Source organism: Brevibacillus daliensis, assembly GCF_021245735.1.
GTDB classification, from domain to species: Bacteria; Bacillota; Bacilli; order Brevibacillales; family Brevibacillaceae; genus Brevibacillus_B; species Brevibacillus_B daliensis.
Map to the genome: position 1 here is coordinate 1 of NZ_JAJISB010000038.1, position 57,671 is coordinate 57,671.

Annotated in this window: 56 protein-coding genes and 2 riboswitches (1 of these 58 running past the window's edge); of the genes, 20 read left to right on the plus strand and 36 right to left on the minus strand. The window is 40.3% G+C overall.

The window, feature by feature from the left end; translation table 11 throughout:
• Positions 1–195 precede the first annotated feature (195 nt).
• On the minus strand, positions 196–2,760 hold the full coding sequence (locus tag LM917_RS20740) for an adenosylcobalamin-dependent ribonucleoside-diphosphate reductase (protein WP_232699618.1): 2,565 nt from the start codon (positions 2,758–2,760) through the stop codon (positions 196–198).
• Positions 2,761–2,947: 187 nt separating this feature from the next.
• On the opposite strand from LM917_RS20740, the gene dat reads away from it, so the two are divergent.
• Positions 2,948–3,805, plus strand: coding sequence for a D-amino-acid transaminase (gene dat, locus LM917_RS20745; RefSeq protein ID WP_232699619.1), 858 nt, complete (start codon positions 2,948–2,950; stop codon positions 3,803–3,805).
• Positions 3,806–3,876: 71 nt separating this feature from the next.
• Here the strand turns inward: dat and lipM are convergent, their stop codons facing one another.
• The 5 genes from lipM to gcvT form a co-directional block, all read right to left on the minus strand.
• Positions 3,877–4,707 carry an octanoyltransferase LipM gene (gene lipM, locus LM917_RS20750; RefSeq protein ID WP_232699620.1) on the minus strand — a complete coding sequence of 277 codons (831 nt, stop codon included), beginning with the start codon at positions 4,705–4,707 and terminating at the stop codon, positions 3,877–3,879.
• 146 nt (positions 4,708–4,853) lie between these two features.
• Complete coding sequence (locus tag LM917_RS20755; RefSeq protein WP_232699621.1) at positions 4,854–6,563, minus strand: methyl-accepting chemotaxis protein; 1,710 nt, start codon at positions 6,561–6,563, stop codon at positions 4,854–4,856.
• 138 nt (positions 6,564–6,701) lie between these two features.
• Entirely contained in the window at positions 6,702–8,177 is a 1,476-nt protein-coding gene (gene gcvPB, locus LM917_RS20760; protein ID WP_232699622.1) for an aminomethyl-transferring glycine dehydrogenase subunit GcvPB, read from the minus strand.
• Positions 8,170–9,525, minus strand: a complete 1,356-nt coding sequence (gene gcvPA / locus LM917_RS20765) for an aminomethyl-transferring glycine dehydrogenase subunit GcvPA (RefSeq protein WP_232699623.1) — start codon at positions 9,523–9,525, stop codon at positions 8,170–8,172. The genes gcvPB and gcvPA overlap by 8 nt, the downstream gene beginning before the upstream one ends.
• Positions 9,526–9,551: 26 nt before the next feature.
• Positions 9,552–10,652: a glycine cleavage system aminomethyltransferase GcvT gene (gene gcvT, locus LM917_RS20770; RefSeq protein WP_232699624.1), complete on the minus strand. Its 1,101-nt coding sequence runs from the start codon at positions 10,650–10,652 to the stop codon at positions 9,552–9,554.
• 91 nt (positions 10,653–10,743) lie between these two features.
• Positions 10,744–10,826: riboswitch (glycine riboswitch) on the minus strand.
• 3 nt (positions 10,827–10,829) lie between these two features.
• Positions 10,830–10,934, minus strand: a riboswitch (glycine riboswitch).
• A 228-nt stretch (positions 10,935–11,162) separates the two neighbouring features.
• Here gcvT and LM917_RS20775 point away from each other — a divergent pair.
• The 3 genes from LM917_RS20775 to LM917_RS20785 all read left to right on the plus strand — a co-directional run bounded on the left by LM917_RS20775 (position 11,163) and on the right by LM917_RS20785 (position 15,053).
• The gene (locus tag LM917_RS20775) at positions 11,163–12,860 is read left to right on the plus strand and encodes a DEAD/DEAH box helicase (protein WP_232699625.1); all 1,698 of its coding nucleotides are present in this window, start codon (positions 11,163–11,165) and stop codon (positions 12,858–12,860) included.
• Between the two features lie 50 nt (positions 12,861–12,910).
• Entirely contained in the window at positions 12,911–14,056 is a 1,146-nt protein-coding gene (locus LM917_RS20780) for a YqhG family protein (protein ID WP_232699626.1), read from the plus strand.
• 142 nt (positions 14,057–14,198) lie between these two features.
• Positions 14,199–15,053 carry a hypothetical protein gene (locus tag LM917_RS20785; protein WP_232699627.1) on the plus strand — a complete coding sequence of 285 codons (855 nt, stop codon included), beginning with the start codon at positions 14,199–14,201 and terminating at the stop codon, positions 15,051–15,053.
• A 73-nt stretch (positions 15,054–15,126) separates the two neighbouring features.
• Here LM917_RS20785 and LM917_RS20790 read toward each other — a convergent pair whose 3' ends face one another.
• The 8 genes from LM917_RS20790 to LM917_RS20825 form a co-directional block, all read right to left on the minus strand.
• On the minus strand, positions 15,127–15,390 hold the full coding sequence (locus LM917_RS20790; RefSeq protein WP_232699628.1) for a YkuS family protein: 264 nt from the start codon (positions 15,388–15,390) through the stop codon (positions 15,127–15,129).
• A 22-nt stretch (positions 15,391–15,412) separates the two neighbouring features.
• The gene (locus LM917_RS20795) at positions 15,413–15,577 is read right to left on the minus strand and encodes a YqzE family protein (RefSeq protein ID WP_232699629.1); all 165 of its coding nucleotides are present in this window, start codon (positions 15,575–15,577) and stop codon (positions 15,413–15,415) included.
• A gap of 44 nt (positions 15,578–15,621) precedes the next feature.
• Entirely contained in the window at positions 15,622–16,128 is a 507-nt protein-coding gene (locus tag LM917_RS20800; protein ID WP_232699630.1) for a shikimate kinase, read from the minus strand.
• A 16-nt stretch (positions 16,129–16,144) separates the two neighbouring features.
• Positions 16,145–17,995, minus strand: coding sequence for a stalk domain-containing protein (locus tag LM917_RS20805; protein WP_232699631.1), 1,851 nt, complete (start codon positions 17,993–17,995; stop codon positions 16,145–16,147).
• Positions 17,996–18,305: 310 nt separating this feature from the next.
• A complete protein-coding gene (locus tag LM917_RS20810) occupies positions 18,306–19,067 on the minus strand; it encodes a 5-oxoprolinase subunit PxpA (protein WP_232699632.1) in 762 nt (253 codons plus the stop codon).
• 407 nt (positions 19,068–19,474) lie between these two features.
• Positions 19,475–19,840 (minus strand): YlbG family protein, encoded by a 366-nt coding sequence (locus LM917_RS20815; protein WP_232699633.1) that lies wholly within the window; start codon positions 19,838–19,840, stop codon positions 19,475–19,477.
• 101 nt (positions 19,841–19,941) lie between these two features.
• Positions 19,942–20,406 (minus strand): YlbF/YmcA family competence regulator, encoded by a 465-nt coding sequence (locus tag LM917_RS20820; RefSeq protein WP_232699634.1) that lies wholly within the window; start codon positions 20,404–20,406, stop codon positions 19,942–19,944.
• Between the two features lie 124 nt (positions 20,407–20,530).
• A complete protein-coding gene (locus LM917_RS20825; RefSeq protein ID WP_232699635.1) occupies positions 20,531–22,495 on the minus strand; it encodes a helicase-associated domain-containing protein in 1,965 nt (654 codons plus the stop codon).
• A gap of 47 nt (positions 22,496–22,542) precedes the next feature.
• Here LM917_RS20825 and LM917_RS20830 point away from each other — a divergent pair, with 47 nt between their 5' ends.
• Positions 22,543–22,995 carry a protease complex subunit PrcB family protein gene (locus tag LM917_RS20830; protein ID WP_232699636.1) on the plus strand — a complete coding sequence of 151 codons (453 nt, stop codon included), beginning with the start codon at positions 22,543–22,545 and terminating at the stop codon, positions 22,993–22,995.
• Between the two features lie 156 nt (positions 22,996–23,151).
• On the opposite strand, the gene LM917_RS20835 is transcribed toward LM917_RS20830, so the two are convergent.
• The 15 genes from LM917_RS20835 to LM917_RS20910 form a co-directional block, all read right to left on the minus strand.
• The gene (locus tag LM917_RS20835) at positions 23,152–23,580 is read right to left on the minus strand and encodes a DUF4399 domain-containing protein (RefSeq protein ID WP_232699637.1); all 429 of its coding nucleotides are present in this window, start codon (positions 23,578–23,580) and stop codon (positions 23,152–23,154) included.
• A gap of 82 nt (positions 23,581–23,662) precedes the next feature.
• Positions 23,663–26,041 (minus strand): heavy metal translocating P-type ATPase, encoded by a 2,379-nt coding sequence (locus tag LM917_RS20840; RefSeq protein WP_232699638.1) that lies wholly within the window; start codon positions 26,039–26,041, stop codon positions 23,663–23,665.
• Between the two features lie 76 nt (positions 26,042–26,117).
• Positions 26,118–26,843 carry a thermonuclease family protein gene (locus tag LM917_RS20845; protein WP_232699639.1) on the minus strand — a complete coding sequence of 242 codons (726 nt, stop codon included), beginning with the start codon at positions 26,841–26,843 and terminating at the stop codon, positions 26,118–26,120.
• A 144-nt stretch (positions 26,844–26,987) separates the two neighbouring features.
• On the minus strand, positions 26,988–27,890 hold the full coding sequence (locus tag LM917_RS20850; protein WP_232699640.1) for a plastocyanin/azurin family copper-binding protein: 903 nt from the start codon (positions 27,888–27,890) through the stop codon (positions 26,988–26,990).
• 415 nt (positions 27,891–28,305) lie between these two features.
• The gene (locus LM917_RS20855; protein ID WP_232699641.1) at positions 28,306–28,830 is read right to left on the minus strand and encodes a zinc-dependent alcohol dehydrogenase; all 525 of its coding nucleotides are present in this window, start codon (positions 28,828–28,830) and stop codon (positions 28,306–28,308) included.
• 384 nt (positions 28,831–29,214) lie between these two features.
• Entirely contained in the window at positions 29,215–30,546 is a 1,332-nt protein-coding gene (locus tag LM917_RS20860) for an amidohydrolase (protein WP_232699642.1), read from the minus strand.
• 4 nt (positions 30,547–30,550) lie between these two features.
• Positions 30,551–31,753, minus strand: a complete 1,203-nt coding sequence (locus LM917_RS20865) for a M20 metallopeptidase family protein (protein ID WP_232699643.1) — start codon at positions 31,751–31,753, stop codon at positions 30,551–30,553.
• A gap of 39 nt (positions 31,754–31,792) precedes the next feature.
• Entirely contained in the window at positions 31,793–33,325 is a 1,533-nt protein-coding gene (locus LM917_RS20870) for an AbgT family transporter (RefSeq protein ID WP_232699644.1), read from the minus strand.
• Positions 33,326–33,557: 232 nt separating this feature from the next.
• Complete coding sequence (locus LM917_RS20875; RefSeq protein WP_232699645.1) at positions 33,558–34,853, minus strand: hypothetical protein; 1,296 nt, start codon at positions 34,851–34,853, stop codon at positions 33,558–33,560.
• A 287-nt stretch (positions 34,854–35,140) separates the two neighbouring features.
• Positions 35,141–36,235: a DUF418 domain-containing protein gene (locus LM917_RS20880; protein ID WP_232699646.1), complete on the minus strand. Its 1,095-nt coding sequence runs from the start codon at positions 36,233–36,235 to the stop codon at positions 35,141–35,143.
• The gene (locus tag LM917_RS20885) at positions 36,213–36,818 is read right to left on the minus strand and encodes a TetR/AcrR family transcriptional regulator (RefSeq protein WP_232699647.1); all 606 of its coding nucleotides are present in this window, start codon (positions 36,816–36,818) and stop codon (positions 36,213–36,215) included. The genes LM917_RS20880 and LM917_RS20885 overlap by 23 nt, the downstream gene beginning before the upstream one ends.
• Before the next feature lie 397 nt (positions 36,819–37,215).
• Positions 37,216–37,938, minus strand: coding sequence for an SDR family NAD(P)-dependent oxidoreductase (locus LM917_RS20890; protein WP_232699648.1), 723 nt, complete (start codon positions 37,936–37,938; stop codon positions 37,216–37,218).
• A gap of 303 nt (positions 37,939–38,241) precedes the next feature.
• Positions 38,242–38,814 (minus strand): NAD(P)H-dependent oxidoreductase, encoded by a 573-nt coding sequence (locus LM917_RS20900; protein ID WP_232699649.1) that lies wholly within the window; start codon positions 38,812–38,814, stop codon positions 38,242–38,244.
• Between the two features lie 89 nt (positions 38,815–38,903).
• A complete protein-coding gene (locus LM917_RS20905) occupies positions 38,904–39,230 on the minus strand; it encodes an ArsR/SmtB family transcription factor (RefSeq protein ID WP_232699650.1) in 327 nt (108 codons plus the stop codon).
• 353 nt (positions 39,231–39,583) lie between these two features.
• Positions 39,584–40,444, minus strand: coding sequence for a DUF421 domain-containing protein (locus LM917_RS20910; protein ID WP_232699651.1), 861 nt, complete (start codon positions 40,442–40,444; stop codon positions 39,584–39,586).
• Positions 40,445–40,591: 147 nt separating this feature from the next.
• On the opposite strand from LM917_RS20910, the gene spoVAC reads away from it, so the two are divergent.
• Genes spoVAC through LM917_RS20930 form a run of 4 tightly spaced genes read left to right on the plus strand, consistent with a single transcriptional unit; the run spans position 40,592 to position 42,668 of the window.
• Positions 40,592–41,068 (plus strand): stage V sporulation protein AC, encoded by a 477-nt coding sequence (spoVAC, locus tag LM917_RS20915; protein ID WP_232699652.1) that lies wholly within the window; start codon positions 40,592–40,594, stop codon positions 41,066–41,068.
• Between the two features lies 1 nt (position 41,069).
• Entirely contained in the window at positions 41,070–42,083 is a 1,014-nt protein-coding gene (spoVAD, locus tag LM917_RS20920) for a stage V sporulation protein AD (RefSeq protein ID WP_232699653.1), read from the plus strand.
• Entirely contained in the window at positions 42,080–42,433 is a 354-nt protein-coding gene (gene spoVAE / locus LM917_RS20925) for a stage V sporulation protein AE (RefSeq protein ID WP_232699654.1), read from the plus strand. The genes spoVAD and spoVAE overlap by 4 nt, the downstream gene beginning before the upstream one ends.
• A 28-nt stretch (positions 42,434–42,461) precedes the next feature.
• On the plus strand, positions 42,462–42,668 hold the full coding sequence (locus tag LM917_RS20930; protein WP_232699655.1) for a DUF1657 domain-containing protein: 207 nt from the start codon (positions 42,462–42,464) through the stop codon (positions 42,666–42,668).
• 208 nt (positions 42,669–42,876) lie between these two features.
• Here LM917_RS20930 and LM917_RS20935 read toward each other — a convergent pair whose 3' ends face one another.
• A complete protein-coding gene (locus LM917_RS20935) occupies positions 42,877–43,311 on the minus strand; it encodes a CBS domain-containing protein (RefSeq protein ID WP_232699656.1) in 435 nt (144 codons plus the stop codon).
• Between the two features lie 154 nt (positions 43,312–43,465).
• Between LM917_RS20935 and LM917_RS20940 the strand changes: the two genes are divergently transcribed.
• Together LM917_RS20940 and ftsW are read left to right on the plus strand one after the other, a co-directional pair.
• Positions 43,466–43,807, plus strand: a complete 342-nt coding sequence (locus LM917_RS20940) for a YugN family protein (RefSeq protein ID WP_232699657.1) — start codon at positions 43,466–43,468, stop codon at positions 43,805–43,807.
• A gap of 85 nt (positions 43,808–43,892) precedes the next feature.
• Positions 43,893–45,041: a putative lipid II flippase FtsW gene (gene ftsW / locus LM917_RS20945; RefSeq protein WP_232699658.1), complete on the plus strand. Its 1,149-nt coding sequence runs from the start codon at positions 43,893–43,895 to the stop codon at positions 45,039–45,041.
• A 109-nt stretch (positions 45,042–45,150) separates the two neighbouring features.
• Here ftsW and LM917_RS20950 read toward each other — a convergent pair whose 3' ends face one another.
• Positions 45,151–45,492 (minus strand): Asp23/Gls24 family envelope stress response protein, encoded by a 342-nt coding sequence (locus LM917_RS20950; protein ID WP_232699659.1) that lies wholly within the window; start codon positions 45,490–45,492, stop codon positions 45,151–45,153.
• Positions 45,493–45,881: 389 nt separating this feature from the next.
• Between LM917_RS20950 and sleB the strand changes: the two genes are divergently transcribed.
• A complete protein-coding gene (gene sleB / locus LM917_RS20955; RefSeq protein WP_232699660.1) occupies positions 45,882–46,625 on the plus strand; it encodes a spore cortex-lytic enzyme in 744 nt (247 codons plus the stop codon).
• 164 nt (positions 46,626–46,789) lie between these two features.
• On the opposite strand, the gene LM917_RS20960 is transcribed toward sleB, so the two are convergent.
• Positions 46,790–47,044: a hypothetical protein gene (locus tag LM917_RS20960; protein ID WP_232699661.1), complete on the minus strand. Its 255-nt coding sequence runs from the start codon at positions 47,042–47,044 to the stop codon at positions 46,790–46,792.
• A 144-nt stretch (positions 47,045–47,188) separates the two neighbouring features.
• On the opposite strand from LM917_RS20960, the gene cax reads away from it, so the two are divergent.
• The gene (gene cax, locus LM917_RS20965; protein WP_232699684.1) at positions 47,189–48,208 is read left to right on the plus strand and encodes a calcium/proton exchanger; all 1,020 of its coding nucleotides are present in this window, start codon (positions 47,189–47,191) and stop codon (positions 48,206–48,208) included.
• 134 nt (positions 48,209–48,342) lie between these two features.
• Here the strand turns inward: cax and LM917_RS20970 are convergent, their stop codons facing one another.
• A complete protein-coding gene (locus tag LM917_RS20970; RefSeq protein ID WP_232699662.1) occupies positions 48,343–48,627 on the minus strand; it encodes an Fpa/YlaN family protein in 285 nt (94 codons plus the stop codon).
• A 187-nt stretch (positions 48,628–48,814) separates the two neighbouring features.
• Here LM917_RS20970 and LM917_RS20975 point away from each other — a divergent pair, with 187 nt between their 5' ends.
• Positions 48,815–49,312: a hypothetical protein gene (locus tag LM917_RS20975; RefSeq protein WP_232699663.1), complete on the plus strand. Its 498-nt coding sequence runs from the start codon at positions 48,815–48,817 to the stop codon at positions 49,310–49,312.
• Positions 49,313–49,412: 100 nt separating this feature from the next.
• Here LM917_RS20975 and sda read toward each other — a convergent pair whose 3' ends face one another.
• The 3 genes from sda to LM917_RS20990 all read right to left on the minus strand — a co-directional run bounded on the left by sda (position 49,413) and on the right by LM917_RS20990 (position 52,872).
• Complete coding sequence (gene sda, locus LM917_RS20980; RefSeq protein ID WP_232699664.1) at positions 49,413–49,535, minus strand: sporulation histidine kinase inhibitor Sda; 123 nt, start codon at positions 49,533–49,535, stop codon at positions 49,413–49,415.
• A gap of 298 nt (positions 49,536–49,833) precedes the next feature.
• Positions 49,834–51,111, minus strand: a complete 1,278-nt coding sequence (locus LM917_RS20985) for an MFS transporter (RefSeq protein ID WP_232699665.1) — start codon at positions 51,109–51,111, stop codon at positions 49,834–49,836.
• Positions 51,112–51,651: 540 nt separating this feature from the next.
• Positions 51,652–52,872: an MDR family MFS transporter gene (locus tag LM917_RS20990; RefSeq protein ID WP_507236594.1), complete on the minus strand. Its 1,221-nt coding sequence runs from the start codon at positions 52,870–52,872 to the stop codon at positions 51,652–51,654.
• Between the two features lie 111 nt (positions 52,873–52,983).
• On the opposite strand from LM917_RS20990, the gene LM917_RS20995 reads away from it, so the two are divergent.
• From LM917_RS20995 to LM917_RS21020, 6 genes are all read left to right on the plus strand, one after another.
• Positions 52,984–53,865, plus strand: a complete 882-nt coding sequence (locus LM917_RS20995; RefSeq protein WP_232699666.1) for a LysR family transcriptional regulator — start codon at positions 52,984–52,986, stop codon at positions 53,863–53,865.
• A gap of 197 nt (positions 53,866–54,062) precedes the next feature.
• Complete coding sequence (locus LM917_RS21000) at positions 54,063–54,587, plus strand: hypothetical protein (RefSeq protein ID WP_232699667.1); 525 nt, start codon at positions 54,063–54,065, stop codon at positions 54,585–54,587.
• Positions 54,588–54,589: 2 nt separating this feature from the next.
• Complete coding sequence (locus tag LM917_RS21005) at positions 54,590–55,249, plus strand: phosphate starvation-inducible protein PhoH (protein WP_232699668.1); 660 nt, start codon at positions 54,590–54,592, stop codon at positions 55,247–55,249.
• Entirely contained in the window at positions 55,246–55,851 is a 606-nt protein-coding gene (locus tag LM917_RS21010; protein ID WP_232699669.1) for a hypothetical protein, read from the plus strand. The genes LM917_RS21005 and LM917_RS21010 overlap by 4 nt, the downstream gene beginning before the upstream one ends.
• Before the next feature lie 23 nt (positions 55,852–55,874).
• Positions 55,875–57,503, plus strand: a complete 1,629-nt coding sequence (locus LM917_RS21015) for an ABC transporter substrate-binding protein (RefSeq protein WP_232699670.1) — start codon at positions 55,875–55,877, stop codon at positions 57,501–57,503.
• Positions 57,490–57,671, plus strand: the 5' end (the start) of a protein-coding gene (locus LM917_RS21020) for an ABC transporter permease (protein ID WP_232699671.1). It continues 814 nt past the right edge of the window; only the first 182 of its 996 coding nucleotides appear in the window; its start codon is at positions 57,490–57,492; its stop codon lies off the right edge, out of view. Before LM917_RS21015 ends, LM917_RS21020 begins: the two co-directional genes overlap by 14 nt.

A 57,671-nucleotide genomic window follows, 5' to 3' on the forward strand; every position in this document is an offset into this window, starting at 1 on the left:
TCTATAGGCTAGATATTGTTAATCCTTCGCAAAAAAGAAACCACCTGGATTCAATCATGCATAAATATGCACTCTTGGTGTTTATCCAGGTGGTTTCCATTAATTATGAGCAGTTTTTTTCATGTAAATTGAGCATTTTTCCATCTATTTTGACCAGCGACAACACTACAGGCCATCTTTATCTATTCATTCACTTTATGAACACTTCGAATATCCACAAGACGTACATGTTTTACATCCCTCTGCAGGAAGAAGTGCTGCCGATCCACAAGACGGACAGAAATCCTTGTGATCGAAATCATCATACATATCGTCCATAGCTTCAGCCTTCTCAGATTCATGAGGAGCAGGCGAAATCGCATAACTATTGCTTGAGCTGGACGCAGATGCTACAGAATGATGATTATCTTCTCCATCAAGGTGCATTTCAAGTGCTTTGGCTACCGCGTCCGGAATGGATTCTACACGGTTTGGTCCGAAGCCTACAGCACCTGAACCACCAATACCTTTTAAATGCTTGATCAATAGTCGAGCCTTGTTGCCATCTGGTAGTTCTCCAAATCTGAGGTACAGCGTGGATACACGACCAAGTGCTTCTGACATAGCAAAGACGTCGCTACCTGCTTTCCCTACGTTTACAATCACTTCGAACGGCTCATGATCTACATCATTGATGGTAATATACGCTTTTCCAAGAGGGGTATTCATTTTATATGTGGCACCAACCAGCTTTTTAGGGCGCTTGTTATACTCACGTGGCTCTAGTTCTTTCATTACTGGTTGTGGCGTAGCTTCCTTCACCTCTTCACTGGATTCCGTAGCTTCTACCGTCTCATCCTCTTTCTTTTCTGTAGACAGTACCTGTACGTCACGGCTTCCGTCACGATAGATGGTAACCCCTTTACATCCAAGATCAAAAGCTAATTCGTACAGATTCTTCGTATCCTCTACCGAGAAATCATGCGGAGCATTGGCTGTTTTGGAAATAGACGAGTCTACCCATTTTTGAATGGCAGCCTGTGCACGAACATGGTCTTCTGCAGCCAAGTCCATGGCACACACAAAATGCTCTGGTAGTTCTTTGCCTGGATTCGCGTCCATCCATTCCTGCGCAATCGGTACGAATTGTTTATCAAAACCTAGACGGCTTTGACGGAAATATTCAAAGGCATAGTATGGCTCAATCCCGGTTGAAGTACCTACCATGGTTCCTGTTGAACCTGTTGGTGCTTGTGTCAACACTGTTACATTCCGACTTCCTTTTGTACGGATCGTATCACGAAACTCCTCATCAAATTGTTTCATAAAGCCGCTCAATAGATATTTCTCTGCATCAAATTGAGGGAAGCTTCCTTTTTCTTCTGCAATGTCAGCAGAGGCAAGATACGCTTCACGTGCGATGAAGTGGTACAGCTTGTCCAGGAATTCTAGAGATTCTGCACTACCATAACGGATACCTAGTTTAATCATCATTTCAGCTAGACCCATTGTTCCTAAGCCTACACGACGCTCAGATTTCTGATTTTCTTCATTTTCCATGAAGTGATATGGCGTTGCATCAATCACGTTATCCAAAAATCTCACTGAGTATCGAACCGCTGTACCTAACGAATCCCAATCCACTTCATTACCATCAACGAATTTGGACAGGTTTAATGAGGACAAGTTACAAACTCCCCATGCTGGCAAGCCTTGTTCACCGCAAGGATTGGTACAAATAATCGGGTTATAATACCAGCTATTAGACATTTGGTTATAGTGCTCCATAAATACAACACCAGGTTCTGCTGATTTCCATGCAGATTCAATAATGGTGTGCCAGACTTCACGTGCACGTACCGTTTTAAATAGCTTAACCGGTTTACCCATTTCGTCACGCCATTTGGTCATGTTGCCATCCCAGTGCTCTTCGTAATCTGGGTCTGTTGAATCGGGGAATACTAGCTCCCATTCCAGATCTTCTTTTACAGCTTTCATAAAACCATTAGAGACACAAACGGACAGGTTCGCATTCGTTACCATACCCATTGTTTGTTTTACTGTTATAAACTCTAACAAGTCTGGATGCCAGTCGTTAATCATCAGCATCAAAGCACCTCGACGGGAACCACCTTGTTCGATAAGTCCAGTTGTATAACTAAATAAACCGCCCCAAGATACTGAACCGCTTGACGAGCCATTAACTCCACGAACCAAAGCACGACGTGGACGAAGACTAGATAGATTAATACCTACTCCACCACCACGGGACATAATCTCTGTCATTTGTGTTAATGTATCCATGATTCCGCCTCTGGAGTCCTTTGGCGACGGAATAACATAGCAATTAAATAGCGTTAGCTCATCACTTGCTCCTGCTCCTGCAGCTATGCGTCCACCTGGAACCAGCTTCCAATCATCTAGCAGTTCTCGGAATTTAGCAGTCCATTCAGTTTTTTTCTCATCTGTCTTCTCAACTGCTGCCAATGCTGTTGCAAGCCTGTCCCATAATTCTTCTGGAGTTGTTTCAATTGGTCGGGTTGTTTTTTCAATAGTTGTTTCGATTGTTTCGCCGCTTCGTAGTAGAATGGTTACTTGATCACCGTTTTTCTCGATTACCTCACCCACTTCTTTTTTAGGGAATTTAGGGTCGTCTTTGGTTAACACCAATACGGTATCTCCCTCTTTTGTATGATGATAATCAAGATCTTTCATTGCGTATCTATCTAAGAAAATCTTTTCGCTCAAGCCTTCCATTCTCTTTTTTTCTACTAATTCCACGGACGTAATCCCCTTCCAAATATTTTTCAAATTGACCGTATCGGGGCAATTTGTTATGTTTATGTAAGACGTTTTAACGATACCACTCTTCGAACCACAAATCAATATCTTGAATCATTATGAATTTTCTTTGACAAGTAACACTATATCTTGTGTTGTTGTAATTTTATCCTGTAGGGGGCGACTTATGTACTATGTAGATGGCGAGTGGATTCAACCGGGACAACCAGCAATTCAACCAGAAGATCGGGGCTACCAATTTGGTGACGGGATCTATGAGGTTGTGAGGGTGTACCAAGGCAAACTTTATCAATGGGATGAACATCTTATCAGATTGGAAAGAAGCGCTAAGGAATTAGACTTAGTCCTGCCAGTCTCGAATACGGAGCTGGAGCAAATTGCAAAGGATGTACTTTGTAAAAATAATTTAGAATTTTCTGATGCTACTGTATATTTGCAAATCAGTCGTGGTGTCCACGCACGTCAATTTCCATTCCCAGAGGGTTCACGTGCTGTATTAACCATGTATGCCAACCAGAAAGATCGTCCATTTGCTAGTATGAAAGAAGGTATCAGCGCAGCGCTCATTGAAGATATTCGCTGGTTGCGTTGTGATATTAAGAGCTTGAACCTTCTTGGTGCTTCTATTGCCAAACAAAAATCCATTGAGGCAGGCTCAGAGGAAGCGATTATGCACCGTGGGGATATTGTCACGGAAGCAAGTTCTGCTAATATCTTTACCATAAAAGATGGTGTGCTTTACACGCATCCGGCTACTAATCTGATCCTGCACGGAATTACTCGAAAAACCATTCTACAATTATGTGCCAACCTGAACCTGACTGTGAAAGAAGAAACGTATACAACTGATTTCTTGGCGTCCGCTGATGAAATATTCATCTGTGGAACAACCTCAGAGATCACCCCTATTGTGAAAGTAAACAACCAGGCAGTTGGTACAGGAATACCTGGACCTGTAACGCGTAGTCTCCAAGAGGCGTTCGAAGTGTATATTCTATCACAGACTAAGACTGCTGCAATCTAGTATTTTTTTCCATATAAAAAAAGCGACTCACTATCCAAAATAATTGAAGGAAAGTGAGTCCGCTTTTTTTATTATCTTCTAAAGTTCCATTCATCAGTTGCATACCGGGTTGTAGCCAACTCTTCGGCTGCCTGCAGCTCTTCCGCTGTCAGAGTGGCATTCTCCAACTCTACCCCTAAACCTTCAGCAAAGCCGGCATAAAAAGCATCTACCGCCTGCGCAAGCGTAATGGGAACCGGACTAATCTCATTTATGGTAACGGCTTTACCAATAAAGCTGCTTTTCATTCGTTCCATGACTCGTTCGCTCGGGAATCGTAATAAGGAAAACAGCAGATCTACATCCATATCTAACAGGATAGAGCCATGCTGCAAAATAACACCCTTTTGACGCGTCTGAGCGCTGCCTGCTACTTTTTTTCCTTCCACTACTAACTCATACCAAGATGGTGAATCAAAGCATGCAGAAGAACCTGGAGAGCTATATTTTGCTTTTTCTTCTTCAGAGGCAAGTGAAACCATTTCAGCAGCAAGTCCCAGTTTTTGAAAACCGTGCAATAATCCCATAGAAATTACCTTGTAGGCTTCGGTCACCGTCTTAGGCATCAAGGGATGGTCCTCTGACACAATAACGCTATAAGTTAGCTCTGCATCATGAAGAACTGCTCGACCGCCCGTTGCTCGACGTACCAGACCAATGCCCTTTTTCTTTACTGCTTCAACATCTATCTCTTTTTCCATTTTTTGAAAATACCCAATTGAGAGGGTTGCTGGTTGCCAGGTATAGAAGCGAACAGTTGGTGGCACTTGGCCCTTACTATGTGCTGCTAAAATTGCTTCATCAATTGCCATGTTCATCTCTGGTGGCATGGGGGGAGTATGTATAAACCGCCATTTTTCCAAGTAATATCACCTCTGTACCTTTTCAAAAGCATGGATATGGGTTGAACTTGCCCCACCCGTAATCACTCCTTCATTGTAACCGTCAAAGGAAAAGGGAACAAGCAAACTAGTACATAGTAAGAGGTAGATTCATACTTTTTTCACCACTACATACGGAATTTCTTTATTTCCTCTTGCATGTCATTCGACATTTCAAAGATTCGCTCTGCTGTACGAGCTACTTCTTCAGCAGAAGCTGTAGTCTCTTCTGATGTAGCCGCAATATCTTCTGTAGTTGCAAATATCTCCTCGGATACCGCTGTGCTTCCCTCTACCTTTTGCATAATTATCATTTTTTCACTTTGCAAAGATCCACCATGACTGGATAACAAGTGAGTTTTCGGTCCAATATCCTCAATTAACTGGGTAATACCTACAAATGACTGTACGGCATTATGAATGTCTTGTTTTTGTGAGGTCATCTCACCTTGCATGGTATCCGCAGTTGCTAACATCGTCTCAGCATCTTGAGAAATTTGTTCAACCTGATCGCTAATTTTTTGGGAGAACTCTCTGGATTGTTCAGCCAGTTTACGCACCTCATTGGCTACAACAGCAAAACCTTTTCCATACTCACCTGCTCTAGCAGATTCAATCGCTGCATTTAACGATAACAAGTTGGTTTGATCCGAGATTATATGAATAAGCTGGGTAATTTCTTCGATTTTTTTCAGACTTTCTGAAACGATAAAAATGTTTCCAATCAACCCTTGGAATACATTATTTGTAAGATCTACGGAGGTAGCCACTTTATCTATGTGTTGTCTACTTACGATCATCATGTCTTGAATTTCTGATGTGATGTTATCAACTTCCTTTATCGCTTCAACCACTTCATTAATTTGATCGCCAAAGACTTTCATTGTTTCTGAAATACCAACGAGATCGTTCGTTTGATCGCCAACACCTGTAGCTATTTCCTGCACAGATCTGGAAACTGTATCAAAGGCAGCATTCATTTGTTGTGAGATTGCACTTAAATTATGGGCAGAATTGGTCAATTCTTGTGACTTGGACTGAATTGTCGTCATCATATTGCATGTATTTGCCATCGCTTGGGATAGTTCATGCTTCATGCTACCAAACTCTGTACCATCAATTCCTTCAATTTTAATGTTAATATTTCCTTTTCCGAACTCCTGACAATAATGTACCATCTCATTAGCTGACGATTTAATTGATCTAGTAATTAGTAGAGAGAAAACACTAATTATTGCGATCAAAGCTAAGCCATAATACAAAAATTCATTTAGTGCCACTTTAAATTGTGTAATGGCTAATTGATCAATTTTAAAGGACTTGGACACATGAAACTCTTGTAAAGCTACCATTGTGCTTTCCATTTCATCAAAAATACTCATATATTGAGTGACTAATTTTTCTGGAATAACTTGTCCTGTCTTCAAATATTGCTGATCAATTACCGTCCAAATCTCTTGGAACTCGGTAAACAATAATTGAATCGTTGTAAGTGCCTCTTTTTCCTCAGTGGATAATTTTTCTTCTGATATGTATATTTCCAATTCCTTGTTGACTTTATCGCGTAATTCGTTTGCTTCGTTTAATGCATCCTGATCCGTTTCTACTATTACCTGCTTATACATTAAACCCATATGTAAAAAATCACTCCGAATATTTGCAGAATATTGGAGTGGCAGCACCACTTCTCCATGCATGACGTTGGATACTTTATTTACTACTTTCATGTTATAAACGCCCGTAATTCCCATCAATATCACTACTATTATGCACATTGCAACAAGGATTCGAAGGTTTGTTATCAGCTTAAATCTTTGAAAAAACGAAAAAATCTTCATGTATCACGGACTCCTTTTCTTTGATGTATATTATTTATATCGGTTATTAATATACAGTTTAATAATACAAATGTTACGATTTTTTAACATACAAAAACCTCTCCCAAAAATGTGGAAGAGGTTTTTGTATGTGTCTTATTACTTTTCCGCTTTATCAGATTGATAACGCAAAATAGGTTTTCTTGCTGCCGTTGCTTCATCCAGACGTTTTACCACGGTTGTGTGAGGAGCTTCCTGTACGATCTCTGGTGTTTCTTCACATTCGCGAGCGATTTGCAGCAAAACTTCAATAAATTCATCCAGTGTTTCTTTAGCCTCCGTCTCAGTTGGTTCAATCATCAAGCATTCTTCAACAATAAGAGGGAAATAAATAGTTGGCGGATGATATCCGAAGTCCAAGAGACGTTTTGCCATATCTAATGTACGGACACCTTGCTTCTTCTGACGAACGCCCGATAATACGAATTCATGCTTACATACACGATCGAACGGTAACTCAAAAGCTACTGCTAATTTTCTCATCATATAATTCGCATTTAGCACAGCGTTCTCAGAAACTTGAAGCAAGCCATCTGGACCCATTGTGCGAATATAGCTATAAGAACGAACCAGAATCCCAAAGTTTCCATAGAAACCTTTTACACGGCCAATGGATGCAGGGATATTATAGTCAAGTGTGAAGCTGCCGTCCTCTTTCTTCGCTACCATCGGTTTAGGCAGGAAAGGAATCAGATCTTTTTTCACACCAACAGGTCCTGATCCTGGTCCGCCCCCACCGTGTGGTCCGGTAAATGTTTTGTGCAGATTAAGATGGACAACATCAAAGCCCATATCTCCAGGTCGCGCAATGCCTAATATCGCGTTGGCATTCGCTCCGTCGTAGTATAATTTACCGCCCGCATCATGAACAATTTTCGCCATTTCCACAATATCTTCCTCGAACAAACCTAGTGTGTTCGGGTTCGTCAACATCAAAGCAGCCGTATCAGGACCTACCGCCTGACGAAGTGCCTCAATATCTACCAATCCACGATCATCAGATGGGATCGTAACTGTTTCTAATCCAGCAATCGTTGCTGATGCAGGGTTCGTTCCGTGTGCAGAGTTAGGCACAATTACTTTCGTACGCTTTTCTCCACGGCTTTCATGATAAGCACGAATCAAAAGCAGACCCGTCCATTCACCTGCTGCACCTGCTGCTGGTTGCAACGTTACTGCATCCATGCCTGTAATCTCTGCCAATTCACCTTGCAAATTATATAGAAGCTCTAATGCACCTTGCACAGATTCTTCAGGTTGATATGGATGCACCTGAGCAAATCCTGCTAAACGTGCCATATCTTCATTTACTTTTGGATTGTATTTCATCGTACATGAACCAAGTGGATAAAAGCCATTATCAATCCCATGATTGCGCCTTGATAATTCCGTATAGTGACGAACTAATTGTAATTCTGATACTTCTGGGAGCTCAGCAGCTTCCTTTCTCGTTAGATGCTCCGGTAGAAGTTGAGATAAATCAACTTCTGGCACATCGTTTTTCGGCAAACTGTAAGCGACACGACCCGGTTTGCTCATCTCGAAAATTAGTTCTTTTTCTTTGTCGTTACGCATGAGCAATCGCCTCCAATTCTTTTACCAGTTGATCAATCTCATCTTTTGTCCGTAATTCCGTAACAGCAATCAGCATATGGCCGTAAAGCTCAGGGTACGCAAGTTCTAGATCATAGCCACCTATTATTCCTTTTGAAAGTAATACTTTATTGGCCTCAGATACAGAAACAGGTAATTTCACAACGAATTCATTAAAGAATGGAGCTTCAAAAACAGCTTCCACACCGTTTACCTTCGCCAGTTCCTGTTTCGCATAGTATGCTTTTTGCACATTCATTTTTGCCATTTCCTGAACACCTTGCTTACCAAGACCAGTAAGTGCAATGGAGGAAGCTAACGCTAGCAAAGCCTGATTCGAGCAGATGTTAGAAGTAGCTTTCTCACGACGAATATGCTGTTCACGTGCTTGAAGCGTTAGTACAAAACCACGCTTGCCATCCTCATCCTTTGTTTGCCCTACAATTCGTCCGGGCATTTTGCGCATTAGTTTGGATGTTGTAGCAAAATAACCGCAGTGTGGTCCACCGAAGGAGACTGGAATACCAAACGGCTGCATATCTCCTACAACGATGTCTGCCCCTAACTTACCTGGTGCTTCTAGAAGACCAAGCGCAACCGGATTGGCTGATACAATTAACAAGGCCCCAGCTGCATGTACAATCTCTTCCAATGCTCGCAGATCTTCCACACTTCCAAAAAAGTTAGGATATTGAACCAACACAGCAGCTGTATCGTTTTGCAATGCCACTTTTAACGAATCTAGATCAGTGACACCCTCGTTCGTATAATCTACCTCAACCACTTCAACCTCTTGACCATAGGCATAGGTGGACAATACATGACGCGTTTCAGGATGAACCGCCTTGGAAACCACAACACGTTTTTTACCTTTATGACCAGCAGCCATCATTGCTGCCTCTGCCATTGAAGTGAACCCATCGTACATAGATGAGTTGGCTACTTCCATCCCGGTTAATTCACAAACCATGGTTTGGAACTCAAAAATCGCTTGTAATTCACCTTGGCTAATCTCAGGTTGATAAGGGGTATAAGCTGTAAAAAATTCACCACGAAGCAACATGTGGTTAACCGTGCTCGGTGCGTAATGTTGATACGTCCCTGCACCTAGGAAGTTAACATGCGTCGTAAAGTTAGCATTTTTATTGGCAAGACCACTCATAAATTTGACTAAATCAGGTTCTGATAATGCTTCATCCAGTTTCATCATTCCTTGAAAGCGAACCTCTTCAGGTATATCTGAAAAAAGCTCATCTACGCTGGAAACTCCCAGGAAATCCAACATTTCTTTTTTATCCTCTTCCGTGGTAGGTAGATAACGAAAAGTCACGGATTACTCCTCCTTACATACGTGTATTATTTTCCTCTTTTATAAAATGGTGTCGGTATGATCTGGGCACGCAATCTCTTGCCGCGAATTTCTACTTCTACCTCTGTACCAATTGCTGTGTGTTCTTTTTTTAGTAATGCAAGTCCGATATTTTTTTTCAGGGTTGGTGACTGTGTACCTGTCGTTACCTCGCCAATTAATTTTTCACCCAAATAAACTGGATAATGACTACGTGGAATTCCCCGGTCAATCATCTCGATGCCCACCAGTTTACGTGGTGCTCCATTTGCTTTTTGTTCTTGTAACACTTCATGCCCGATGCAAGGGATTTCTTTATCTGTTTTGACAGCAAAACCAATCCCCGCTTCAATCGGCGTAATATCTTTGGACAGCTCTTGACCATATAAAGGAAGTTTTGCTTCAAAGCGAAGGGTATCACGGGCACCTAATCCACATGGAAGGAGACCAGATTCTTTTCCTGCTTCCAATAATATATTCCATAGCGTAATCGCATTATCGCTTTCTACATACAGTTCAAATCCGTCTTCACCTGTGTAACCGCTTCTTGATACCAAACACGTAACTCCAGCTACTGTTACATTCTCCTTAAAATGAAAAAATCCAATTTCTTGTAAAGGTGTATCTGTAAGTGTTTGTAGAATTTTTTCTGCTGATGGTCCCTGAATTGCGAGTAAGGCTAACTGAGATGAGATATTTGTAAGTTCGACATGATCTGTCAGGTTCTCTTGCATCCATGCGAAGTCCTTATTAATATTACCTGCATTAATTACGAGTAAATAGTGCTCGTCAGCCAGTTTGTAAACGATTAAATCGTCAACTATCCCTCCGTCGGGATAGCACATTGCTGCATATTGCGCCATGCCATCTGTAAGCTTTGCAACATCGTTTGTGACCAGCTTTTGCAGATACGTAAGGGCACCTGTTCCTTTTACTTCAACTTCTCCCATATGAGAGACATCAAACAGGCCTGCTTTGGTGCGAACAGCCTCATGCTCCTGCGTAATACTACTGAACTGAACAGGTAAATCCCAACCTCCAAAGTCAATTGTCTTGGCTCCGAACTCAGCATAAACAGGGTATAAGGGTGTTCTCTTCAAATCTGACATCCAATCACTCGCTTCCTTCCCAATTTTCAATAACACAAAAAGACAGAGGCCATAAAAGACAGAACGCCAAATAAGCGCCCTCTTTTATGTTCTCTGTCCTGGTACCTGAGAGTTGCCCTGTTCAAAACAGGTTTCCCCTTTGGTGGCTCCTTCTTACGAGAGCTCTCTCCAGAGGTGCGTCCGGTAGAGGTACTTTTGCCTGAGAGATTCACCATGTGGTTTGCTCCTTCGGCGCTGCAGTATGTATGTTACATCCATGCAGTCTCTCCCTGCTACCATCATTCGCGAAAGAATGGGATCAATTTTATACATAAAAATATGTAATTATCACATGCTACACATAGTCTTTCTGTTTCCTCCTCTATCCTATCACGTCTGGTTTAAGAAGAAAACAGAAATTTGGAAACAAGGTGCAATTACATAACTTTTACTTATTTACAACATGGTAACGTTCGCTTTTTAACACATTTTAGTTCGTAAACATTAATAAAATGGGGGGTTTCACCAAAAATGACGAACTTCTCTCTTTCTCTCGATACCAAGTGGCTTCCCGAAATGGAAGAGTTACTGGAACAGGACGGTCCTTGGCATAAATGGGAACTGTTCCAGCTTGCCCTTCAAGCTGAAGATTCACTCGCAATTAAAGACTTTGATCAATTGCAAAGCCTGCGCTATCTTCCCGAATTAGAACCTTTTCCCCATCAAACGGAGACTGCTAGGCGAGTTCTGCATGAGATGCGTGGACGAGCCATATTGGCTGATGAGGTTGGACTAGGAAAAACCATTGAGGCAGGACTCGTCATGAAAGAATACATGGTGAGAGGATTAGCCAAAAAAATTCTCGTTCTAGTACCAGCATCTCTCGTCATTCAGTGGACAAAAGAGTTACAGCAAAAATTCGGCATCCCTGCAATGGCACAGAAAAAAGAGTATATGTGGAGACAGTATGAAGTGGTTGTCGCATCTATTGATACAGCCAAAAGAGATCCGCACCGTCGTCATGTACTAGATATCCACTACGATATGCTCATTATTGATGAAGCACATAAGCTGAAAAATAAACGTACACGTAATTATCAATTCGTGAAGGAGATCCGAAAAAAATACTGTCTTCTTCTGACAGCAACACCCATTCAAAACGAAATGGATGAGGTATATAACCTGATCAATTTATTGCGTCCTGGACACCTTGGTCACTCGCAATCATTCTCTTCTACCTATGTAGACGGAAAAAGACAAGCGAAAAATAGCGACCAATTACAAGGTGAAATCAAGAAAATTATGATTCGCAATCGCCGTAGCGATGGAGGTGTAGAATTCACACCAAGACGGGTGGAGTCCATACCGATTACACTCTCCCCTGAAGAAAGAGAGCTGTATGACGGAGTAACATCATTCGTACGTGATAAATACCGTAACGAACGCGGAAATGTGAATGCTCTCTCATTACTTACTCTGCAACGTGAAGTCTGTTCTAGTCGTGAAGCAGCCTTTATGACGTTATACCGCATGCATCAAAAAGCAGCAGAGGGAAGTCCTGTTCGCGAAGAAATCCTGAAACTGATTGAATGCATCAAAAGGATTAAGACCCATTCCAAAGCTGCAAAAACCGTCGAATTAATAAAACAGATAAATGATAAAGTGATTATTTTTACTGAATACCGCGCAACACAAAATTACCTGCAAAAATACTTGAGTGAAGAAGGAATAACTTCCGTCCCGTTTCGTGGTGGTTTCAAGCGTAGCAAAAAAGATTGGATGACAGAGCTTTTCCAAAACCGCGCCCAGGTATTAATCGCTACGGAAGCAGGTGGTGAAGGGATCAACTTGCAATTCTGCAACCATGTGATTAATTATGATCTGCCATGGAATCCAATGAGAATAGAACAACGAATCGGACGTGTCCACAGACTGGGCCAAAAACGAGATGTATTCATTCATAATTTATCTACCATCGGAACAATAGAAGAACATATTTTGCGTTTGTTATATGAAAAAATCGATCTGTTTGAAATGGTAATTGGCGAACTGGATGACATTATTGAACGGCTTGCCATGAGCAAATCTCTAGAGAGCAACCTGGTTGACATCATTATGGATTCACGTTCTGAAAAGGAAATGGCATTAAAACTGGATAACATCGGTAGTGTCATCCGTTCCTTCCGTCATATCCCAGCAATAGATAATTCTGTCGTACAAACACCATAATCAACCACAACGTACCGTAATGGACTAGTAACGAAAGGAGAAGCACTCCAATGAACCAGACAGAGGTAAGGACGTTTATCGAGCAATATTTCCAAGCCTTTCAAAGCCATATCGTTGAGAATCATCCTGATTACTTGACGGTAAAGCTACCCGTTGAAGTAGACAAGGATATCGGAAATCGACCCTTTTACTGGACATGGGTAGAGAAGATGAATATCGCTCCACAGCCTCTCTCATTGACACTGTACTTTAAACCTGGTGAGATTCCAAAGGATTTGCGTGCTGAATCTGTCCACTTTGGAGCAAAACGCTTGCAACAAATCTTTGGTTCTACCATGAAATATGGAAAATACGTCTGTATGTATGAACATGCCAAAGGAATTATTCAACGCTCTACCCTGTCGACACGCCGCTCGACAGGGTTAACACCTTGGTTGGTACTAAATTATAAAATATCGTTCATTTGTGACAAAAAACGGGACTTGTTCCTGTCACTAGGCATTAATCTCCATCAACCACGAGTTGTTCGTGAGTTTTATCCATTTCTTCAACTTTTACACCTTTCTCCTTCTATACCAGATTATTTTTATACAAACGAACGACGTGTCACATTATCGGATGCAGCCCAATTAGCCCATGCTGAAGTAAATCGGTTCATCAATGAACATGATCACGACTGGGCAGAAGAAGCTAAAGTACGTCTTCAAGAAGAACTGGAAATACTGGAGGAGTATTATAAACACCAAGAACAAACAGAAAAAACGGAAGATCCTCCAGACAATGAAGAACAGCTGCCTCAAAGTGATAATGATCAAACAATTCACGATCAACCTCTGCAACCTAAAAGTAATGAACGCATAAAAGATGGTTTGCCTACTCTTCACCAAAAGAACCAACTCATCGAAAATCCTGTTTCATTATCGATGTCGGCTCCTCCTACTTACTTGAACGAAGAGCAAGCTGAGACTGTTCAAGAACATATGAATCGAGGCGGAAGAATCCTGGATTTCTTACGAATGAACGGGATAGCAGAAACTTCCAAAGAAGAGATTAATCAAGCAGAATGGAAGGCTAGCAGTCTGGAGGAAGAGTACCAGCGACGAAGGGAAGAACTATGCTGGCAGTATGAACCTCGGGTAGAGGTTAAGGTAATTAATGCTGGCTTGTTTTATTTGTTTAACCTTCCCCCTGTCTAGATGTGACGTATTATCTGCAAGATGCAGAATATGTAAAAGTTCCACGAGAAAAACTTGGGCTCGTCTGACAACAAGCAACATATCTTTTTCTAAATTCTGGGTAGAATAGGTAAGGTAATAAACGGAAGGGATGAGATACCTCTTGATTAAAAAGATTCCGTTACTATGCCGCCTGCTGTTCCCATTATTTATATTGATATTGATATCAACCTCTTCTCTGGCATTCGCTAATGAAGGGGAATGGACAAAGTCATTTCAGCAACATGTACACTCCTGGATCAACCAAATGGAAGCAAAGGATAAACGCTTTACCAACTGGAATCGTGCTTCCCTTCATACACAAACGTTAGGAATCAACACACATCAATGGCTCGTTACTGTGAAGAATCAAAACAAACCACTAGGTTATCTGGTAATTGCTGAATCGCCGCAGCATGATCATTCTAACACGCCAACCTTTGTCTTATTGGAGTACGGTTTGGGAGAGTTTACACTGTTTGATGAGAGTATCGCACCCGATAAACCTGCCACAACACAGTATTACGATGGGTTCTCTTCATTTTGGAGCATGGATTTGCCATCGGGAACCGAATACATTGATGCGAAATCAGGAGAAAAGTATCCCTCACGTTTTAAACCGGACAACTCTATCATGAAGCAGCTCCCAGCAACTGTTCTTATCTCTGGAAAAACAACCTTAACCACGAGTCATACATTAGTCAGTACTGAGATAAGTCCATTCTCTACCATCGATTGGATTACACCGAACCCTGTAAAAAGCAAACTAAATGACCAAACCTGGAAAAACCTACTTAACAAAACCTCACTTGATCCAGCAGTTGTAACTGCCAATCTGTTTCAGGAGGAAGTATTAGCACCTTTTACCATCGGATCTGTTCATGTTTGGGACAACCAGGCATATATCGGAGTATGGGATAGCGGTCTTCGCTTCCTCCCCTACACTTATATCCAGAAAGTTGGGACAATTATACAGTAAGAAGCTTATTCGTCCTTATACAGTAAGAAAAACGGTGGTTCTCTTGGCTACAAGATTCCACCGTTTTTTCAGTTCAGCGTGTCTCAATCTCATCAACTGGAGAGCACCTTTCATTTACCATATGGAAAATTTCATCTAGTGTTAATCCATCAGCACTGATAACAGGCGCTCCTGCAATACTTTTTGATTGATTACCTGTCATATTCTGATCAAGACCTGTAATCACAACTGCATCTACCATCTGTTGCCAGTTACCTAACTCAACAACATCAAATCCATTACGACGTAACATGGTGCTAACATGACTTAATGATTTTTCCACTGCAACTTTTGGCATGAGAATGAGTACCCCCGATCCCTTATTTACGAAAGAAAAGCATGATGGACATAGGGATAGCGCCGAACCAACGAGACGTCCAGGGTTCACGAGCAGTTTCACGCATGCGCTTACGTTCATCCCTTGGTGTCTCCAAGTATTGTACAAAACGCTTCGTCATGTACTTGATATAGTCTTGTGATGACATCGTCTCCCCCTCCTCCATCCTAGTTTCTCCGGAGGAATGAGTTTTCAACCATAGTTCTCTACGATAAACTCCACGATATTTTCAATCGATTTTCCTGTTGTATCAATCTGGATATGAGCAAAATCATACGCTCCTGCTCGTTCTACAAGCAACGTCCGAACACGTTCTTTTACATTCCCGGCTAACAAAGGTCTGTTCTCGTCCTGTGAGACTCGACGGATAATTTCATCCTCGGTCGCTGTCAGTGCAACCACGTAGCATCCTTCTTTCATCAGTCGCACATTTTCAGCACGCAGGACAGCTCCTCCACCGGTTATGATGATTTGATTATCCTCTTGGATTAACTGGGCAAGTATTTTGCTCTCCCAATCACGAAAGCCTTTTTCCCCATGCTCTGCAAAAATTTCAGGAATACTTTTCCCCACTGTGGCTACAATCTCTGCGTCAAGATCACGTGCTGTACTCCCCAATTTATGTGCAAGTTCAACACCCACAGTGGTTTTACCTGTACCCATAAAACCAATCAGAATAATGTTATTCCTTTTCTCCATTTGGCATCCTCACTTTTTACTGAATGGTAACGGTTCTTGAACGGGTATCATATTGAATGGAAAGTCCTAATCCCTCTTTGAAAAACGAGAGCGGAAGAAGGCTTCTATCTCGCCACTCAATGAGTGGGGCTGACATCGCGACTTCTTCTCCATTCCGTTTATAGACATGGGAGTCTTCCTTGAAACTGAATGTATCCCGCCTTGTTTTGGCGATAATTTCACCTGTTTGATCGTTGGCACTTACCTCAAATCCTAACTGCTCCAACATCTCACGGAGCGGGAGATAGACGACATCAGAACGAAGCCTGCCTGGTGTCTCAGGATAAAAATGGCGTGATCCAAGGACAATTTTCACATAATAATCGGCCGCTAATGGAAGAAACTTATCTTTGTTCAGTTTTTGTGTATTAGGAACAAAATACTGCGCTTCCGCATTTAACGCGCTCCCTAATGCCTGATCCATTTGCGCAGGTCCTATAACCTTAAAACGGTAATCTTGGTGTAATCGTTGTAAAAAGCTAAAGAATAATTCGTCCCCAATTTGTTTACGCAATTCTTCATATAATTGGGCACCGGTAGAATACCATGTTCCGTCAAACTCATAGTAATCGGCAAACTGGGTAAGCTGTTTGGAAAGCTTTCCATATGGATAGCGCTCCTTAATATTTTGTTCTTCTTGTTCATATTGAGCAAAAATCTTATTCCCTGCTTCTTGTCCATATTTCTGACGATGATAAAAAGCCACACTCGCTTCTACCAACCCTTCATCAATCCAGCCATATAAAGGTTCAACCGTTCCTACACTGTTATACCACCATAGATGCGCCAATTCATGGGGTAGCCAGTGCTCCAACTGATTTTGATCATATAAATGACTAGCTACGATCGCCATATTGGCATATTCCATGGCATAAACGGTTTTATTTCCCGTTTCCGCTACACTGATTCGTTTCTGGGCGAGTGGCCCCATTTGCTTGCTAAATATAGGTAGAGCATCTTTGGTGATTTCCTTTAATTTATTTAGATGATTCTTATCTTTGGAGGCAATATCGACAGTCAGATCAGGTGTAATCTTAACACTTTCCACAAGAAAATCGGGACTGCCAACAAGGGTGAAATTTAACAGGTTAGTTGAAGCAAATTGCCAAGTCGTCCGTTTCTTGTTTTGTTCTTGTTTCTTTTGCTCTCCTTTTCCTGCTGAGGTTACCCATTTAAAATCAGCAGGTGCAACAAGCTGAACCTCATAGTCAGCATAATGATAAATGTAAGGGTCCCCATATCCAATTACCTGAGGAGGTTCATACCACTTGTTTTGTTGATCAAGTGCACCTAACATCGGGTACCAATGCGTAAGGGTCCAAATATTTTCATGCGTCCCAAAACGAGTAGGACCTCGAGGAATTTGCGTTTCGAACCCCACATTGATTGTAACCCGCTTCTCAGTCGGTGCAGGATTATCCATGAGAATAATATGGTCTCTTCTAACAAATGGTATGGACTTTCCTTTATATGTAATCATAGACAGCTTATCTTCATTCCATTTATAACCGTAGTAATAGAGATGGATTTTTTTTGTATTAGGGTTATCGAAGGACATCTCCACATTCCCTTTAATACGAGATTGAGACGTGTCCAAATCTGCATTAATTTTATAATGTACTTGCAAATCTCTCACTATTGGCGGAAGAAGCTCTTCTTTCCGAAATGGATCAGCTCCGCCTGCTACAGGTACTGATGAAACGGGCTTTGGCCACACTGAGACTACCCACTCTTTTATTTCGGGTGCATTCATATAAGTAGCTGCTATTGCGAAGCAACTAAACAGACTTAAACATACATACAAGCTCAATTTTTGAATTGGTTTCACAACATACTCCCCTAAACTTCTATCCTCTCGCTAACCTTTTCTTTTTCTTACATCGGCACAATCCAAATTCTTTATGAGTAGAACTTCTCAAGTTGAAAAAGAATTCATTTTCAATCAAAATTATCCATTAAAAAATTGTACCACAGCATGAAATATCCGCAAAGGAAAAAGGCAAGTAATCGAAGGAAAACCTCCTCCACATTACCTGCCTGCCCATTTCTATATCACTTTATAAAATCATTCTCAGGAAAAGAACTTCTTGAAAGGTCTGGTTTAGCTAACCTTGTAGAAGTTAGAAGTACTTTATATCCTACATAGCTTGAATGGCTGTAATATGAACGTCCCTTACCTTTGCCCATTGATGCAGTTCTTTCAATACACTAATGGAATCTGGACTTTCCGAATGTACGCACAACGTATCTGCTGCTAATTCAATATAACTGCCATCAACTGTTTTTACCCGCTGTTCAAAAACCAGTTGATTCGCCTGATGCAACTGCTCTTCTTTGCTTATTAAAATACTGCCTTCCAGGTCACGCGGGGCCAAACGACCATTAGGTAAATAAGCCCTGTCAGCAAAAACCTCCTCCGCTACACAAAAGCCATGTTCCAGTCCGACTTCTACCAATGCACTTCCCGATAGCGCATAAATAATCAGATCGTCCCTTACATCACCAATTGCTCTCACTATTGCTTCTGCCAGCTCAGGCCGTTCTGCTGCTTCATTATATAAAGCCCCATGAAGTTTTACATGGTTTAACTTGCCACCTAATGCTCTTGTAATACCATCCAGTGCTGAAACCTGATACAGTACCAGTTCATATATTTCTTGCATAGACATCTGCATGGAACGGCGACCAAACCCGTGAAGATCTGGATATCCAGGATGTGCCCCCACCTTTACACCTTGTTTCAAGGCTGCTTCAACCGTTCTATAAATGACATGCGGATCTCCAGAATGAAAACCACACGCTACATTGACAGAGGTGATCCATCGCAATATTCCCAAATCTTCTTCCAGTCGGTTGCGACCAAATCCCTCACCCATATCGCAATTAATATCCAGCTTCATTGTCTACTCCCCCTCCATTTTCCCACAATATTTCTCTGACACTCTCATGTTGTAAGCGCATACATAATAATTGTACGTTTTTGGCTTTTGTTCATCTATTTTCCTATCATATCATGTCCAGTGATGAAAGAAAAAGCGAGGACATGCCCAGATGTGTCAAAAAAATAAAAAGGGTTACTCTGGACTAGCGTATGACGACCTCAAAGATTGCTGTGAAAGGATTACACATTGTACAAAATCTTAGTCACGAAAGATAATAACGTAACACGAGACGAATTGACGATTGTTCAGAAAAACATTGAATATGAAGAAAGGGCACGCATACCAGCAAGATACACGTACCCTCTTCTAAATAGTCTAATGAATTAGGTTCAGTTTTATCCGATTGAAGTCAGACTGACAAGGCTCTATATCGATACACTACGTTCTTTTTTCTCATCAGATTTAGCAGAAGCATTATTATCACTAATAAGAGACTCAGCCAGTGCCATCAACTGATTTTTCTCCAATTGATAATCGAATTCTTTTGCTTTGTCTGGTTTTGCATTGTTATATTCTGTAGGAATCTCATGTCGGTGAGATCGCTCTACCTTCAGTACGTAATGAAGACGCTCCATTTGAGGAACAACCTGCTCGATTTGCTCCGCATCTACATACATCGATACATAGTTGAGCCTTTTGGATACATAATGAATTGTCCCGAATTTTCGTAAATTCCTAGCAACACGAGGATTTTTAATCCAAACAGCTACTCCCAATCTTTTTTGTCTCATTGTATCCTCTCAACTCCTTCCTTTTCCATTCACCATTCATTCTATGTATATCTCCCGCCCTCTCTGTCATATCAAGTACAACAGAGAGGCGACGGAAGTTATTATTTCTCTTTTTTCTTTTTCGAACCGCAACCGCAGCTTCCGCCAGTGCCACAGCCACTTGCCATTGCTTCTCTAATGGGGTTATTGCTAGGTACTTTAACCTCTGAAGAAATCGAGTCTGCAACCGTACGCCCTACCTGATATAGTAATTGATCCAGCTTGTCTTCTGCGAGCTTAAACGTAATCACCGTCGGTAGTTGTTCATATGATTGCTTCAAACTGCGGATCTCGCCTGTAACCTTATGAAAATCGGGATGGTATTTCCCGAATCGTTGTACCTCTTCATAAGCCTGTTTTTTCTGATTAAACAAGCGGATATGGGAAGATACTTCCTGATCACTCTCCATAGCTTGCTTCGCCGTAAGGTATTCATTCACTTCCCTCGACTGAATCATCATCATCGCCAATTCATCTGTGGCTGATAACAAGCTTGCCATATCTAATTCTACCGGTGCTTCAACCATGTTTAACCTCCTTTACAGGCATACCTGCTCTCATTGTAACATGAAAAGCTTACCGTATAAACATTGATTGTACGCTGTTCCCAGGTTTGATGCAAGCCCCTCATGAATCTCTAAATCTTGAAAGCTAGGAAAAATTCGGCATCAACAATCTAATCCGATCAATCTGATCCTGCTTACAGGTCTGGTTCCCCTGTTCAGTAGCTATTTTTACCCACCAATAGCCATGTACAAGCCAGGATTCAACCACAATTCCTGTCCACTCTTGTTCATTGTTAAGACGAAGTATGATTTGTAGCCTCAGCTCTTTTGCCCGAGTAAGAATCTCTCGAACGGTATGCGGATGATAGCCCTGATAATGCTCTGTCCACATTTTCGGTAGATTTTCCAAAGCAGGAAGGCCATCTTGCAAATCAGGAAATGTATTCTCTACCTTGTAGTCTTCCCACATATTTTCCCAAGTAAAAAGACCTTCTCCTATAGTTTCTATTTCCTCATCTTTTCCAGGAACGTCTACATTTGAGTCATGATCCTGATCATTTACAAGTGCAAAAGCTCTCCTTCTATCGATACCTTCCTCATTTATTTCATATCCACATTGCTGGAGTAGTACCACGAATTCCTGTTCTTGCCCCACTTCCAATAAAAAAGAAGAAGGTGAAAGTACTTCCTGTAAGTAAGGAGCAAACAACTGAATTCCTAAAAGTTCTGCCAGTAGCTGAGGCGTAGCTGTTTTCACTCGCAAAACAGGAGAGATCGTAATCTGGTTCGTTTGTCTTTCCCAACTAAGCACTTGTGTACGGACGTTATCTGGTAGAGGAAAAGCAGCATTTTTCTGTAAAAAATCCAGAATCTGCTCACTTGAATGTCCTTTAGCAATATCATTTTGTACCTGTTTTTTTGTAAGAATACATTGGGCGAACTCTCCTTGAAAGTGAAGTTCACTCAGTTGACTGATTTCCCACATCCGAAGTAATGGCATCCCAGGAGGAATCATAATTTCGCCAGTTGAATCGGCATACCATTTTACTTCACACTCGTCTTCCATCGAATGAGTGCTATTTACTTTCATCCACAAGGTTTGTGAGCTGTCTTCACCCAGCTGTATCATTCCCATTCCCAAAAAAGCATGCAGCCAATCAAGCATCTGCTCTTTTTGAGCAGGATCTTGGATATCAGGGATTACATACCCTGTTTGTTTACGTGATTCCATTATTTTCATGAAAGGAAGCCACTGCCCACCTGTTCGCTCCATTTCCATATAGAAAGCATCTTGCCAAGGTTCCTTAGGCTCGTAAATTAGCCTGATCATTTGAGTCAACTGTTTATTACATTCCAAATTTTGTTTGGTAAGCCAACTATCCACCATTGATTTATGTAGGCATAATCTTTTATCTTGGATATAGACAAGCCGCAAACGTAAGGCAAGATCAAAGAGAAAAGATACGGGCAAATCATCTATTGCCAATACCTCTGGCGGTCTATATAAGGAAAACCACCCCCGCATGTGCTCCACTGATAGGGACATGCGCTCACTCAATTTATGTATTTGCCTGCGGGGGATTTTATTTTTTCGTGTAACGATTACCTCATGATCTCTAATAAAAAGTAAAAACACGAATAAATCTCGTTGTAATCCTCTTCCCGCGGGTACATGATAAGAAAGGGCATGATCGTTCCATGAAAGACGAGTATCCTTCTCATCAGGAAACAACAATAAGTAAATCTGTTGCCGCACTTCCCATGGCATCACATAGCCAATATCACTCCACATTTTACGAACCGTATAAATAAGCCCTAATCTACGCAACTTGGTAAGACCTAGCTGAGAAATGATTTCTTTGTTGGTTAGCTGTTCAAAGTCACGTTTGCGTATAAATCCACTGCGACTTTTGGTCATAAACAGGATCGCAGCCTTTTTTTCTGGTTCAATAAGAGATTCCCATAATTTTTTAAAAGTACCAGGCTGCCCGAGCAGCATTTCTATACTTGTGATTTCACAGCTAGAACGAAGCAATCTTCGGTTTATTTCCTGGATGATTTGTTCTTTTATTCGTTCTGACAGCATCGAACTACATGACTGATATAACATAAATGCTCACCTCTCTTTTCAAGAAGGAATAGCAAGGAGGATATCGAATGAAATATATATGTTTTGGTGCATTCTTACTCATTACCTCAATTTTCCCAGTGAATTCATCGACTACAATTGATGGGGTGCCCGCTGCTGTGGCAAAAACAGACCAAGCGAAAGGAGTTAGCTCCATGATTGATTATTCCATTGCCAATCCACCGTATTCTCCTAAAGTAGAATCTGCGTTGACCGCTCTGGAAGAGGATGGTGTTAGTGGCTATCGAGTTGTTTACGACGAAGAAAAAGATACAACCTTTGTTGCGATTGCACTTGGCGAACGACCTACCAGTGGCTATTCTATCAATGTTAATCAGGTAGAGCAAGCCGAAGACGGATCATTAACTATTCGTGTATCCGAACAGCGACCTCAATCTGGTATGCAGCTCCAAGTACTTACCTATCCAACACTTGTCCTTCAATTCCCAGGTCAAGTTGATCAAGTTAACGTATTGTTTTAGTTATAAGCTTACAAAAAGCTGGTAGGGCTAATGCCTTACCAGCTTCTTTGACAGATAGGAATTTATAAAAATTCCTATCTGCATCAGTGTAACTAAGGCTTTACCTGCGCCAGAGGCTTGGTAAAGCCAAGTTTTCTAAACTTTTTGGGAAAATCCTCATTTAACAGTTACTTGAACTGATTTTTTCACACCATACGATTCATGATTGTTATGAGCCAGTTCTACCTCAATCGTATGCGTTCCTGGAGATAAGTCAGAATAAACGAGCTGTGGTTCAAAGATTTTTGCTACCTTTTTACCGTCAACATATAAATGCACATGTCCTTCCCCTTGCTTGTTCGCTAGTCCCATATGCTCGAGGGAAAAAGTGAAATTCGTCACCGTAAGCTTCATATGCAAATCATTACCTTTTAACTGGTGGGTAACGTCCAATGTTGGTTGTTTAGCCTCTTCAACAATTACATGTGACTGGGAACTGGGGGTCGCATTCTTCGTCTCCAAAGCATGGAACCCCATCAACCCTAATTCAAGAACAGCTACAAAAAATACGAGCCAATAAATGCGTCGCATGGACGGTTTACGCATGGTGTGGACACTCCTTACATCATCAATGTAAGTGTAGCGTCTCCCTAACCAAGCAATTTTATCCATTTTGTATGATACTATTTTATTTTCGCAACAACCTCATGCTATTGGCAATTACAAGTAAGGCAGCCCCCGTATCACTTACAACTGCCATCCAGAGTGTCAACCAGTTTGGAATAATAAGCAGCAATGCAATCAGCTTGATAATAATGGAAAACCAAATGTTTTGTTTAATAATCGTTAATGCTTTCTTGCTAAGATCAATAACAAAAGGTAACTTTTCCAAATCATCAGCCATTAGTACAATTCCTGCTGTCTCCATAGCAGTATCTGTTCCTGCCCCACCCATAGCAATTCCTACATCTGCTGCAGCAAGTGCTGGAGCATCATTAATCCCGTCTCCAACCATTCCGATCGGTCCGTCTTTCTTCGCCTCTTCAATGGCTTGCCATTTTTGTTCAGGTAACAAATCAGCACGAACGTTAGCAATTCCTACCTGATTCGCCATAGCATTACCTGCACCAGCGTTATCTCCAGTTAAAAGCATAGTGGACACACCAAGACGATGTAACTGATCCATGACTGGCTTACTGGACGAGCGAATGGTATCGGAAATGATGATGCCACCCCATATTTCGCTGGTTGTTCCAATTAACACAATGGTTTTCCCAGACTTTTGGTATGCATCGATCTCTTCTCCAATTGACGACAAATCAACTCCGTACTCCATAAACAACTTCCGATTTCCTGCCAGGTAGGCGATGTCACCAATCGTAGCCTTTGCTCCCTTACCTACAAGGGTCTCATGTTGATCGCTTGCTTGCGGTTGAATCTGCATCGATTCTGCTACCTTCATGATGGCACTTGCAATAGGATGGCGTGACGCATGTTCAATAGTGGCAGCTATTTCCATCACTTCTTGTTTACCATAACCATTTTTCACAATGATCTCTTCTACCTGTAATTGACCACTGGTGATTGTACCAGTCTTATCAAAAGCGATTTGCTTTACATGACCAATTGCTTCTAAAGCTGAGCCACCTTTTATCAAAATGCCATGGCGTGCCGCGCTGCCAATTGCAGATACTACAGCAACTGGTGTCGAAATGACCAAGGCACACGGGCATGCAATTACCAAAAGCTCTAGTCCACGATAGAACCAATGCTGCCAATCTCCAGTGAAAAGTGGAGGTAAGATGATAACAGCAGCAGCTAAAACAATGACTATCGGAGTATAAATTCGGGCAAACTTTTCAACGAACTGCTCTGTAGGAGCTTTTTTCTCCTGCGCTTCCTCCACTAGATGAATAATGCGTGCCAACGTAGTATCTTTCCCAATACGTGTTACTTTCATTTCGAGCGCAGCGGTTTCATTAATCGTACCCGCAAAAACGACATCGCCTTTCTGTTTATCAACAGGAAGCGATTCGCCTGTAATCGGTGCCTGATTAACGGCTGACGACCCTTTCATTATTTCACCATCTAATGGAATACGTTCCCCCGCTTTAATAAGTACTTGCTCGCCAGGCCTAATCTCGTCTACCGAGACCAGTTGGTATTGTTGATTTCTCCAAACCATTGCCTCTTTTGGAGTAAGTCGAAGCAAAGTACGTATGGATTGTCTCGTTTTATTAATGGAAATGGTTTGCAATGCGTTTCCTAAACCAAAAAGAAAAACAACCGTAGCACCTTCAAACCATTCTCCAATTAATCCAGCTCCAATTGCAGCAAGTGTCATCAACAGGTTCATATCTGCTGACTTATTTTTAATGGAGTACCATGCCGCTTTAAAAGGACGCCATCCAGCAATCAGCATAGCTCCTGCATATGAAAAGTTGCCAGCTGTATCCAGATCGATGCTACTTAAAAGCAGCCCCACAATCAGAAACAACCCTGCCAGAATTGTGCGTTGTATTCCTTCCTGCCGCCACCAATGAGCAATCGGTTCTTCTTGAACAGAAGTTCCTGCCTTTTCATATGTTCCTCTATAGCCTGCTTCAGAAATCGCTTTAAGAACTTGATCCACGTCTGCCTCTTCACCAAGGCGAAGTTTACCCGTACTAAACGATACATCGACTTGATTAAGATGAAGCGATTTTTTTATGTGTTTTTCTAACGAGATTGCACAAGAGCCACAATCCATCCCTTCAACACGATACACATGTCTAGCTTCTGCAATTGATTGCTTACCATCATTGTTATCGTGTTCAGTTTCACACGAGCAAGAGGAGTGTGCTTTATGCTCCTGATGATGGCTATGATCGTGATTATGATGGTGATCGTGAGCTTCGTGATCATAGGCATGATCGTGTGTGTGTTCGTGAAGATGTTCGTGATTATTTTTTGGTTCATGGTTTGGTTTTACTTGAGTAGAGTGGGTAATCTCTGCCGATTGACAGCAGGATTTCGAACAAGGGGATTTATTGCCTTCTGATTCTCTGGAGGAGTGCATCTCTTTCATCTGTGGCACCTCTTTCTCTTCCTTCTACTCACATCTTACCATGATATATTCTAACATTCAAACGAATATTATAATGTTATTTTTCAGCCTTACGAAAGCCAGCTTTTACTGCTTCCTCTTCGGTTTCAAACCATACTTCCGGATTCGTTTCTTCATAGTTACGTCCTCCAGGCATATGATAGATTTTCTTCCCCTTGGAGTTTATATTCCCTTTAATCTTTCCTTTTGCTTGTTCTGACGCCCCATTTGATTCAGGCTTGTTATTCGAATTGGTTGGTTTTTTTGTTTCTGCTCCCCACAGCCCTATATTCCCTTTGCGAGCTTCTTGCTCTCCTTTTAGAAAAAGATCTGCTTGTGCAACATTAGGGGGTACTGTCATAATTCTTGCGTAGCCCTCTTTGATAACATGCTCATTATAAAAAGTCCCATCTTCCAAGTACACATAGGCTAATAACCGCCCATACTTGTCATAAGGTTCTACATCAAATTGCAAGGTAACCTGCTTACTTGTTAACATCTTTTTTGTGTAATCACTCGCTTCTTTTCCATATGCCTCTACTGGATGGTTTGGTTTTACGGTTTCTGGAGTATCTACTCCAATAAGGCGAACTTTTTCTCCTGTAGAAATTTCGAACGTATCGCCGTCTACTACTCGAGTGATGCTCGCTTTCATTTTCCCGTTTGGAACGGGCTTGTCCGATAGAGTTGAATCAGTAGTTGTGTTACAGCCACTTAGCAGTAGCATGAAGACAAACAAGCTACCTACCAATAAAGCTTTCGTGATGTGCTTATTAAAGATCATGTAACGTACAATCCTTTCTGTTACTTCTATATAGTATGTCCCTCCTATCATACCAAACGTACGTACTCTTCATCACCTTTTATGGTAAAACCAATAAAAAAAGAGAGACCGTATTACTTGAGGTATACAAAACTTCCACACGCTCTACATCACAATCAGGTTACCGATCATCCCGCTCTCTTTATGACCAGGAATTGTGCAATAATATTGATAAGTACCTTCCTCCGTTGCCTCCCAGACACTCTCAGCAGACTCACCGGACTTCGCATGCAATTGAACCTTCTCCGAATGCTGGTGTCCCTTGATAGACTCAGAGACGATCATAATTTTACCATTAGAAACAATCTCAATATTGTGCTCTACAGTACCATCATTTTGAAAGGTTACTTTGATGGGGATGTTTTTCTTGATCATGACTTGACTAGGTTGATAAGAGAAGTCGACGGCAGTGAAATTCACTTCCTTTACCAAATTATTGCCCAAAATGGTTGAATGCTGAGATGGAAGATCACTCGTTGATGGAGCAAATGCCAAGGTCTGAAACCAAAGAAATATCCCAATGAGTAAAACAGCCGGTGTAGCTGGGTGAAGAAAAATCAAATGCCATCGTGTGGTCGAGGTTTCTTTTTTCTCTGTTTCAATCAATCTGGTTAGAAGTAACATACAAGCAGTAAGCAACATGATAAAGAAAAAAAGTAATGCTTCGATTTTTTCAGTGGGTACCATTTCACCCAGCATCGCTCCCATCATCCCACCCATAATACCTGATAAAGTCCCCTCTACAATGCTCAGGATTGACAACGGAATTCCGATAATAAATCCCGAGGCGCCCCCTACAAACATTCCAAGCATGGTGGAGTAGAATAAATCGCCTCTGTAAATATCCCCAAATAACAGTCCACCAATCAGACCAATCATCATCCCCATTGACATACCACTCATCATGCCTTGCATATGATCCATTTGATTTATCCTTTTCCAGATAAACCCTGCAAAGAAAAAGTATGTGATAGCGACATAGGACAGGACCTGAAAAGTTGCATTCAAGATACCACCCCCTAGTATATATTCTCTAGTAAGTTATGATATTAAACGGGAAATTAGGACAACAATAATAGCCTTAATAAGCGGGGGTGTAACAAATTCTTTTGTGGGACAGAAATGAAAGTAAAGATCGTCTTTATCCAAGTTTCGTGGAGAAAACCAGCTTCTCTTTTCACACTTCGCTAAAAGTCTTCGCCCCGATGAGGGGTAGACTGTCCGCTCCACACTATTCATCGGGGGAAGCTCACAACGATGTCTTCACTGTAAGACTTGCTGGGGCTCGCTTCTTTTTCCCGATGAACAGTGCTCCGCTGGGTCAGGCGTAATGCTAAACTCTGCGGTGACTCCCGCCTGCAAATCACTCTTCATCCTCATCCACTCCTCGTAACCACTCCATTAAGAGTCGGTAGCTGTATCATTAGGGCGTAATGGCAATTTTGATCACATTGTCCAAACGTTTTTCAAACATCTCGTAGCCCTTCGAAATCTCGCTAAGCTTGATTCGGTGCGAGATCAGCGGGGTAAGATCAAGCTGCCCGTTCTGGATCATACGAATCAGACGCTTCATATTACCCAGATAGGACAAGCCCATTTCGATACGAATATTCTTCATAAAAATTTCCGGAAGAGGCAAGGAGACATCATCGCCATAAATGCTGACGATGGAAACACGCCCGCCTATCCCGACACAGCGCACAGCCTGCTGAAAAGCTTTTTCCACGCCGGCTGCCTCTATCGCCACATCAGCCCCTTTTCCGCCCGTAAGCGAATGAATGACTGCGAGCACATCCTCTTGGTCAGCTTGGATGCTGCTGGTGGCACCCATCCTTGTTCCGACAGCTAGCCGGTGTGAATCGATATCGACAAGGATGATTTGGCTGGGACTAAAGAGCCTAGCTGCGTGAACCGCACACAATCCAACCGGTCCTGCACCAAAAATCACCACGCTGTCGCCCGGGTGAATCTCTCCTTTTTACTTTTATTTTTCCAACTAAAAAACGATCCCTCGACAGGATCGTTTTTTTATGTGTATTAACTAGTCGCGGTCGCTGAATAAAAAAAATAGCACCACAACGATCACGATGATCCAAATTAGTTCTTCGTGCTCAAAATCAAAGTCGAAAAAACTCATAAGGACCCTCCCTTCCTCTTCGCTACAGCCTATGCGGCAAATGAGGATAAGGTACAGGAACACCAAGCCTAAAATGCTGTCGTTTTCAGCTTTTGGGCATTGACAAGTATGAAAAAAAAGATTGCCATCTTGAGAACTAGCAAGCTCTGTCAGATGGCAATCCAGAAAAAAATATGTTATCAACTAGTAATGTTGCTACACTTTCACTTCAGAAAAGAGAACATCTGCTACAAGCTGAGATAACAATTCTACTGCAATCAGCAGAGTCTCTTCTGAATAGTCAAAAGCATGATGATGATGGGTGGCTGATAGCTCCGTACCAAAAAGCGTATAAGTTGCTAAACCGCCCCGCTTTTGAACTGCTTCCATAAAATAAGTCGCATCTTCTGAAGCATCAAAAGGTAGCGTATCAACGACTTGCCATTCTCTTCCTGTAGAGATAGCTACTTCTTTTACTCTATTCATCAAGAGCTCATCACAAGGAGCAGCAATTGATCTACCTACAATTTCAATATGTTCCTCTACATTGTACATCATGGCAACTGCTTTAACGATCCGCTTTACTTCTTCAGTCATGTAATCGTTCACTTCGTTGGTTACACCACGCGTTTCCAACGTAAGCTTAGCATGGGAAGGTATAATATTTCTTCCTTCACCAGCCTCGAGCATTCCAACATTAATACGAGTATCTCCTCCAGAATGTCTTGAGATACCCTGAAGCTGTAAAGTAATCGCAGCCGCAGCCAAAAGCGCATTTTTTCCTTTTTCCGGAGCAAGGGCAGCATGTGCTGGAACTCCCTTAATGGTTACATCTATCTTTGTGGATGCAAAAAAACGTGTTACACCTGTTGCAATCAAGCCTGTTGGTTTAGCAGTTAGCCCTATATGCCCACATACAAACAGGTCCACGTCAGAGACCACACCTGCTTCTACCATCGCCTTTGCACCACGCGCACCTTCTTCTGCAGGCTGAAATATCAACTTGATCCGACCGCAACCCGTCTCTTTCAGTGATGACAAAATGGATGCGACACCAAGACCAATTGCTGTATGTCCATCGTGACCACATGCGTGCATTTGACCTTCTATCTCAGAGCGGAATCCCAGACGAGCTGGCACGTGTTGATTAGTAGCTTCTTCATGAACAGGAAGAGCATCCATATCAAAGCGGAGGGCAATGGTTGGACCAGGCTTCCCAGTGTCCCACACCCCAACGACTCCGGTACATCCATCTACCATTCTATCTAGCCATTTCAGATTGGCCCCATTTTTCAAAGCTTTCTCACGTGCTTTGGCAATTACCACTTCAGAGGGAACTCCCATTCTACTAGTTAGATTCATTACTTCCTGACCCACTAGCACCTGAAAGCCTACCTCTTCCAGTACATCGGCTACAAGTGAAGCCGTTCGGAACTCCGTCCATCCCACTTCCGGATGACGGTGAAAATCTCTTCGCCAGGCAACAATAGCTGGGGCAATCTGCCCCAGCCTCTTTTGTATGTTTTCTTGTATATGACGCTCAGCCATGCTCTCATCGACTCTTTTCTTGAATATAAGTCAAAGCAATTTCTGCTAACAACTGTGCCCCAATTGGCAACACTCGTTCATCCACCTGAAACTGTGGATGATGAAGCGGGAAGTTTTTACTTTCATCTGGAAATCCACAACCTAACCAGCAGAATGAACCTGGGAATTTTTGCAGATAAACAGCGAAATCTTCAGCAGTAAGAGCAGGTTCAATTGTTGCCAGAGCATCTTTCCCCAGCCAACGTGATGTAGCCAAACGGACCATTTCTGTTTCTTCCTCTGAGTTTACCAAAACAGGATACCCCTCTGAGTATTCCAACTGCGCCCGAGCTCCAAGACTTTTGGCAACTAATTCAGCAACCTGTTCAACTCGTTGCTTTAATAAACTTCGAACTTCTGGACGCTGCAAACGTACTGTTCCCTCAAGGACAGCTTCATCTGCAATAACATTATACCTGGTCCCAGCTTCTAATTTTCCGATCGTAATAACACCAGCATCCATTGGATTCACGTTTCTACTAACAATGGTTTGCAACGCCTGAATTACTTGCATGGCAACGATAATCGAATCTACCGTCTCATGCGGCATGCTGGCATGTCCACCTTTGCCTTTGATTGTTAGCTTGAATCGATCCGATGCTCCCATTAGAAAACCAGATCTAACCCCAACTTGTCCCACAGGCAAAGTAGGCCATACATGTAACCCAAAAACAGCATCTGGCTTTGGTGAATCAAGTGCACCAGCCTCTATCATCGGTCTTGAGCCACCAACTGGTGCATTCTCCTCAGCAGGCTGGAAAATGAGAACGACTTGTCCATTCAATTCGCCTTCCACGCTTTTTAATAAACGTGCTGCACCAAGTAACATGGCAATATGTGAATCATGACCACACGCATGCATAACCCCTTCATTAACCGAAGCAAAAGGCAGGTTGGTTTGTTCCTGTATGGGTAATGCATCCATATCAGCGCGTAATGCCACCGTAAGCTGCCCTTCTTTTTTCTTACCGATCACAGCAATAATACCATGTCCAGCAATTCCGGAACGAATATCACTAATTTTCATACTATTCAATTCTTTTATGACGCGTGCTGCCGTTCGTTCTTCCTGACCACTTATTTCAGGATGCTGATGAATATCGCGTCGCATTTTAACCACAAACTCTTCATCTGCTTTGGACATGACAAGTTTTATCTTGTTGTTCAAGCCTCTTCCCTCCAGTCATTGCCATTGCTCAATTGCGAATTATCGTGCGTACACTCCAGGACCAAGCGGTAATCCTAACAGATACCAGATAACCATTTGCACGATCCAGATGCCCAAGAAAAATACGGCGTATGGCATCATCATGGAAATGATGGTTCCCATTCCTGAATTTTTCTTATATTCTGCCACATACAACATAATCATTGGTAAATACGGGTTGAGCGGTGAAATTGTATTGGTTGCAGATTCTGCAATCCGGTAAGCAAGCTGCACAAAAGCCGGATGATAATCTAACAACATAAACATCGGGATGAATACTGGGGCTAACAATGCCCATAAAGCTGATCCACTAAAGATAAACAGACCTAGTAAGGCAGTTAACAATGTAAATCCAATAACAACCGGAAGTCCAGTCAAGTTGATACTGGTTAAGAAGCCAGCTCCATTTACAGCAAGATAAATTCCTATATTACTCCAGTTAAAGAATGCGATAAACTGAGATGCTGCAAAAACCATGACGATAAAACCAGCCATATCTTTAATTGCATCTGTCATGAATTTCGGCACATCTTTTTGCTCTTTAATCTGTTTCGTAACGATACCATATACAATAGAAACTAAAATAAAGAAGAACAAAATGATCGGAATAATCCCTTTCATGAATGGCGAGGTCAAAAAGTCACTAGTTTCAGGATCACGAAGAAAGCCATTCTCCGGTACAACCATTGCCGCCATAGCTACAACGAATAGCAATGCTGCTATTCCTGTGTAACGAAGAGCTTTATTTTCAAGAGCACTTAGTTCTTCTAGATGCGCTTTTTTATCTCCATCGTATTCGCCTAAACGTGGCTCAACGATTTTTTCTGTAATCCAGGCACCTACTACAGACAGGATTACAACGGACACGATCATGAAGTACCAGTTATCTAACGGTGAGACATAAATATTTGGATCAATCGTACGAGCTACATCGGTACTAATTCCAGCTAACAGCGCATCCGTTCCTGCTACGAAAAAATTAGCCGTAAAGCCAGAACCTACCCCGGCAAAACCAGCTGCAAGTCCAGCCAGTGGATGACGTCCCAATGCAAGGAACACCATGGCTCCTAGGGGGGGAATAATTACAAAAGCCGCATCGGAAGCAAGGTTTCCTAAAATACCTGTAAATACAACGGCAAAGGTTACAATCTTAGGTGACACCTTCAAAATCATTTTACGCAGAACAACTTGAATCAAGCCTACACGTTCAGCTAGTCCCACGCCTAGAGCCATTGCTAAAACAAGACCCAACGGGGTAAAGCTAGTAAAGTTTTTCAGCATGTTTGTTAAAATCCAGGAAATACCTTCTTGACTTAACAAGCTTTGTAATGCAACTTCCTTGCCCTCACTAGGATCAAGAACGGTTAATTGCATAGCTGCCATTATGGCGGACACAACGACCATGATTAGAGCTAAATACACAAAAAGAATAAACGGATGTGGCAACTTGTTCCCAACTACTTCTACCATCTTCAAAAATCCGCCTGGTTCCTTATCCAGATCTGGCTTTGAAGCTACAGTGATCTTAGCCATATGAGTCCTCCATTTCAATTAAGGAATAATTAAGGAATATTTCCTTTATTACATTATCAGAAAATTTTATATATAACAAGAACTTATCTTATGAAAATACAAACTCTTGATACGTCAAGCATTTGTTTCGCCTTTCCGAATAAGATTGTAGCTTTTTTCCCCACTAAAAAAAGCAGAAAAATCCTCTTCGGGATTCTTCTGCTTCTATTACGATTACTCTTGAGTAGAGCCTTTAAGAAAAGGCATATCTTTTTGTCGGTCGACCCCTTGCGGCCAACATCTCTTCCCCCACACACTCCATGAGCCCTTGTTCACATAACCCTGATATAATTCGTCTTGCATTTCGCTCTGTCATGGAAAGACTAGCGGCAATATCGGCAGAGGTAAACTCAGTCCAGTTCATTTTTTCTGCCAGAGCCTCCATTTTGTTATAGGTTTTGATACTTACATTTGCTTTTTTTAATGCTTCCAACAAGTTCTGATCATCAGAACGTGATGAGTAGGAGAATGGTACATGTCCCGATGTACTATCCTGGATTACTCCATTTTCCTGCACAATGACAATATCGTAATCATTTCTTTCCTTTGCATACTGAACAGCACGTCTTCCATGGTTTTCAGCAGCAAATACCGTCTGGCCATAACCTATCCCTACTGCTACTCTTCCTTCTACATCCAAGGATAGCAATCTGGCCGTGGCGGTGAACCCTTGTAATTCTCGCTCCATCGCGCCACGCGTACTAAATATGGCATATCTGCCGTTTCCCTTCTCTAAAAGAGAGCCATCTACCCGTTCACACAATTTTAATAATGATTCCTTCACTTTCAATTCTAGATACTGGAGATGATACGGTGTTTTTGCCCGATCGATTACTTTATCAAAATCTTCTATTTCAATTATCCCAAGACCAATTTGCATATCCTTAAAATAGGAAGTTTTGAATTTTTCAGCAATTAAGACCAGATTTTGTCTAATAACCATGCGCGTTGGGGATATCCAGTAAGAAGGAATTCCTTTTTCTTGTAATGTGAGAAATGTAGCTTGATAACAAGTAAAAGCTGCCTCTGTTTTTCCTGCTTTCCACAGGTCTAAATGAAAGTTGAGCAATTCTTGATATTCTGTATAATCATCATATTTTTTTACATATATCTCACTTGTAGGTATACCAAGTTCCGCTAATGCCTCTTCCACATCCTCTGATTGGACCATATCAACGGAAACTCGTTCTAACAGTTTCTGCTGGTAATAAGCCATATGTAAAAAGCATTTATACAGACTAGAACCTGTATGTGGGATAAACTGTAGATTCTCATCGCTACCCAGCGTTTTTTTTGCTATTAAATAAGGCACTTGACCAGAAAACAGCCATATCATGACCTCGTTCTTATGTGAAAAGACAATGTTCTCCGTCTCGCGAGCATCATTATATGGATATGGTATAAACTGTATTTCTTCGGCAAATTCCTTGGCTACCCCTACTATTCGTTCAACTGAGGGCAGTGGTCCCACGACCCCAACTTTATACATAGGTACAGCACTTTCCTTCCTTTTTTGTATAATGTAAATATTTCCAATGGATTTTTTTCCTGCCAATCATATTTAAACAGATATAGTAGCCAAAAGATAGAAGTGCATGTGCTCATTAACCTTGGAAATGGAGGCCGGTTGCAAAATATGAAATCTCGCTTCGGAAACTTTTTTATCTCCTAGTTATCCCTATCCTGTATTTGTGCTTGATTTGTATCTAATGATTATAAAAGTTGTAGATGATAATCAGAATTGGATTATTTCCATTTTAGTCCATTACTCAATTTTTAATTTGCTATTTTTCTCATAATCCATTCAATTGGTCCTCTTTTAAATTTACTACTCCAAAAAAGAGAAAATAAAATACTCGCCACAAAAAACAGTATAGTGAATATTAGTGAAAATGCTAACGTTTGATTTTCTAATCTATTTAATAAAACTAATATGCCAATACCGATGAATACATGGTTTACATAGTGAGTTAATGTTAATTGTCCTGTTTTAATAAGTGATTTTGTAAACCAATGTCCAGCGAACTTTTCTGCGATATAAATAGAAGAAACTATGACAATTATCGCGAAAGAGGAATTAGATAAAATATAAAAGATGTTTGGGGGAATTGGCCCAGTTTGAAACAGAAATTCTGCACTATTTACATCTAATATTGACAGGGATAGTCGAAATAAAACTTTTGAAAGTAACTCCGTTGTTATTAGTAAAAATAAAGAAATAAACAACATTTTGTTTCTTACAACTTTCTTAGATAAATCAAGTCTGCCAAGGATCATTCCCAGCAGAAAGAAACATATCCAAGGGAATACTGGATGATACCCATTAAACAAAAGATTTCTTATAAAACCTTCTATGGTCCAGAAATCAAGATATTCCATAAATGGTTGTTCAGGGTACCATCCTTTCATATAATCAATTGTCACTTGTAAGAATTGCGAAATTAATAAAAAGAGACTAGATAATATGGCAATAAGCTTTGTAGAAGCTACTATTAGAAAAGATGCCATTAGCATATAAGCACCATAATAATGTAGTATATCCCCAGTCCAACCTGTCACGTATAAAAGTAATCCTAGAATAAATAGAAAAGCTGAACGTTTCCATAATTTCATCCTATTTTCTCTAATAAAAGAAAGAGAACCTCCATTTCTAGCTTTTCTTGTCATTAAAGTAACTCCGATACCCGCCAACATTACAAAAGTGGCTGATGCTCTTCCTTCAAAAAGTTCAGTAAACCATACAAGCCAATCTGGTCCATTTCCTCCCGCTCCCATAATAATTGTATAGTTAACAATAAGCATTCCAAACATAGCCAAGGCTCTAGCAAAATCTAACCCTTCAATACGTTTAGATTGTGAGTGTTTGGTCATATTGTTCCTCCTTAATAACACTATTAATAGCTTCTTTCCATATGCCTCTATAATCTAATGGGAATCCAGTCATTATAAAGTTACTAATATTATCAATAACCATCACAAGCATATGAGCTTTTAACTCTATATTCTTATCTTCAACTGCACCAATTTTCACTCCATAATTCACTAAGTCATAATAGCTCTTTAAAAATCCTTTTTGAATCTCATACAACCGATTTAGATACTTTTCATTTCGAGTAGCTAATAAAATATATTCATTAAAGATCTTATTAAAGTATTTATCATTCTCCTGATCTTCTATCATTTGATAACCAATCGATAACATAAATTGTTTAAAGCCTTTAGCATCTATATTTTCAAATGTAAAAGTAAATTTTAGTTCAATTTTTTTACAAATTCCCACAAAAATAACGTCGATTAATTTTTCTTTAGAATCAAAATAATAATAAATAGCGGGCTTCGAGATTCCTACTTCTTTAGCAATCATTGATAAACTTGTTTTTTCAAAACCATTTTTAGAAAACATCTTGTATGCTGTTTCTACAATAAGATTATACATGTCTACTTTATTACTCATTTTTCTATCGCCCCTTTTTACCGACCGGTAAGTAAATAATAATTGATTCTTTTAACAAACTCAAGATTTTTCAAAAAATTTTGTAGTACTCTTTTTGATAGCTCTAGATTTAAGTTTTATGAAAAGTTTTTTAAATAATGTTGATTTCAAGCTATATCATAATTTTGAATGGTTAAGTGGACGATTATATTGAGCTAACCCCTATCACTGTTTTATAACTAATTTTCATTATTTGTAACTTTAAAAAAAGATTGATTAAAAGGTAGCTGCAAACATTGATTCTAGAGATATAAAATAGCTCGCATTTTGAAAAGGATTCATCAAAATGCGAGCTATATTTTATACCAATAATTAATTTTTATAATATACCGAAAAACTCTATTCCTATGCTATACAATCATGCATTCAAATCTGTTATGGCAGGAATATTAATTTCCTTTACACATGAAACAGGCGATAAATTAATAACGCATTGGACAATGGCTACAATGTCTTGTACAGGAATACGTGTACCTTCATACAATGTAATTGCCTTTTCTGCACCTTCTTCATAAGGTACTTCAGCAGCAAGCTCTCCTGGATTAATACACGTTACTGAGATCTTATCTTTTCTCACATGCTCACGTAAAGCATTTGTAATACCACGTATGCCAAATTTAGATGTGACAAACGAAACTTGTGCATTGTTCGTATGATCTAAACCTGCTGTTGAACCAATTAAAATAATTTTTCCGTTTTTCGCCTGTCTTAAATTAGGTAAAAGCGCCTGAATATAAGTAATAGTGGAAGTTAAATTAATATTGATTAAGTTCGAAATATCTTCAACTTCATCCTTATCAAATGTATAGTCATCTTCAAAACCACGCTTTTCCCATACTCCGACATTATAAATTAATACATCAATAGCAATGTCTTTTAAAGTTTCTTTTAAAGAAGGAATTTGTTGTTGACTAGATAAATCAATTGTGAGCCATTTACGATTTACGCCATCATTTATATCTAAACTACTTGGTCGTGTGCGTGACACCACCCATACTGTATCTCCCTCAGTAGGTAAGCCTTTTACAAATGCATCGCCTAGCCCTTGGCTTGCTCCAAATATAATAAAGTTCTTACTCATCCTACCACCCCTTCTAAATAACTTTACTTCTTAAGTATAATTATCATATAAATAAGCAACAACTAAAGTGATTTATTGAACTTAAGCCAATTTTTCAATTTTCCCTTCCATCAACCCTCTAAAAAACTGGGGTTCATAAAATTGGGGTTGGGATATTTGTAGAATCCTTCCCCGGTTACTTTTCCAAGTTTTTCTTTATCAATTAACTCTCTTTTCATTAGATTTGCTAATTTTTAAAATTGTTGATCACCTGTGTCAGACACTTTTGCAAATCAAATAAATATTTTCTAAAGAAATATATATTTATAGTTTGGTAGGTAATGAAATTAAAAATTTCACCCGGTTTTCATTCTTACCTGTAGATACATATCCACAATGTAACCATTGAATGTTTTTCATTCCTACAGCTTTCAATGTAGCTTTAATAAAAGATTTTTTTATACCATTTCCTGCAACAAATTGAATATACCATTTAGGAGCTTGACCGGTTGTGATAACTTTTACTGACTGGATATTCGTTAGCAGCCCTTTCATTGTTCCATTCTTATTTTCAATATAAGCAAAATTTTTAAGAAGTACTTTATCTAGGAATCCCTTTAATATAGCTGGAACATTATACCACCAGATTGGAAATATAAAAATTACCTCGCTACTAGACTTTAACATTGACTGATACTTACCCACTAATTCATTTTCATACTTACCCTTTGAATATAATTTCAATTCACTTGCATGATAAATTGGATCAAAATCATCTTGGTACAAATCAATAATTTGAAACTGTTGATTTCTTTCCTTACATGTTTCTACTACTTTAGATAAAATTGCATGATTATAACTTCCATTCCATGGATGAACATATACTATCGTTTTCATACTTTTTTCTCCTTTAACTTTTAATTTAGGCGGTTATTAAATATGCAATAGTGCACACATTTGCATATATTGAGCAAAAAAACTCAAAGTTAGCAACTATTTAAGAGTTTTTCTAATTGATCAGTCGTTAATTTAAACTTATCAAATATCATTTGGCTATTTACTTCGTAGTAAATATTTCTACCTATTTTTGTTTTTGAAACAATTTCAAACCTATACATTAAATCTAAATGCCTTGAAATAACCGATCTATCCTGTGGGAGATTTTCAGCAATTTCCGTTATATTTTTCGCCCCATAAATTGCCAAATATTTAATAATTTCAATTCTAACAGGATCAAATAATGTTTTATAAAAGTCAAAATCAATAGCATTATTAATTTCGTTTGAACAATTAAGCTCTTCATCTCTACTCATATTTACCTCACCACCTGTACATATAATATATGCATGAGCATGCACACGTCAAGTCTAAAGATTAAGAAACCCGATTTAAGAATAGTCGGAAAGCCTCCTCGTCTAATGCCCCTGATCATTACGATTACGGCGCAGACTACCCCGTTACTTTTATGTAAAATAAATAGCTTGACCTGATGACCCCAGAAAATTTCCTACAGAACAAAAACCTTGGGCAATGGTCGTACTAGAAGAAGTAAAGTCTGAGTAATAGCCTCACAACTGGAGATATCCCCATTAAGTAGAGAACAAAGAACCAACTTTATTCTCTACTTAATGGGGATATCAAAAATACATGTGAGGACTGCTTATCATTAATTTTGTAAAAAAGGCGTTAACCCTTCTACAATTTGCTTTAATTGTTTCGAGCTCTTTTCATAATCCTTTTTTGCTGAAGTATTTTTCGTTTCTAATGAAAACATTTCCAAGTCTGCTTGACACTTTTTCAAAACAGATAATGCTAATGGTTTTTCTTGTGGAATCGGCACAGTAATTTGATCATCATATAAATCTACATGCAATTGCCCATAACTATCTACTTGCCCCATATATACGTTGTCTATCGGGATTCCCATTTTATGTAACGTCGTAAAGAGCCACCTTTTGGACAAGCCTGTAGTAGCCAAAGGCTCTAGCATAACATTTCCATCCAAAATAACTGTTTGCGGTTCTTTGATTGGTGCAGGTTTGATATTCAAATCTTTTGGTGTCAGTGGTTGATTTTCTTTTTTTAACATCACACTCAAATGACCGTTTTGCTCTAGTACTGCAAACTCGACATCAGCCACAGAAAATACATTTTTAAGACGTAGTTGTTCTAATAATTCTTCTCCATTGAGATTCTCTTTTTTTAAATTGTCCTCCATAATTTTTCCATCTTTTATAAGGATTCGAGCATTTCCTTCAACCAGATCGTTTACCACTTTACTTTTTAGCGATAGATAACTAAGAAGAAACGGAACAAGAGCCCAAATAAGCATGCTGATAAACCCATGGAAGAAATTAGATTCAATATCAGTGGAAATAAATCCTGCAATGGAGCCAATTGTCACTCCTACAACATATTCAAAAAAAGTAGCTTGGGCAAGTTGTCGTTTTCCCATAATGCGTGTTAAGAACAATAAAGAAAAAAGCGTAAATATTGATCTAAGAAAAATTTCCCATATTCCAGGCAATAAAATCCTCTCCTCGCTCGTTCTTACAATACTATGCCTATTAGATTGTGTAACTTTGAGTTTTTTTATATATGAGGGCAGGGTATAAAAATTGGTTTTATATTCCAAAATTAATATAACCCTATACGAGAGCAGAAGGAGTATAAGATGGCTAAAAAAAATAAAAAACTGACAGCAACTCAAATCGAATACCAAGCATTTGCAAAAAAAATGGAACCACCTAGACCCGTTCTGAAAAATTGCATCAGAGCATTTTGGGTTGGCGGTTTGATTTGTTTATTAGGTCAATTCATTCAAACCTTCTTCATTCACTTTTTCCACTTTGATGAAAAAACTGCAGGAGACCCAACCGTAGCTGTGCTTATTTTCATTTCGGTTCTTCTGACTGGTTTTGGAGTTTATGACAAACTGGGGCAATTTGGAGGAGCTGGAACTGCTGTTCCCGTTACTGGTTTCGCAAATTCTATTGCTTCTGCTGCCATTGAGCATAAAAGTGAAGGGTATGTACTCGGAGTTGGTGGCAAAATGTTTAAATTGGCGGGTTCCGTAATCGTTTTCGGTGTGGTTGCTGCATTTTTCATCGCACTTATTAAATGGTTATTCACTGCTTTAGGAGGTTCATAAGATGCTAAAGGGACATCAATCCTGGGTCTTTCCAAGCAAACCAACCATTTTATCCACAGGAACAATTGGAGGACCATTTGAGGCACAGGGAAAAATCGCCAATGATTTTGATATTCTCCACAGTGATATCTGGTTGGGACAAGATAGTTTTGAAAAAGCAGAGAAAGTCATGCTAGAAGAGGCATGTAACCGGGCAGTGGAAAAAGCACAATTACAAAAAGGAGATATAAATTATCTCATAACTGGAGACTTAATGAATCAAATCATCTCATCAAGCTTTGCTGCACGCACAATTGGAAGTCCCTATCTTGGAGTGTTCGGAGCTTGTTCAACATCTATGGAAGGATTAGCACTTGCTGCTCAGTTGATAGATAGCCAATCGGCTAAGTATGTCTTAACGGGTACATGCAGCCATAATGCAACAGCAGAAAAACAGTATCGTTATCCAACAGAATATGGTTCACAAAAGCCCCCAACTGCCCAGTGGACTGTAACTGGAGCAGCCGCTGCCGTTGTTGCCCCCAATGGAACTGGTCCTAAAATAACATCGGCTACCATTGGAAGAGTCGTTGATATGGGGTTAACTGATCCCTTTAATATGGGTGCTGCTATGGCGCCTGCTGCTGTAGATACGATTCAATCACACTTTCGAGATATGCGAATTGGGCCAGACTATTACGATTTGATTGCAACTGGTGATCTTGGAAAAGTGGGACATCAAATTGCGACAAAATTATTGAAGAAGCACGGGTTTTCAATACGTGAAGAAGCTTTTACGGATTGTGGTCTTCTCATTTATGACGACCATCAAGAGGTTTTATCAGGAGGTAGTGGTTGTGCCTGCTGTGCTACCGTTACATACGGCCATTTACTAAATCGATTGCTTAAAGGCGAATGGAATCGGATTTTGGTAGTAGCAACAGGCGCCTTGCTTTCACCAATCAGCTTTCAACAAAACGAGAGTATTCCTTGTATAGCACATGCTGTAGCTATTGAGAGAGGAGTAAATGAATGAGTATTTTTATTTGGGCGTTTATTGTTGGTGGCATTATTTGTGTCATTGGACAATTGCTGATGGATGTAGGTAAACTAACACCTGCTCATACGATGTCCACATTGGTGGTAACTGGAGCCATTTTGGATGGACTCGGTTGGTATGAACCATTAATAAAATGGGCAGGAGCTGGTGCAACCGTTCCCATTACAAGTTTTGGGAATGCCCTTGTACATGGAGCTATGGCAGAGATGCAAAGTGATGGGATTATCGGAATCATTACAGGTATCTTTGAAGTAACAAGCGCTGGTATCTCTGCTGCAATTATTTTTGGTTTTTTGGGCGCACTTGTTTTTAAACCAAGAGGTTAGAGGCATACTATACGCGGAGGTGATATCAATGACAGTAGCTTCATCAGTAAAGCAAACATTAGCTGGCTTAAAAAGTGCTCAGGCTAGCTTAGAAACCTTTGCGATTAGTACACAAAATAAACAAGCAAAACAAATGTTTACCCAATCTGCACAGCAAACGCAATCTATTATTACTCAATTAGAATCGCGTGTTCAACAGTTGGAACAAGAGGAACCACAATATAAGGGATTCTAATTAAAAGAGGTTGAAAAGTGGCTATACAAGCCTTCTTTTCAACCTCCTTTATTTTCATACCACCAACATATAAGAAAAACTTCTATCGAAGTATTTTCGAAGAAGCTGGTCCTTCCTTAGCGGATGTTTTTATGCGTATCAGGATGAGAAGCTCCAAAGTTTATTCTTTCTGATACAGTAAGAAAAAAGAGCACACGAAGGCGCTCTTTTAATGACGAGATGGTGTTTCGGAGATTTCTGCCAGTGCTTCCCCAGCTTCCGTTTCAAGCTGATTGCGAACAGCCAGATCACCAATTGCTACGATCCCAACTAACTTTCCATTGTCCACTACTGGTAGTCGTCTAATCTGGTGTTTAGCCATAATTTTTGCTGCTTCATCTGCTTTCATTTCTGGAGAACCCAGAATGACATCCTTACTCATTACATCTTCTACCTTAGCAGATCCTTCTTTCTTTTCCGCCAAACCACGGATAACGATGTCACGGTCAGTAATAATCCCAATGACATCATCCTGCTCATTAACAACAGGAATAACACCTACATCCCAGTTCTTCATTTTTACTGCTACTTCATAAACATTGTCTAATAATGTAACAGTAGCTAGATTTTGTGTCATGATCTCTCGTAGGTTTCGTGCAGCCATTCATCATTCCTCCTTTTACTCTCGTTCGAACGTTAGTTTCCCCTACAATTTACATGTTCATGCAATCGTTAGCATTTTTTACTATTCTTAGATTGCACAAACAGGAAAAACCTACTATCATTAGAGGGTGAATATTGCAAAGGAGGAAGGCAGAATGCTTCTCAAAGAGTCGGGAATTGGCGGTCAACAATCTACGCTTGAAGAATTAGATTTAGCATTTGAAAGCGTTGGTTTTACCCGTTTTGCTTGGGATTACCACCATTCAACTTACGATTATATGATCACTGATAAAGGAAATACTTATTATCTGCGTGTCCAAGGTCATTGTCAGGAAGGTAAAATCGAAGACCCTGACGCTGTATTAAAATTGGACGAGCCATTCATCGGCAAGCATCTCTTCCCACACGGTATGGATTACGATTCTCCAATGCCAGATCAAGTGGTATCTAAAGCAAAACAACAACTGCAAAGCCTAAAAGAAAAATTAGCGCAATAGTACAAATTATTATTTTTACGCAAACAGAGAGGAGCGGAAAATTTACCTCTCTGTTTCGTTTCTGCGGGGTGAGAATACTACAACTATGAAAAAACGCGGACTTCCAGACTTTCTCCTGCTTTTCCTAACTGTATTGCTTGTAGGCTTTGGGATTACGATGGTAATGAACGCCAGCTCTATCTTCGCCGGTACCACCGACTATACATACAAGGGCTGTAGTTACTGTGGAGGGGACGCTCTCTATTTCGTTAAAAAACAGCTAATCTTTGCTATTCTGGGCTTCATTATTATGCTGTTTACAATGAATATTCCGTTCTCCTTCTATAAGAAGCACTTTCTCATGATTGCCTTCGTTAGTGTTTTCCTGTTGTTATTGTTATATATTCCAGGCGTATCCATAGAGATCAATGGAGCTCACTCTTGGATTGACATTGGATTTATGAACTTACAACCTTCAGAAGTAGCCAAATTAGGGATCATTATTTATCTTTCTGCTCTCGTTTCCAAAAAAGGGGACAAGTTCCGTGATCTGAAGTCAGGCTTAATTCCACCATTAATGGTGACAGGTATATTTTTTATTCTGATCCTCTTCCAACCTGACTTAGGAACTGCTGCGATCGTTCTTGGAACAGCCATGATTATCATTATTGCAGGTGGAGCCAGAATCAAACAGCTTTTGATTCTTATTGTACCTCCAGCGGTACTGTTTATCGGAACATATATTTTGATCAAACCACATGCCTTAGCAAGACTTACAACTTATTCCGATCCTTGGAAAGATCCACTTGACACTGGCTTCCAATTAGTTCAATCTTTACTTGCCATCGCCCGTGGTGGTGGTACTGGTGCTGGATTTGGTCAGAGTCTGCAAAAGTATTTGTATTTGCCTGAAGCATATACAGATTTCATTTTTTCTGTAATTGCAGAAGAGCTAGGGTTTATATTTACAGCCTTGTTCCTGTTGGTTTATCTGGGTCTATTACTTAGAGGCTTACAAATTAGCCTGCGTTGTGCAGACACATTTGCCAGTTTAGCAGGGATTGGTATTGTAAGTATGCTTGCCCTCCAAGCAATGATTAATATTGGGGGTGTAACTGGAGCCATCCCAATGACGGGAGTTACGTTGCCATTTATCAGCTACGGTGGTTCTTCCCTACTCATCTCTATGACGAGTATAGGTATTTTGTTAAGCGTCTCACGGGAAGTTAACAGGCAAAAGCACTCCAATACGTAAGCGATCCATCAAGAAATGACTCTGTAAATTTATAGTTTCTGATACAGTTAAACTAAAAAGGCGTTTCTGTCTAGGTACAATGCCGGGCAGAAGCGCCTTTTTTCTCGATTTATTCTATAGTAAGACCTGCTACCTGCACATCTATCCTACGTACGTGAATCCCCGTAAAGTATTCAACAGATTGCTTCACCTTTTCTTGTAATAGCCGGCATGTAGTATTAATGATGGTACCATACTTAACAGAAATCATCATGGTAATATCTGCACCTTCTTGGCTAACATCTACATAGATTCCTTTGGCAATAGGCTTTCCACTTAGTCGTTTTGTCCATTCCTCATAAAATGAAGCGCTTCCACCGACTAACACATTATGAATCTCTTGCGCGGCTACTCCGGCAATCACTGCTACAACATGATCCGCAACTCTTATCTGATCTCTGACTATTTCCATACCTACCGCCTCCTTATTAGAAAACTAGGTTTTGTCAAGATACTTGTGCAAGCATCAGCAAGACTTTCGTTGCACGTAAGTGAATATATTGAAACATAGGAAACAAATACTCTTGGTGATATGTCAGGGTAGCTATTTACCTGTAGTGTATCCCACAGCCTTTTTTCAACCAAATTATTTATGTACGTAGTGACTTGGATCTTTTGTGGGATACTGTCGTTTTTCCCTTATTATAACGGGTTAACAAGCTTCTTTGAAACAAGAAATTAGGTGTATCTATAAAGTTTTATGTGTTTTTGTCCCATTTCTTAACATCATTTGAATACGTAAATATTCTAAAACTGGATACACTATCCTTGCTAACAACAATCGACGGAGGCATACATACTATGAAAAAGCATATGAGTTTGATTCTAGGGATTATTACAGCTGTATTACTCCTCTCCACCTTTAGCATGAATCCTGCCATAACGAACGCTTTTACAATGGGCCCCACTTACAAAAATGGTTCGAGAGGCACCGATGTGAGAGAGTTACAAGAGCGACTTACTTTTATCGGCTATTACAAAGGACCAATCGATTCAATTTTTGGTTGGCAGACAGAACGTGCTGTTAAAGATTTTCAGTACTTGTTTGGCATGAAAGTAACAGGTGTTTTAGATGACACGACAAAGGTACGATTGTACAACGCTACAAAACACTACGTAATGGGTACCTATAAACCGTCAACCAGTACCGGAAATCCCGGAGCCACCGTGGAAAAACCAGCTGGCGGGTATTCCAGCAATGACCTGAAAATAATGGCGAATGCCGTATACGGGGAAGCACGTGGAGAACCTTATACAGGGCAAGTCGCTGTTGCTGCCGTCATATTAAATCGGACGAAAAGCCCCTCCTTCCCTAATTCACCTACTGCAGTCATATATGAACCACGTGCTTTTACCGCGGTAGCTGATGGACAAATCAATTTAACACCAAATGAAACGGCTAAAAAGGCTGTCCAGGATGCGCTAAAAGGCTGGGACCCTAGCGAAGGAGCACTTTATTATTTCAATCCAGACACAGCTACATCTGCCTGGATCTGGAGCAGACCACAGATTAAAAAAATCGGGAAGCATATTTTTTGTAGATGACAGCTTAATTGAAACAATAAATTCTCACAAAACGGTCATGACCGTTTTGTTGGACCGCAAGCGGTCACATCCAATTTTATGTAAAACGTCGAGACGTTTTTCACAGAAAAAAACCTGGTGATCATTAATGGAATCACCAGGTTACACTTTTATTGTTCTACAAATCAGCCAGGACGGTTTGTATGCTGTGCCATTTTTACAAAGCGCTCTTCTCGTTCTATGGTTCCACAAACTCCGCACTGAATCATATAGTTATCACCTTTATACGGTTGGTGGAAAGCGTCTAGTTCATCTCTCTCCAACACTTGCATACGCTCGCCTGATTGAGGATGTAGTTTCACATACTGTGGCTCTTGTTGAATAATATTGAAACGCATACGATTAGTTTTGCATACAGGACAACAATATGGGTTAGACATAGTTACCTCCTGATTACATAAGTTTTACCATTAGCTTACCTGTGATGGTTGCCTTCTATTCATCATGTTTTTTCTTGCCCAATCACATGTTACTTTTCGTATCGTGAGGTGAACAGAGTGAAAAATAAGTATTTGTATTACGGAATGGTTGCTGGCTCGTTTTTATTAGCAGCAAGCATGCATTTTTTCAGCACAAGCGCCATGCTGCAATTTATCACGGCATCGGTTGCCATTATCTTTCTTGCTTCTTTTCTCGGAAAAGCAACGGAAAGCGTCGCTCACTATTCGGGTGATCGCATCGGAGGTTTTCTTAACGCCACATTTGGTAATGCGGCAGAACTAATAATTGCCTTTTTCCTTGTGAAAGAAGGGTTATTTGATATGGTCAAAGCTTCTATTACCGGTTCCATTATCGGAAATATGCTGCTTGTCCTTGGTTTAAGCGTATTTCTTGGTGGATTACGGTATAAAGAGCAAAAGTTTAACAGTCAATTAGCAGGTCATAATGCTTCTTTAATGACCTTAGCTCTGGTAGCCTTATTCATTCCTGCTATGTTTATGTTTGAGTTGCCTCATGAGGAGATCAACACGTTATCCATTGTTATTGCAGTCTTATTAATTATTGCTTACATACTATGGCTCGTCTTCTCCATGATTACGCACAAGGCATTTCTGAGCGATATCGAACAACATGATACCGAAGCTGTCTGGTCCAAAGGAATATCTATTATCATGTTGGTCGTAGCGACAATTTTTGTAGCGATGGTCTCAGAGTGGCTTGTACACAATATTGAAGTCGTTTCTGACAGTCTAGGCTGGTCAGAGTTGTTTGTTGGGGCTTTTGTGATTGCCATTATTGGTAATGCTGCCGAACATAGCGCTGCCGTCCTACTCGCTATGAAAGGCAGAATTGGAGCAGCTGTTGAAATTGCCGTCGGCTCCAGTTTGCAGATCGCCTTATTCGTAGCACCTACGCTCGTCTTGCTCAGCTTACTGTTTGGTTCCCCGATGGATATTGTATTTACACTTCCTGAATTAACAGCAATTGCAGTCTCTACATTTATTGCTATTTCAATCTCCAAGGATGGCTCCACCAACTGGTATGAAGGCGTATTACTGTTAATTGTCTATCTGATACTCGGTACGGCCTTCTTTTATGATTAAGAAGATTAGAAAACTTGACTTTGCCAAGCCTTTGGCGCAGGCAAAGGCTTAGTTGCACTTATGCAGATAAGAATTTTTAAAAATTCTTATCTGTAAATATAAAACTCGCCAGGGAACTAAAGTCCCGGCGAGTTTTATTTGTTTTGGTTAAAAAGCTCATGTAAATCCTCTAGCTTGTGTTCCAGTTCTTCTAGGATGGATCGGCCATCCTCCTCTTTCAGAACACCAAGTCTTACAGCAAATTCGATCTCACGTGATAATCCGAACATTTGCGTATCCAGTACCTCTTCATAAAGAGGGCATTGGGGCATTGTCAAATTCTCCATTTGAACATCGATGAGCTTATATATTTTTTCTGCATCAGCCTGCAGAAGCATCAATGCTTTTTCTTGGATCTCTATTTTTTTATCGTCTGTCAAAACTATCCCTCCGTTTGGACACGTCCTTACCCTATTTACATAGTACGTCATAAATGTCCATTTGAAAAGGGGATTAACCTCCTTATACAGGTTTAACTGGCAAAAAACCTCAATGATTGCCTGTTTCACATCCGCTGAGATACAATAACGATACAAGCAATCAGCATAGAAAGGAAGTCTATAGCTCATGGAAGAAGTCATCGTAGTACGCGGGGCAGTCCAATTTCCTATTACAATCGATCCAACCGTTTGGGTATTTGATGATCGGAAATTTGAACTATCAGCCTTTTCTCAATATATCAAACAGCAAGAAACATCAGCTACTCAGTATATAAAGGCAGCAGGTGCCCATTGGGACAAAGAAATAAGCGAGGGAGCAACCCCGCCAAGTGAACGAAAAACACTTGCGGAGGAGCGAAAAGTATTAGAGGGTGATTATGCGGTTCAATTCTTACCTTTTTTAAGCAATGCAGAGCCTTATCCAGAAGCAACGCAGCTATTGATTCATCGGGAAAACAAACCTACACTTACCTTCCCCATCGAAAAAGCAGCCTCAATTATCTTGCAATTTGCAAAGGACGGTCGCCCTATTAAGGAGAATGGTCCTGTTCTTCTATACTTTGTAGAAGAGCTTAACGAGGAAAAACCTCCGATAGATTCTATTACTGCTTTCGAAATTAAGTAATTGTATCCAGACAAAAGCCACCTTCCAAGCGGAAGATGGCTTTTGTCTTTAGCCCGTTTTTTTCTCTATTTTTTATCTAAGCGCGAATGAAACACTGAAACTAATAAGATAATTCACGTCTCATCATTTCAGCTTGTAACAATTGAATAAAGTCTTGTTCTAAATGAAGGTCGACAGCACGTTGATATACCTCAATTAACATTGAGTCAGTTAAGTATCCCACCGATTTGTCACCTCCTTTTTGTTCTGATTTGTATTGTATCAGTTTCTCAACAATCGAACAACCGTTCCGATATCCACAGGACTTGTGGACATCCTGTGGGTACACTGTGGGAATCTTGTGAACAAATCACAAAAAGCCATTTATTTAGGTGTGGATTATACGCAAACATTTATCCACATCTCTTTCTACTTTGTCGAAAAAAATTTATACTACCTTTTATTACAGCCACTATTTTCTTCTTTACTTATTACTATGTTTTCAACCTGGAAAATATTACATCAAATAGTTTCAAACACATTTATGTTGATACAACTACTTTTCTGAGTGGTGTCAAAACATATGCAAGTATCGTACACAACAATGCAACTGTGCCTCCCCAAAATACAACCTGCAAGCTACCATACATGTCAGCTAGTGGCCCAATCAGAAGACTCGTCAAAGGTAAAAACAGGCAACTAATTGCAGAAACTAGCGAAAAAACCTGTGCCTGATGCTCCTCCTTCACGGTACTCTGGATAATGATAATCTCGGGAAGATTAGCTGCTGTTATTGTCATTCCAAACACTAGACTAAGGATGGCGGCTCCTATCATCCCTGGTCCCAGACCATAAAAACAAAGTACAAGACTTTCTACAAAAGCAATACCTAAGAAAAACAGACCTTGTCTTTTAATTTTCCACTTACTAAGAAGTAACCCTATCAGTACGCCCCCCAAAGCTTGTAAAATCTGTAAAGTCGTTAACATTGCTGCTGTACCATTCATATCTTCCTTAACAATGATTGCTAGTAAAGTAAAGATAGGAATAACACCTACGTTTTGAAATGCAAAAAAGATGGCCATGTCTCTTATTGCTCTGTATTCCGATAAGAGGGAAAAACTTTTTCTAACTTTACTAAAATAGTTCCTGACCTCAATGACAAGTGGTTTTCGTTTGGAAACAAGAGTAGACTTCTCTTCGTTTTCACACTCTTCACCCTCATTTCGTTGTTCCTTAACTCCTACTAACAATCCCGCTGATACCAAAAATAATAAAGCCGTGATACTTAAGGCAATCTTCGTTGAAAATAGGGTAACAACAACACCTGCGCTGGCTAATCCAAGTAGTCGCACAGATTGATTAGCAGACTGGAGCAAAGCATTCGCCTCTTGCAAAGCTTCCTTTTGGATTATTCTGGGTAGTAATGCAACGGATGCCGGTCCATAAATAGATCCACAGGTTGACTGCAAAAAAGCTGATATGAAAAACAACCAAATTGGTGGCGTACCGATCCATGCCACAACCGGCAATATGATTACGAGAATGGCTCTTATTCCGTCTGAACAAAGCATCCAGTATGATAACTTTCCTTTATGTAACATCGGACTGATAAAGACGCCTAGAACCATCAAGGGTAGAATGTTTGCCAAGTACAAAAGTGATGTACTTGTGGCATTTCCCCCTGATTCTAAAAGGAGCCATACAAACGCGATGGAAGCAAATTGATCAGCAATTCCTTTTGATATTGATGAAAAAAATAAAAATAGAAATGAAGTGTTCCTCCACAATCCTGTTTGAGCACCTTGAGGTATTTTCATAAGAGAACTCCTTTTCATCTAATTTAATAATTATCTAATTAGATTTTTATCAAATTACATGTCTTTCGTCAACCCTTTTCTTTCGGACTATTTCTCTCATCACTATTTCGTGAAGTATTACGCGGAGGTTTCAGAACATGCATTAAAACAACAAAAAGCCACGATGAACATTCATCGTAGCCGTTTTATTCATAATGCTATATCATTTTTGATTCTGCTTCTGCTGATTATTTTTGTGTACCAAATGATTGTAATCCCTACGTGTTACTTCTTACTCTACCTTACTGTACAGAAATACGAATGATCTCGGTTACAACGACCATCGAAAAAATCCCGAATCCGAAAGTACTTGTCAAAAGAAGTAGTCGACGAATCTTTTTACGATCTTCCACAATCATGTCCCTCTCTTTCCACTCGCAACCTATACGAATGTCCTATACCTATGCTTACGAATGAACACCATAAATGGTTTCAAAAAAATGTGTAAAAGGTTTAGACAAGTTTACCCAGATAGAGTACGTGTGAATCAAGAAAAAAAAGTTATGGCGTTACAACTGATTTCAACGCAGATTTTTGTTCAATCCGATACATATTCCAGGCAACAAAGATACCAACTACCAGACAAATCGTCCAAGGTAACCAAGGCATATTCCTCTGAGAACCAATGTCGTACGTCCAGCCACCTAACATGGTTCCAATAGAACCTCCAATTGCTAATGCATATCCATTAAATCCGTAATAGGCACCTAATCTTTCCCGAGGAGCAAAATGAGGAACCATATCAATTAAATAAGGGACTGATATCATAGTTCCAATCGCAAACAGCGTAGCATCAATCATGACCATCCATAGACTGTCAGAGAATGAAAACAGGAATAGCCCGAAACCCATAATCAGGGTTCCCAGTCCAATCATGGTGAAACGCTGTGTATAATTCCGCAGCAAATGAAGAACTTTTAACTGGAAGAAAATGATGACAATCGACACCGTAGAAAGTACAATCCCTACGGACTGCTTGCTTTGAAGAGTATCCTCGACGAATTGTGGTATCGCCAAAAATAATTGCATGTAGATGTAATAATGACCAATCAGTACGAATGTATAAAAAAGAAAGGGTTTATCTTTTAATACACTGGAAAAACTGTCCACAACACCAATACGTCTGGTCTCCATCTGCAAAGGTGGCAAAAATAAAAATCCCAACAATGAACATAAAACGAACAATCCACCAGCAAATAGCGATAACCAGTAAAAGTCCATTAAAGCCAGAGCAGTACCTACAATTTGTGATCCTACAACACTCACATTGGAGAGTACATTACGTAACCCAAACACTTCTTTACGTACAGGTTCTGGTGTTAATACTGCATAGGACGCAGACAGAGCAGGCTCAAATAATGATCCCCCTAAGCCCGACAGAATCGCTGCAACGAAAAACTGCCATGTTTCTGTACAATAGGCAAACATCCCAAAACCAATTCCCCTAACCAACATCCCAATAACCATGGTCAGCTTATAACCCACAAAGTCGGCAATGATTCCACCAATAAAAGCAATGCCCTGTTGAGAAAATTGCCGAACACTTAGTAAGAGACCAGCCATAGTAAGTGCCCAACCGAAGCTACCTGTAAGATAAAGTGTCAAATATGGGATAAGCGCATAAAAGCCCATATTCATACAGAAAGACAATACAAGTAACCATTTTACAGATCCTGGGGTTACTTTTAAGATTTGAAGCCCTCGCATTAGGTGTTCACTCACTTTCACTTCTACCCAATAATTTGTATAATCAGATTACAAATTGCCTTCTCATTTGAGAAACGATTCTTTTTGCTCACTGTAATCAAAAAAACACATAAGAGGACGATACACATGGACTTCGATCAGTTAAAAGCGTTTTATACGTTGGCACAAACACGTAATTTTACTCGAACCGCAGAAATTCTCCACCTGGTCCAATCAACGGTAACCATGCGTATTAAGCAACTAGAAGAACGCGTGGGCAAACCCTTATTTATTAGAGATAAACGAAATGTAGAAATAACTCAAGCCGGAATGGCTCTATTACCTTATGCTGAAAGAATTATTAAACTTGCCCAGGCTGGTATACAAGAAGTAGCTGCTCTACAGCCATATGAAGACAGGCTAGCTATTGGTGGTGTAGCTTCACTTTGGTCCTATGTACTGGAACCGATTTTAAAAGAGTACCACTTACGTTATCCTACCATTGCTGTTCGTACGAAAACTGGACACTCTTCTGATATCAATACATTACTACATGATCAAATCGTTCAAATCGGTATGGTTTATACACCACCTTCTCTTTCTAATTACGAGGTAATACCTTTTTTTGAAGATGAGATTCTTCTCGTGGGTTCTCCCGATCACCCGATTAGTAAAGAAGGAGAAATTGATATAAATGACTTGGAAAAAATACCGTTGCTTCTTGTAAACTGGGGATCTCCCTTTACGGAATGGATCGCCAAAATGCTTCCTGCCAGTTACGTCCCGCGACTTCAAGTAGACAACTCTCAGCTTGCTATCGATCTTGTTTTGGAAGGATTAGGTGTCTCTCTGTTCACACGCTCGATGGCCAAAAAAGGGTTGGCTGATGGTACCCTCAAAGAGATAAAAATTTCTGGAAGTGTCCCTCCGAAACGCCCCGCCTATATTGTTCTTCCAAAAGAGAAGAAAAACCGCTCAAGTGTAGAAAAGTGGCTCTCCCTAATGGAAGAATTCGGCTATTCTTTTTAAGAAATAATAAATATCCATTCTGATCCCAAAATCCCTCCTCATATCGTGGAGGGATTTTTTGTAATCGTTTCATAAACAATGTTAAATTAATTAACTATAAAAAACAAAGCTGTAAATGTTATTGATAATCAATCTCATAGATGATATCATAACTGATATTGATTATCAATATCGCATATAGAGGGGAGTATGAAACTATGACTACCATTTTTATTCGTGATCGCCAGGAGGTTCTGGAAATTCATTTTTCAGACGTTCGAAAGTATCATGGAAACATCGCTCTAATGGCTCTTGCTGTTGGGTTTCGCACCTTACAAGCTGCTTTTTCGGAATTGTATGGCGACACAGTACCAAATCGAAAAGACATCTCCATCTTATCAGGGAATGCAGGACCTGGTTTTCGAGACGTTTTCGAATTTGTAACCCGTGCGTCTACACGTCAAGTCTATCAAGTAGATACTACCTATCCACAAGGACAATATGATCCTTACCGACCGCAATCATATGCTTTTGTGATTACTGCTAGCAATGGTGATGCTGTTGAAGTTATGTTAAAAGAGAACTTTCTGCCCAAAATATTTTATGACTATTTAAAAAAAGGTCGTGAAGGAACCTTTACGGAGACAGAGTTTAAAGCTAATGAACAATTAAAAATAGATCTATGCGAACGGGCACTGTCGCTACCCTTAGATGAACTATTATATATCCGGAGGCTTACGTAATTATGACCAACCATTACTCACATGATCTGAAAACTCCTAGCTTCTTATTTGTGGACTCCGGAACATACTTTGGTAGTCAGACTACTCGTAAAGAACAAGAGAACCCTGATACCTATGTTATTGATATCTATGATTTGCCTTCCTATGATTTATCCCCTCATAAAATTCTTGTAATCGATGGTTTTGCTGACCAGCATCTTTTGCTTCAGCAAAGTGAACAGATCAGACAATTCCTTGATCAAGGCAACATTTTGTTGTTCAGTGGGAATTTATTCTTGTCTTGGTTGCCTGGTGCATCGCTGTTTGTGCCTAAAACCATTCATCATCATAGCGATTACAATGTTCACTTCCATCATCCTCACCCCATTTTTGAAGGAGTCGAGGCTGATAATCTAACGTATAACAAAGGGGTTTCGGGATTTTTCGCTCGAGGACATCATCCAATCCCTCATCAAGCTGAAGTGCTGCTTACGCTTGAAGGCGGAGAACCGATTACGTACATTGATCGTTATAGTACTAAAGGGACTATTTTGGTTCACTCAGGCTCCAATTTGCTTGGATATTCGATGCGATCAAACACATCTGGACGTATAGGTACTCAATTAAAAGCCTGGTTGTATGAGGAATATGAGCAAATTAGCAAAAGGAGAATAACATCATGAGAAAGATAGCGGTGCTATATAGCGGTAACTCTCATCAACACCGGACATTTTATGAACCGAAGTATAAAGCATATTTACATAAAATTGTTTATCTGCCTGAACTCTCCTCCACCACTCTCGATGATGTTGATGTTTTGATCGTTCCATCACAATTGCATCAACGACAGGTGAGTAAAAATCTGGACATCATTATGGGTGTTGTAAACCGGGGTGGCACTATCGTTGCGCTGGGCGCACAGTCACAAAACTGGTTCCCTGGTCATAACTGGGAGTTTAGACCAACTAACTTTTGGTGGTGGCTTGAGAAGGATGCAAAGAGTGGACTTATTCTTCGCCAACCAGAACATGATCTATTCCGTTATATAAACTTACTAGATGCAACATGGCATTACCATGGTGTCTTTTTCCCACCTGTTGGAGCCGAAACCTTAATTGAAGTGGACGGCGATGGGGCAATTATGTACATCGATAAAGTGAGCACTCCTGGAACGCTTATCATGACTACATTAGATCCTGAGTATCATTATGGTTCATACTTTATGCCTGCGACAGAGCGTTTTCTTACTGGGTTTCTACCATGGTTAGCTGAAGGAAGTATATAACGAATAGTAGGGAGAAATGGAATATGTTAGCTCGCATGAAATCTTCTTTATTGCTAGTAATTTTATGTTTGTCACTAGTTGTATCTGCTTGCAGTGCAAGCCCTGCCAATACAGGCGAATCTAGCTCAAAACCTGTGACGCAATCGGGTACCGCAACAGCAGATGAATCTGTCGATTTGGTTCGCCTTACTTGGGGAGACAGCGGTTACCCTTCTCCGTTTGCATTTAGTCCATCTGGCCCAGGGGGGTATTTACGCAACTCTTTCTTGTTTGACACATTAACTTGGAAGGATGAATCTGGAGTTATTCCTTGGTTAGCTAAATCTTGGGAAATTTCCAAAGATGAGCTTACATACACCTTCAAATTAGAGCAAGATGTTACATGGCATGATGGAAAACCGTTTACAGCTGAAGATGTAGTATTTAGTTTCAATTATTACAAAAAGTTCCCTTTTAACTGGACTGGCGATTTTAGCCACATTGAATCCGTGACGAAGTCGGATGATTATACCGTAGTGTTTACGATAAAGAACAAATATGCAGCATTTCTGAGTGACCTGGTTGGAATCGTGCCGATTATTCCGAAGCATGTATGGGAGAAAGTCGATAAACCTGTGGAGTTTCGAGATGATGCAGCCTTAGTAGGAACAGGTCCGTATACATTGAAGCAGTATGATGAGAAGTCAGGTCAATATTTATATGCAGCTAATCCTAATTATTTCAAGGGAGAGGTTCTCGTAAAAGAGGTTGCTTATGTAAACTCCTCGAATAAGGTTCTTTCCTTACAGAACAAGGAGATTGATGCTGGATATACAGTTAATTATTCAGAAGTTGAAAATATGCTGTCTCAAGGCTTTAAAATGATCCAAAGTGATCCTACTGGCAGTGCGCTCCGTATAACGTTTAATCTAGATCATCCTCAGCTAAAGGATAAACGCTTGCGTCAGGCGATAGCTTATGCCCTGGATCGTGAAGAAATGTCCCGAAAAATCACAGGTGGCGATCCTATTGTAGGTAATGCAGGAATTATTCCTCCTGATTCACCGTGGTATAACAACTCCGTGAAGCAATACGAGTACAACATTACAAAAGCAGAACGTATTTTGGACGAGCTAGGTTACACAAAAAATGCAAACGGTATACGCGAGTTGCTGAAACTAAAAGTGATGGTATCCTCTACTTCACAAGAATCGCAGGTCATGCAGGAAATGCTGAAAAAGGTTGGCATCGAACTAAATATTCAACAGGTTGATTCTGCCGCTTTCACTGCAGCTATGGGCGAAAATAAATATGATATGGCGATAACAGGTCACATTGGTTTAAGTGGTGATCCAGACTATTTGCGTCTATGGTTCATGGGACAAGCAAGTAATACGTATGCGGCTCGTGGAAAAACGTGGAAAAACGAAGATTTCCAACGCCTTGCAATTAAACAAATGCAGGAATTGGATTTCGATAAACGTAAAGCAATTATTGGAAAGATGCAGGATATTCTGGCAGAAGAATTGCCAACTTTAGTGCTCTATCATCGCCCGTTTTATTTTATGTACAACCCAGATGTATACAATAGATGGACGAATACCTACGGTGGTATAGCGGATGGTATTCCACTTTGGGATAACAAGGTGTTCTTTATCGATGTCAAAAAGTAAGCAGATTTATACGTATGTAGGGGTACTTGTCTTTGTACTGTTACTTAACTTCTGGCTCCCTCGGTTATTGCCGGGGGGACCGGCAGATTTTTTGACGGGCGGTACCGAGGATGGGGCTATCTTCGTATCGGAAGCACAGAAAGAAGCAATGCTTACTTACTATAACCT

Coding starts and splice junctions, on each gene's coding strand:
- LM917_RS20780 (WP_232699626.1), top strand. CDS start 12,911: ATGAACCAGACAGAGGTAAGGACGTTTATCGAGCAATATTTCCAAGCC.
- LM917_RS20890 (WP_232699648.1), bottom strand. CDS start 37,938: ATGAGTAAGAACTTTATTATATTTGGAGCAAGCCAAGGGCTAGGCGAT.
- LM917_RS20830 (WP_232699636.1), top strand. CDS start 22,543: ATGAAATATATATGTTTTGGTGCATTCTTACTCATTACCTCAATTTTC.
- LM917_RS20860 (WP_232699642.1), bottom strand. CDS start 30,546: ATGGCTGAGCGTCATATACAAGAAAACATACAAAAGAGGCTGGGGCAG.
- LM917_RS21000 (WP_232699667.1), top strand. CDS start 54,063: ATGACTACCATTTTTATTCGTGATCGCCAGGAGGTTCTGGAAATTCAT.
- LM917_RS20790 (WP_232699628.1), bottom strand. CDS start 15,390: ATGCCAAAAGTTGCAGTGGAAAAATCATTAAGTCATGTTAGCACCATG.
- cax (WP_232699684.1), top strand. CDS start 47,189: ATGGTTGCTGGCTCGTTTTTATTAGCAGCAAGCATGCATTTTTTCAGC.
- LM917_RS20755 (WP_232699621.1), bottom strand. CDS start 6,563: ATGAAGATTTTTTCGTTTTTTCAAAGATTTAAGCTGATAACAAACCTT.
- LM917_RS20930 (WP_232699655.1), top strand. CDS start 42,462: ATGACAGTAGCTTCATCAGTAAAGCAAACATTAGCTGGCTTAAAAAGT.
- LM917_RS20870 (WP_232699644.1), bottom strand. CDS start 33,325: ATGGCTAAGATCACTGTAGCTTCAAAGCCAGATCTGGATAAGGAACCA.
- LM917_RS20815 (WP_232699633.1), bottom strand. CDS start 19,840: ATGAGACAAAAAAGATTGGGAGTAGCTGTTTGGATTAAAAATCCTCGT.
- dat (WP_232699619.1), top strand. CDS start 2,948: ATGTACTATGTAGATGGCGAGTGGATTCAACCGGGACAACCAGCAATT.
- LM917_RS20935 (WP_232699656.1), bottom strand. CDS start 43,311: ATGGCTGCACGAAACCTACGAGAGATCATGACACAAAATCTAGCTACT.
- LM917_RS20825 (WP_232699635.1), bottom strand. CDS start 22,495: ATGTTATATCAGTCATGTAGTTCGATGCTGTCAGAACGAATAAAAGAA.
- LM917_RS20975 (WP_232699663.1), top strand. CDS start 48,815: ATGGAAGAAGTCATCGTAGTACGCGGGGCAGTCCAATTTCCTATTACA.
- LM917_RS20940 (WP_232699657.1), top strand. CDS start 43,466: ATGCTTCTCAAAGAGTCGGGAATTGGCGGTCAACAATCTACGCTTGAA.
- LM917_RS20900 (WP_232699649.1), bottom strand. CDS start 38,814: ATGAAAACGATAGTATATGTTCATCCATGGAATGGAAGTTATAATCAT.
- LM917_RS20880 (WP_232699646.1), bottom strand. CDS start 36,235: ATGACCAAACACTCACAATCTAAACGTATTGAAGGGTTAGATTTTGCT.
- LM917_RS20950 (WP_232699659.1), bottom strand. CDS start 45,492: ATGGAAATAGTCAGAGATCAGATAAGAGTTGCGGATCATGTTGTAGCA.
- LM917_RS21015 (WP_232699670.1), top strand. CDS start 55,875: ATGTTAGCTCGCATGAAATCTTCTTTATTGCTAGTAATTTTATGTTTG.
- spoVAE (WP_232699654.1), top strand. CDS start 42,080: ATGAGTATTTTTATTTGGGCGTTTATTGTTGGTGGCATTATTTGTGTC.
- spoVAD (WP_232699653.1), top strand. CDS start 41,070: ATGCTAAAGGGACATCAATCCTGGGTCTTTCCAAGCAAACCAACCATT.
- spoVAC (WP_232699652.1), top strand. CDS start 40,592: ATGGCTAAAAAAAATAAAAAACTGACAGCAACTCAAATCGAATACCAA.
- ftsW (WP_232699658.1), top strand. CDS start 43,893: ATGAAAAAACGCGGACTTCCAGACTTTCTCCTGCTTTTCCTAACTGTA.
- LM917_RS20775 (WP_232699625.1), top strand. CDS start 11,163: ATGACGAACTTCTCTCTTTCTCTCGATACCAAGTGGCTTCCCGAAATG.
- gcvPB (WP_232699622.1), bottom strand. CDS start 8,177: ATGCGTAACGACAAAGAAAAAGAACTAATTTTCGAGATGAGCAAACCG.
- LM917_RS20845 (WP_232699639.1), bottom strand. CDS start 26,843: ATGATCTTTAATAAGCACATCACGAAAGCTTTATTGGTAGGTAGCTTG.
- LM917_RS20800 (WP_232699630.1), bottom strand. CDS start 16,128: ATGGAGAAAAGGAATAACATTATTCTGATTGGTTTTATGGGTACAGGT.
- LM917_RS21005 (WP_232699668.1), top strand. CDS start 54,590: ATGACCAACCATTACTCACATGATCTGAAAACTCCTAGCTTCTTATTT.
- LM917_RS20905 (WP_232699650.1), bottom strand. CDS start 39,230: ATGAGTAGAGATGAAGAGCTTAATTGTTCAAACGAAATTAATAATGCT.
- gcvT (WP_232699624.1), bottom strand. CDS start 10,652: ATGTCAGATTTGAAGAGAACACCCTTATACCCTGTTTATGCTGAGTTC.
- LM917_RS20960 (WP_232699661.1), bottom strand. CDS start 47,044: ATGTCTAACCCATATTGTTGTCCTGTATGCAAAACTAATCGTATGCGT.
- LM917_RS20820 (WP_232699634.1), bottom strand. CDS start 20,406: ATGGTTGAAGCACCGGTAGAATTAGATATGGCAAGCTTGTTATCAGCC.
- LM917_RS20885 (WP_232699647.1), bottom strand. CDS start 36,818: ATGAGTAATAAAGTAGACATGTATAATCTTATTGTAGAAACAGCATAC.
- LM917_RS20795 (WP_232699629.1), bottom strand. CDS start 15,577: ATGTCATCACAAGACTATATCAAGTACATGACGAAGCGTTTTGTACAA.
- LM917_RS20810 (WP_232699632.1), bottom strand. CDS start 19,067: ATGAAGCTGGATATTAATTGCGATATGGGTGAGGGATTTGGTCGCAAC.
- sleB (WP_232699660.1), top strand. CDS start 45,882: ATGAAAAAGCATATGAGTTTGATTCTAGGGATTATTACAGCTGTATTA.
- LM917_RS20840 (WP_232699638.1), bottom strand. CDS start 26,041: ATGAAAGAGATGCACTCCTCCAGAGAATCAGAAGGCAATAAATCCCCT.
- LM917_RS21010 (WP_232699669.1), top strand. CDS start 55,246: ATGAGAAAGATAGCGGTGCTATATAGCGGTAACTCTCATCAACACCGG.
- LM917_RS20985 (WP_232699665.1), bottom strand. CDS start 51,111: ATGAAAATACCTCAAGGTGCTCAAACAGGATTGTGGAGGAACACTTCA.
- LM917_RS20995 (WP_232699666.1), top strand. CDS start 52,984: ATGGACTTCGATCAGTTAAAAGCGTTTTATACGTTGGCACAAACACGT.
- LM917_RS20835 (WP_232699637.1), bottom strand. CDS start 23,580: ATGCGTAAACCGTCCATGCGACGCATTTATTGGCTCGTATTTTTTGTA.
- LM917_RS20875 (WP_232699645.1), bottom strand. CDS start 34,853: ATGTATAAAGTTGGGGTCGTGGGACCACTGCCCTCAGTTGAACGAATA.